This is a genomic window from Cupriavidus sp. H18C2, from assembly GCF_049393795.1.
In the GTDB taxonomy this organism is placed as follows: domain Bacteria; phylum Pseudomonadota; class Gammaproteobacteria; order Burkholderiales; family Burkholderiaceae; genus Cupriavidus; species Cupriavidus pauculus_C.
In genome coordinates this window covers 111,086-168,756 of sequence record NZ_CP186011.1, presented here as the reverse complement: position 1 = coordinate 168,756, position 57,671 = coordinate 111,086, and the positions used below count along the sequence as shown (strand labels likewise).

The window sequence follows — 57,671 nt, the reverse complement described above, 5'->3', positions numbered from 1 at the left end:
TGGCCATATGAGAACTCCTGCTCATCTAGGAACGAGTCCCCTCCTGTATTGTGCAACGCAGCATAGCACAGCCGGCGTGATGGATTGGGGGCATTGTCTGCAAGATGCAACATGAAATAGCGAAACAACGCCGACCGGCCGGTCGCCCTCACCCGATCGCGGGATGTCCTCCTCAAATTGCTTATCGCAGACGATAAAAGAATGCAGAACGACGCCCGATGAACGAAGTTGGCGGCGGCCTATACTCGGCAGTACGCCCCGAACCGGATCGATCCGCGCCGCGATGCCGCCGCAACTTTCCACCTCAAGCGCCCCATGCTGCACCCTTTGCCCGTTCCGTCCGGCGTGCAGGCTGGCCTGCGGCAATGCGGCATCGCTGATGCCGCGCACGGTCACGCTGCGCGCAGGTGACGTGCTCTACATACAGGGACGCGCGGCCCGCGCGGTCTATCCGATCCGCGCTGGCGGGGTGAAGCAGGTTTTCGAGACGGGGATTGGCTGGCGCCAGGTCAGCGGCTTCCTGCAACCCGGCGACGTATGCGGACTGGAAGCGCACGAGGCCGATGCCCACGACGCCACGGTCATCGCGCTGCAGGACACCGAATGCTGCGCGATTGCGGTGGAAACGCTGCGGCCGATGCTGCGGGACGACCCCGGCATCCGCGCCGCCGTGGTGGCGATGCAGCGGCGCCACGCGCGCCGGCAGGCCGAGTTGCTGGTGGCGATCGGGTCGATGAAGGCGGCCCAGCGGCTGGCGATGCTGTTGCTGGACCTGGCGGCGGAACAGGCGCGCCGGGGCGTGGCGGACGGCGTGCTAACGCTGGCGATGACGCGCAACGACATCGCCAGCTATCTCGGCCTCACGTTGGAAACGGTTTCCCGGCTGCTGTCGCGCTTCGGCGCCGCCGGGCTGATCATCGTGCGGCAGCGCAAGCTCCGCATCGTCGATCCGGACGGGCTGGCCGCCGTGCATGCCGATGGCGACGCCGTCGCGGCGCCCGCACCGCACGCCGCCGCCCAACCGGGCCCTCCGGCTACTCCTTAGCCACTTCCTGCCAGCCGTCGGGCGCGAACGTGCGGATGGCGCCGGCGCGGGCCGCCGTGCCCTTGCCCAGGTCGCGCTCGAAGAACCGCCGCTCGCTGTCGAGCATGAACGCATGCACGCCCGATTCGCCATAGCGGGCCGGCCACGCCACGAACGCGAACTTCGCATCGCTGCCCTTGGGCGGGGCGATGATGCGGTAGCGGTAGCCGTAGTACGCGTCGTCGGGCGGGGTCTCCGGGCCCATGGCCAGCGCGTCGGGCCCCAGCGGGCTGTCGTTGTCGGCCGAGGCGGACGGCCAGTACAGCCCGTTGGTCTTGCCCGGCGTACTGACCAGTTGCCGCGCGTAGCTGCCGTGGCCGACCTGCTCGGCATAGCGCTGCTGGGCGTCGGCCAGTTGCAGCAGCGTGTCCATGGCGACGATCTCGTTACGGCCGATGCGCCGCACGCGCACCTCGCGCTCGCCGGCCGCCAGGTCGAACTGCCAGCCAGCCTTGCGCCGGACGATCGGCACCGGAAACGTCCAGCCGCTGCCGCCCACTTCCACACTGGCCGCGTCGTCGCCGTCCTTGCGCACGGCATGGTGGCTGGCCCAGGCGCCCAGGAAATCGTAAAGGTCCTGCTGGTCGAGTTGCGGCGGCACGATGCGGCGGTACTGCGCGCCAAGCACGCGCTGCAGCGCGTCGGGGTCGCTGCGGGCCACGCCGTCGCCCAGCGCGTCCATGGCGGCCTCGGGCGTCGGGAACACCTGCTGCGCCATCGCGGCCGGCGCGGCCAGCAGCGCCGCCGCGGCCAGCACGCGCAACGCCTGCCATGCCCCGCCGATGCGGCCCGTTGTCTGGTTGCGCTTCATCGTTATCTCCGACCGTGACCGAAATGACCGCCGCCCCCGCCTCCACCGCCGAAGTGGCCACCGCCGCCGCCCCCGCCCTGGAAGCCGCCGCCCGTGCGTGCCGGCATCGCGCGCTGCGGCGTCTGGCCGACGTTCACACGTTGCAGGCTGCTGCCGCCGCGGCTGGCCTGCTGGCGCATCCGGTCGCCATTGCCGGCATCGCGGAATGCGTTGTTGCGATTGGTGTCGCGCGCCCGGTTGCGCGCCTCGTGCTGGTCCAGGCGCTGCCGGTCGGCGCCGGCGGGACGCGGGTTCTGTCCGCCGCCCTGGCGGTTGACCCCCGGTGCGTGATGGCCCGCGATCGACTGGCCGGTGCGGCCTTCGAACGATTGCGCGGCGCGCTCGCGTGCGGCGTCGCGGCTCTGGCGGTTCTGCACGCCGCCGCCGTCCTGGCCCAGCCGCCGCTGGCCCTGCACGCCGCCTTGCCCCGGGCGCTGGCGATTGGCCAGCCCCTGCTGCCGCTGCGCGTCGAAGCGGCTCGCGACATTCGGGTTGTTGTACGGGACGTTGCCGCGATGCGCGGCATTGTGCTGCCAGTTCACGTTGGCCCGGTTCACGTCGAGCCGCTGGTTCACGTTGATGTTGTTGTAGCGGTTGACGTTGATGTTCACGTCGTGGCCGCCCCAGTCGAACCCGCCCCAGAGCGCATCCACGGCCGCCACGCCAAGGCCGAAGCCGATGCCCGACACCAGCGCCGTGGCGAACACCGAGCCCGGCGGCGGCGGATAGTACGCGGGCGGATAGGCCGGATACGGCCACGTGCCATAGACCACGGTCGGGTTGTAGCTCGGCACGTAGACCACCTGCGGATTGGCCGGCTCGATCTGGACCACCGTGGTGCCGCCAGTCTGCTGCGTCACCACCTTCTGCTGCTCGGTGGTCTTCAGCGTGCCGGCCTGCTGGGCCTGCAGGCGCAGGCGCTGCACCGAATCCATGACGTCATCGGGCTGCGCCAGGAAGGCATCGCCCACGGACTGCACCCACTGCGGCTGGCGGCCCATCATGTCCATCACCGACGGAAAGGCCACCAGCGACTGCACGCTCGGGTCCCACGGCTCGCTGGCCACGGCCTTGGTGGCGGCATCGCCAGACAGGCTCGCGTTCGACTTCGACCACTGCGCGGCGGCCGCCACGTCCGCGGGATACGTCGACGCCATCAGCACCTGCGACAGCAGCGCATCGGGATAGAGCGCCACGGGCGCCAGCAACTGGTCAAGCTGGGGCTTGTCGAGCCGGGCCTGCGCCCAGGCGCCGCCGGCGCCCGCGAGCAGGGTCAGCCCGAGCATCCAGGCCAGGATTCGTTGCACGCGCAACATGATCGCTCCTTCCATGACGAAAAACGACCACGGCTCGCCTGCCCGGCCCTCAGGCCCGGGCCGCGCCGGCTACTTGCGGGCCTGTGCGCACTGCTGCCGGTAGGTTTCCTCCAGCCGCTTGCGCTCGGGCGCGCGTTCCAGCGTGGAGTACTTGCGGCCGTCGGCCGTGGTCACCGTGGATTGTCCTTGCGACCACTGCGGCCCGGCGGGCAGCGCATTGATCTTGTCGAGCAATTGCCGGCAGTGTTCGCGCTGCGAGGTGCCCGGCGTACCGCCCGGATCGTCCACGGTGGACGTGGCGGGATCGAGCATGCGCGGCGGCAGCGGCGCGATCATCGGCGCCGACGGATCCGCCGGCGGCGTCTGCCCTTGGGCGACGAGCGAAACCATGCATCCTGCTGCGGCGATGGCAGCGAAAACCTTTCTCACCAGAAACACTCCAGAATTCGATGGCAATGCCACGCATTGCCCGGGCGAAAAGCTGCGGCCCGCGCGGGCCGGCCCGGCGTCACGCGTCCGCCTTGCCGTTGCCACGCCTGCCGCCACGGTTGCGCAGCAGCTCCAGTTGCAGCAGCGCATCCGCAAGCATACTCTTGAGCCGCACGTTTTCTTCCTCCAGCTGGCGCAGGCGCCGCGTGTCGACGGCATCGCCCTGCCGGGGCGCGCCGTACCGGGCACGCCAGCCATAGAACGACGCATCGCTGAACCCGTAGCGCGCGCACAGCTCACGCACCGGCACGCCGCTCGCGGCCTCGGCCAGGTACATGCGGATCTGTTCCTCCGAATAGCGTCTGTTCACCGATGCCTCCGCTCGTCGGCTGCGGGTGCGGCGCACCCGGCAGCCTGCCGGTCACGCTGCCGATGGTGCGCTTGTGCAGCGCTTGTGTGCCGCTGGTGCCCGTAAGGTAGCCCACCCCCTGGACAAAAGGAATTCAGTGTCTTCGCGGGACGAGTTAAGCAAAAAAGAAAGGGCTTGCCGCTACGGCAAGCCTGCCTGCCGGGCGCGCGCCATGGTGGTGCCGACCCCCATATGGGGCAGCCGCCTCGGCCACGTCAAATTTTGTTTTTCCAACTTGGAACATTTCGTGCCCACGCCCGGTTCGGTCAGTCGCTTCAAACCCTGCGGCGCACGCCGTGCTGGCCACGACGCGCTGCATCCGGCGCGGGCGGACGGCCGCAAAACGCCCGTCCCATGCGGCATTCCGCCATGTCTGCATGTATGAACAACGCGTGCTTGCGCGGCGCGAACGCGTCGGCATCCAAACGTGTTCTAGTAGTTTTCTGAATGTTGTATTAAGCTTCCTTCGCATCAACTAAGTTTCAGAATGCCTGCAAGGCACGCCTCCTGGCGTAGCAGACAGGCGACCGGCGGCACGCCACGGCAACGTTTGCCGATGCGCGCGCCAGGCCGGGTCCGGGCCTGAGGAAGAGGAGCCACTGCCGCACCGCACATGCCTTCGACGCAGCGTCGAAGAAGCGCGGTTTCGTGGAGCAGTCCATGCGCAACACATGGACCGCAATGCCCGGGCGTATCGATTTGTCCCCGCCCCTTGTCGTAGTCGAGCTGTATTGGTCGCAGTCGTTGCGCGGTGTCGCCACCGGCCCTGGCCGGTGACGCCGCCTGAAGCTGTAATGCTTCGCCACAACAAGAAAAAACCAGAAGTCTCGGATCGGGAGAAGTCAGTATGCGGCATGTCAGCACCAAGCTATTGCATGTGTTCGTCCTGCTCATGGAGTACCGCGATCTCAGCGCGGTAGCGGCCTGCACCCAGGGCCGCATTCCAACCGTGGCCTACAGCCTGGCCCGCCTGCGCGAGATCACCGGCGACGCGCTGTTCGTCAAGCGCAACGGCACGCTGGAGCCCACGCCGCACGCGCTGCGGCTGGAGCGCACCGCGCGGCAGATCCTGGTGCGCTGGAACCAGCTGGTCCAGCCCCAGGATGCCGACGCCCTGCCGGCCAGCAGCGGCCGGCGCATCTCCATCGGGTTCTCGCCGTCCATCGGCGACCCCGTCATCACGGAAATCCTGACCGCGCTCTGCGAGCGCTTTCCGCGCGACAGCTTCATCACCCGCCCCGTCATCGCCGATGCGGCGCTGGGCGACTCGCTCGACACCGGCGACCTGGACTGCGCGTTCGTCGTCGACGGGGCCAACGTGCCGGACAGCGTCATCCCGCATAGCATCCTGGCCACGCCGCGCCGGCTGGTCAGCGCCGCGCGGGGCGCCAGCAAGGAAGAAGCCGAGACCGACTGGATCCTGCTGCAGGAAGACTGCGAGCGCCACAGCCCGCTGCATGCGTTTCTGGCGCGCCGGGCCAACACGCCGGGCCATCGCGAGACGGTGGTGCCGTCGTGGCACACGCAGATCACGCTGCTGCACGCGGCCGGCGGAGTCTGCCCGGTGCTGGACTTCAACGTGCCGCTGGTGACGCGCGACCGCAAGACCCGGCTGCTGCCGCCGCCCGCGGCGTTCCCGGCCTGGGCCGCGCTGCATTTCTGGATGCCGCAGCGCGCGCCGGACCGCACCGCGCTGCGCGACATCATGGACGTGGGCGCATCGGTACTGCGCGACCCGCTCAAGGCCATCGACAGCCGCCACCACGCCGAGCACCGCCCCCGCCCGCTCGCCATCGCCTGACCCCGTCTGCCGGCGGGGCCTCGTCACCGTCCGGCCAGCTCCGCGCGAATGCATGGTCGATCCATGCATTTTGCGAATCCTCTCACTCCCTTCATCGCCGCCGCGCATTAACCTCGCTGGGCATCGTTGCGTGGCGGGACTTACCCCATTTGGCCCGCACCGCCGCGAGGACGCAGTCATGCGTCGTTGCGCCGCACCGCCCCTGGGCGCGTGCGGCGCTTTTTTGACGTCAGCGGGCAGCCTAACGCTGAGCCTCGGGTACAGGACAGGAGTCGATGGATGACGTTGAGGATATTGCTGGCAGACGATCACCCCGTCATTACGGCGGCGATCGGAGCCAGATTGCAGTCGCAGACCGGGTGGGAGGTCTGTGGAGAGATTGCCACCGCCACCGAGCTGCTCCAGCAGACCGAACTGCTGCGCCCCGATGTGGTGGTGACCGATTTCCACATGCCCGGCCCGGCGCAGCTTGACGGCATGCGCCTGCTCACGGCCCTGCGGCGGCGATATCCGACCATGTCGATCATGGTGCTGACGATGATTACCAATCCGCTGGTGCTGCGGACCATCCTCGACGTGCGCGTGCAGGGGCTGCTGCTCAAGGACAGCCAGTTGCCGGAGATCGTCACGGCCATTGCCCGCGCGCAGCGCGGCTTCACCTATATCGGCAAGTCGGCGCTGCGGGCGCTGGCCCCGGCCGAGGTGCGCACGATGGCGCCGCTGGGGCGCGACACGATGCAGCGTCTGTCCGCCCGCGAGATGGAGGTGCTGCGCCTGTACCTGACCGGCCGCACGGTCACCGAGATCGCCACCACGCTGTGCCGCAGCGTGAAGACCATCAGCCGCCAGAAGAACTGCGCCATGCACAAGCTGGGCGTCAGCAACGACCGCGAGTTGTTCGAGTGCGCGGCGCTGCAGGGCATGGTGCTGCCGCGATGCTGATGGCCATGCGGACCGCTCGTTATAATCGGCCGCGCCAGCCGGCCCGCCTCAGACCACCGCCGGGCGCTGGACGGCCCGCCACGATGCTTACACCCATGTCGCAACCTTCCTCCGCTCCCCTTGCCGCCCGCGCCCGCGCGGTGCCCACGCTGATGATCGCCGCGCCGGCGTCGGGCCAGGGCAAGACCACCGTGACCGCCGCGCTGGCGCGGCTCCATGCGCGCCAGGGGCGCCACGTGTGCGTGTTCAAGACCGGCCCCGACTTTCTGGATCCGACCTTGCTGGCCGCGGCCAGCGGTGCCCCGGTGCAGTCGATCGACCTGTGGATGACTGGCGAAGCCGACGCGCGCGTCCGCCTGGCCGAGGCGGCGGCGGAAGCGGACCTGATCCTGGTGGAAGGCGTGATGGGCCTGCACGACGGCACGCCAAGCAGCGCGGACGTGGCGCGGCTGTTCGGCCTGCCCGTGCTGGCCGTGATCCAGGCCGGCGCGATGGCCCAGACCTTCGGCGCGCTGGCCTATGGCCTGGCGCACTACGGCGACCCGTTCCACGCGATGCACGTGCTGGCCAACGGCGTCGGCAGCGCGCGCCACGCGGACATGCTGCGCGAGAGTTTGCCGCCCGGCATCGCCTGGGCCGGCGCGCTGGCGCACGACGCGGCGGCCAGCCTGCCGGCGCGGCACCTGGGGCTGTTCAGCGCCGACGAACTGCCAGACCTGATGACGCGGCTCGACGTGCTTGCCGATGCCTTGGCTGCGCTGCCGCTGTCGCACCTGCCCGAGCCGGTGACGTTTGCCGGCCCCGCCATCGCGCCGCCGCCACGGCTGCTGGCCGGCAAGCGTATCGCCATCGCGCGCGACGACGCCTTCCGCTTCATCTATCCGGCCAACCTGGAAACCCTCGTCGCGCTGGGCGCGCACCTGGCGTGGTTCTCGCCGCTGCGGGACGCGGCGCTGCCGCCGTGCGACGCGGTCTGGCTGCCGGGTGGTTATCCGGAGCTCCATGCCGCCGCGCTGGCCGCCAACACGGCGATGCGGCAGGCGCTGCGCGACGCCTGCGCGTGCGGCGTGCCGATGCTGGCGGAATGCGGCGGGATGATGGCGCTGTTCGAGCAGTTGGTGGACAAGGACGGGACCAGCCATGCGATGGCCGGCGTGCTGCCGGGGACGGTCACGATGCAGCGCCGGCTGTCGGCGATCGGCCATCAATCCGTGACGATGCCCGGCACGGGCGAGGTACTGCGCGGTCACACCTTCCACTATTCGCGGGCGGCCACGTCATGGGCGCCGGCGGCGCGGGCCACGTCGCCGCGCGACGGCAGCCAGGGCGAGGCGGTGTACCAGGCCGGCAGCCTGACCGCGTCGTACGTCCACTTCTATTTCCCGTCGAACCCGGTGGCGGTGGCGCGGCTGTTCGGGGCGGTGTAGCGGACGACGTAGGGGGGAAACGCTCAGGCGGCGTCGCGTTCGGTGCGGGCCACGGCGTCGGCGATGCCGGCCTCAAGCTGGGCAAGGCCCTTCGACAGGTTGTGCATCGTGGTGTCGGACACATTGGCCAGCACGTCCTGCAGGAACGCGGACCGGCGCGGCAGGGCCTGGTCGACGATCTCGCGGCCCAGGTCGGTCAGCGTGACGTTGGTCATGCGGTTGTCGCGCTCGCTCGTGGAGCGCTCGATCCAGCCCAGCTCCTGCAGGGCCTTGAGCTGGCGCGTCAGCGCGCCGGGGTCCATGCCCACGCGGTCGGCCAGCGGCTTTTGCGCGATCGGACCCTCGTGGCCGTGCAGGGCAAACAGAATGCGCCAGCGCGGCAACGGATGCCCGATACGCTGTTCGAACGCGGCGGCATAGGCGCGGTAGGTGCGTCCGAACTGTTGCAGCACGGCCAGGCTTTGTCGCTCCAGTTCCAAATCCAGTCTCCAGTTTGGCGAATGTCAGTCCGCGGCCATCACGGGCTCATGTACCCGGACCAGCTTGATCGGCGGCACGCGGCGTACCCGCCAGATGCCCACCAGGGCCGCGACGGCCGCCAGCAGCAGGCCCAGATGGATGGCGCTCACCAGCGACACCCGCGCCTGCTCCAGCAGCAGGGCTCCATTGTGCCCTGCCTGCTGCAGGTTGGTCAGCAATTCCACCTGCGCGGCCTTGTCGATCAGGATCTGGGGGTCGGTCAGCCGGCCGGCCCAGTCCGTCGCATGGGCCGAGGCCAGCGACGCGTTGACGCCGGCGGTATAGCTGCGCGTGACCAGCGTGCCGACCAGCGCCGTGCCGACCATCCCGCCCACCATGCGCAGTGACTGCAACATGGCGGTGGCAATGCCCAGGTGCGAGCGGCCGGCCGTCTGCTGCGCGAAGACGGTCAGGTTGGGCAGCACGAACCCCAGGCCCAGCCCCGCGCAGAGCATGATCGCGAGCAGCAGATTGTGATGCATGCCGCGCGTGGCCTGCGACAGGCCCAGCAGCGCCAGCGCCAGCATCGCAAAGCCGGCGTAGAGCATGCTGTTGGGCTGCGGGATGCGCGTGATGATCCGCCCGTTGACGATGCTGCCCACGGTGATGCACACCACCAGCGGCGTGACCAACAGGCCCGCCTGCTTCGGCGAGTAGCCGAACCCGCCCTGGAACAGCAACGGCGCATAGAGCAGCAGGGCGAACATCGTGAAACCGCCCAGCACGCCGAGCACGAACAGCGGCGCCAGCGCGGGGTTGCGGAACATGTCGAGCGGCAGGATCGGGTTTTGGCAACGGTGCGACCACTGCCAGAGCGCCGCAAACGACGCACACGACAGCAGCATCAGCCCGCACGTCACAAGGCCGAAGCCCCGCTCGGGCAGCCATTCCACCGACAGTTGCAGGCTGCCCAGGCCCACCGCGATCAGCAGCGCGCCGAACCAGTCGATCCGCACCGGCCCCTCGTGCCGCTGCTGCCGCAGGTGCGGCAGGTAGCGCCAGGCGAACACCAGCCCCAGCAGCCCCACCGGCACATTGATATAGAACACGGCGCGCCAGCCGTACCACTCGGTCAGCAGGCCGCCCAGCGATGGGCCCACCGCGTTGGCGATGCCGAACGCGGTGCTCATCAGCACCTGCCAGCGCAGCCGGACGTGGGAATCGGGAAAGAGGTCCGGCACGCACGCGAACGCGGTGCCCACCAGCATCCCGCCGCCAATGCCCTGCAGCGCCCGCGCGGCCACCAGGAACGGCATGCTGGTGGCCATCCCGCACAGCACGGACGCGGCCAGGAACACGATGATCGACGCCAGCACGAACGGCTTGCGCCCGTAGTAGTCGCCCAGCCGGCCGAACACCGGCACGGTGACGACCGACGTCAGCAGGTAGGCCGTGGCCACCCAGGCGTAGTACTCGAACCCCTGCAGCTCGGCCACCACGGTCGGCAGCGCCGTGGACACCACGGTCTGGTCCAGCGCCACCAGCATCACGACGAACGCGATACCGAGCATCGCCAGCAGCGACTCCCGAAACGGCAGCACCTGCCCGGCATTGCCAGTCAGTGGCTCATGCTCCACACCACGCGATTCCGATGCCATTTTCTATTGCCCGATCAATCATTGCTCAATCAACGATTCAGGAATTATAGGGCGGGCGATGCCGTCCTGCAGGAGATTTTTGGCGCTTTTCCGGTGTCAATCTGGATCGGTGCGATCATGGCACCGGACATCCCTTACCAGGAGGTGGCATGAAGCCAGTGACGTTGATAGGGGCGCCGACCGACGTGGGCGCGAGCATCCGCGGGGCGTCGATGGGGCCGGACGCGCTGCGCGTGGCGGACATCGCCGGCGCGCTGACCCGCACCGGGCTGCAGGTCCACGACCTTGGCAACCTGGGCGGGCCGGGCAACCCCTGGCAGCCACCGGTCGATGGCATGCGGCACCTGCAGGAAGTGCTGGCGTGGAACGAGCAGGTGTTCGAGACCGCCTACGCGACGCTGGCGGCCGGCCACATGCCGCTGCTGATGGGCGGCGATCATTGCCTGGCCATCGGGTCGGTCAGCGCGGCGGCGCGCCACTGCCGCGAGCAGGGCAAGAAGCTGCTGGTGCTGTGGCTGGACGCCCATGCCGATGCCAATACCGGCAGCACCAGTCCCACCGGCAACATCCACGGCATGCCGGTGGCCTGCCTGTGTGGCGACGGCCCGGCGCCGCTCACGGCCCTGAGCGGCGTCACGCCGGCCATGTCGGCGCAGCAGATCCGGCAGGTGGGCATCCGCAGCGTGGACGCCGAGGAAAAGCTGCGCCTGCGCGAGCTGGGGCTGACCGTCTACGACATGCGCTATATCGACGAGAACGGCATGCGCCAGACCATGGAGCGCGCGCTGGCCGGCATCGACGCCGACACCCACCTGCATGTCAGCTTCGATGTCGACTTCCTGGACAGCCAGATCGCGCCCGGCGTAGGCACGCCCGTGCGGGGCGGCCCCACCTACCGCGAGGCGCACCTGGCACTGGAGATGATCGAGGACACCGGCGCGCTCGGCTCGCTCGACGTGCTCGAACTGAATCCCGCGCGCGACGTGCACAACCAGACGGCCGAACTGGTGGTGGAACTGCTGGAGAGCCTGTTCGGCAAGTCGACACTGTAGTCACGCGGCGCCAGCGCCGGCCGGATAGCGGAACGGGTCGCACCCGGTGTCGCGGTCGTAGACCCGCTCGCCGGCCACGTAGGTGGCACGCACGGCGCGGTCGTCGCCCAGCGTCATCAGCACGAACAGTTGCTCGACGATGTCGTTGCAGTAGCCGCTGCGGAACGCCAGCAGCGGCGTGGCGTTGCGGTCCAGCACGACCAGGTCGGCCTCGAAGCCCGGCGCGATGGTGCCTATCGTGTCGTCCAGGTACAGCGCCTCGGCGCTGCCGCGCGTGGCCAGGTAGTAGGCCTGGATGGCGTTGAGCCGCGTGCCGTTCATCGCCGCCACCTTGTACGCCTCGTTCAGCGTCTGGAGCTGGCAGAAGCTGGTGCCAGCGCCGATGTCGGTGCCCAGCCCCACGCGCACGGGCCGCTTGGCCAGCCGGGCATCGAACAGCCGGAACAGGCCGCTGCCCAGGAACAGGTTCGACGTCGGGCAATGGGCCAGCGCGGCGCCGGTCTGGTGGCACAGCGCAAAGTCCTGTTCCGTCAGGTGGATGCCGTGCCCGTAGACCGACCGCGCGCCGACGATGCCCGCGTGGGCGTAGACGTCCAGGTAGCCACGGCGCTCGGGGAACAGCGACATCACCCAGTCGATCTCGGCCAGGTTCTCGCACAGGTGCGTCTGCACGTAGGCATCGGGATACGCTTCGCGCAGCGCGCCGCAGGCCTGGAGCTGGGCGTCGGTGCTGGTAGGCGCAAAGCGCGGCGTGATGCAGTAGTGCTGGCGGCCCGGCTTGTGCCAGCGCTCGATCAGCGCCACGCTGTCGCGGTAGCCGGTCTCGGCGGTGTCCAGCAGCGCGGGCGGCGCGTTGCGGTCCATCATCACCTTGCCGGCGATCATCCGCGTGTTGAAGCGGGCCGACTCCTCGAAGAAGGCGTCCACCGACTGCGGATGCACGGTGCAATAGACCATGGCCGTGGTGGTGCCGCTGCGCAGCAGTTCGCGCAGGAACACGCGGGCCACGCCCTGCGCGTGCGCCGCGTCGGCAAACTGCTGCTCGGCCACGAAGGTGTACTTGTCGAGCCATTCGAGCAACTGCTCGCCGTACGCGGCCACCATCTGGGTCTGCGGATAGTGGATATGGGTGTCGATGAAACCCGCGCTGACGATGCCGTCCGCATAGTGCGTGACGGGCGTGCCGGCCGGCAGACGCTGGCGTACCGTCTCTGCCGGGCCGAAGTCGCGGATGCGGCCGGCGTCGATCACGATCAGCGCGTCGGGCTCGTAGACCAGGCAGGACGCGGGCTCCTGCAGGAACGGGTCGCCGCGGAACGTCACCGCGGCGGCGCGGATGGCGGAGATGGCCATGTCGGTTACTCCCTCTCTAAGGCTGTCCGTCCGTGGCGGCGGCCGGCGCCGGGTACGTCTCGCGCATCAGCAGCGCCAGCACCAGCGCCACCACCAGCGCCGCCACGATGGGCACCGCGGCATACTGGGCCAGCGCCAGCGTGTGGGCCGGCAGGCCGTGGGCCTCGCCCAGTGCCACGCGCGCACCGGGCCGCGCGATCATGATGCCGCCGGCGATGAAGGCCAGGCCGTTGACGAACGCGGCCGACGTGCCGATCAACTGCGGCGGCACCACATCGGCGGCACTGCTGAATGTCAGCATATGCGCCGCGTTGGCAAAGCCAAAACAGAAACTGAGCACCAGCACCAGCCACACGGGCACGCCCGGCACGTAGAGCGTCACGCCGGCGCACACAAGCTGCACGACGCAGCCGGCGATGATGGGCAGCTTGCGCCGGTGGATGCGGTCAGACCACGCGGGCACGACCAGGCAGCCGGCCGCCAGCCCGAGCCACAGCAGCGACGCGCTGAACGCCGCCAGCTCCGGCGACGCGCCGCGCACCGCCATCAGCTTGGGCATCCACACCACCCCGGCGGCCAGCAGGCTGCCGAACAGCGCCGCGCAGATCAGCGCCGACACCCAGACGTGGCCGTTGCGCGCCACATCGGCCAGCGCCGACAGCACCGACCGCACGAACGCCACCGGCCCCTGGCCCGACGACGGCACCGGCGTGGGATTGCGCAGGTACGCGAACGCCAGCAGGGCCAGCACCACGCCAGCGGCACCGACATAGTTGAACAGCGTGCGCCAGTCCATCCGCTCCAGCGCGAACTGGAGCGCGTTGACCGAGAACGCCGACGACAGCGACGCGCAGAACTGCACCAGCCCGAACATGAAGCTGAAGCGCGCCATGCCGAACCACTGCCCGCCAATGTAGCCGCCGCCCACGAAGCCCGTGCACGCACCCACGGCCATGACGAACTGCGACAGCACCAGCATGCCGTAGCTTTCCGCATTGGCGAACAGGAAGACGCCGGCCATGACCAGGACGACCGACGCCGGCAGCACCTTGTGCGCGCCGAGCCGGTCCAGCAGCGCGCCGCCGAAGAACTGGCAGACGGCGAACACCCATGTGTAGACGGCGGCGATGGTGCTCACCTGCGTCACGCTGAGCGACACGTCGCGCGCGATGTCGGGGTTGACGATCGAATAGCCGGTCTGCACGCTGAACAGGTAGATCACGAACAGGACCGAGAGCGCCCAGACCCACCAGGCGTGGGCCCCGCCCAGTTGCACGGGCCGGACCGGGGAAATCGATGCGGATTGCGTGGGTGCCATCAGTCGCCTCCTTCGATACCATCGGATGCGTTGACTATCGTGCACAGGCAGGCGTCACCGAAGTGAAATCTTTCGGGGAACAGGGGTCCGCGGTATTCCACCGCGTTTATGTCGATACCGCTCTGACGCCGCAGACAGGGCGCGCGCAGTCAGAGGCGCCGCAGCGAGCGCGCATGAAAAAACGGAGGCAGCCAGAAGCTGCCTCCGTCGTGACTGCCGGGTCCGGGTGGACTCAGGATGCCTGGCGGGCGCTGGCCGTCGGGTTGGCCGGGGTGTTGCCCGACGTGCTGCCCGTGGTCGTGGTGCCCGCGTCGGGGGCGGGCGCGCCGGTGGCCTCGTTCAGCCCGCCGCCCAGCGCCTTGAACAGGTTCACCTCGCTGGTCAACTGGTTGAGCCGCGCCTCGATCAGCGCCTGCTGCGCCGTGAAGAGCTGGCGCTGCGCATCGAGCACGGTCAGGTAGCTGTCCACGCCGGTGCGGTAGCGGCCCTCGGCCAGCCGGTAGTAGTCCGAGCTGGCCTCGACCAGCCGCGTCTGGGCCGCCACCTGGTCGGTGAACGTGCCGCGCGCGGCCAGGCCATCGGACACCTCGCGGAACGCCGACTGCACGGTGCGCTCGTACGTGGCCACGTTGATGTCCTTCTGGATGCGGGCGTAGTCCAGGCTCGCGCGCAGGCTGCCGGCCGTGAAGATCGGCAGCGTGATCTGCGGCTGGAACAGCCACGTCCCCGAGCCGGCATCGAACAGCCCCGACAGCTGGCGGCTGGCCGTGCCGCCCGACGCCGTGAGCTGGATGCGCGGGAAAAACGCCGCGCGGGCCGCGCCGATATCGGCGTTGGCCGATTTCAGGCGATGCTCGGCTTCGAGGATGTCGGGCCGGTTCTGCAGCAGGTCGGACGGCATGCCGGCCGGTACCTCGGCCAGCAGGTTCTGGTCCAGCGTCAGCCCTGCGGGCAGGTCGGGCGGCAGGCTGGTGCCGACCAGCAGCGCCAGCGCGTTGGCGTCCTGCGCCACCAGCCGCGTATAGCGGGCCAGCGACGCGCGCGCGTTCTCCACCTGCGTCTGCGACTGGCGCAGGTCCAGCCGCGACGCGATGCCTTCCTCGAAGCTGCGCCGGGTGAGGTTGTAGGTCCGCTCGTACGCGCTCAGCGTATCGCGCGTGACGGCCAGGTTGGCCTCGTCGGCGCGCTGCGTCAGGTACGCGTTGGCCACGCTTGCCACCAGCGCGATCTGCGTGCTGCGGCGCGCTTCCTCGCTGGCGAAGTACTGCTCCAGCGCGGCCTGGCTCAGGCTGCGCAGGCGGCCGAACAGGTCCAGCTCCCACGCGGTGGTGCCCAGCGACACGCCGTACTGGCTGCTGATGACCCGCTGGCCCGTCGACGACAGGTCGGCCGGCACACGTTGCCGCGTGCCCTGGCCGGTGGCGCCCACTTCGGGGAACAGGTCCGCGCGCTGGATGCGGTACTGCGCGCGGTAGGCGTCGACGTTGAGCGCGGCCACGCGCAGGTCGCGGTTGTTCTCCAGCGCAAGCTGGATCAGCCGGTGCAGCCGCGGGTCCGAGAAGAAGTCGCGCCAGCCCAGTTCCGCCGCGGACGGCGTCTGTGCCGCGGCCGTGCCGGCCTTGTAGGCGTCGCCCTGGGGATAGGCGGCGTCCACCGGCGCGGCGGGCCGCTCGTAGTTCGGAATCAGGCTGCAGCCCGCAAGCGCTGCGGCGGCGGCCAGGCAAAGTAGCGTCTGTCTCATGCTTGGGCTCCCGTTTCCAGGGAGGAAGGTCCGGACTTGCGGCGGCGTTCCTTGAGCGACGTCACCACGACAAAGAACAGCGGCACCCAGAAGATGGCCAGCACGGTGGCGGTAATCATGCCGCCGATCACGCCGGTACCGATGGCGTGCTGGCTGCCCGAGCCCGCGCCCTGCGAGATGGCCAGCGGGAACACGCCCAGCACGAACGCCAGCGACGTCATGATGATGGGCCGCAGACGCATGCGGCAGGCCTCGACCGCCGCCTCGACCACGCCCTTGCCCTGGTCGTGCAGGTCCTTGGCAAACTCGACGATCAGGATCGCGTTCTTCGCCGACAGGCCCACCGTGGTGAGCAGGCCCACCTGGAAGAACACGTCGTTCGACAGTCCGCGCGCCAGCGTCGCCATCAGCGCCCCGATCACGCCCAGCGGCACCACCAGCATCACCGAGAACGGGATGGCCCAGCTTTCATAGAGCGCCGCCAGACACAGGAACACCACGAGCAGCGACAGCGCGTAGAGCGCCGGCGCCTGGGAGCCCGACAGCCGCTCCTCGTACGACAGGCCCGTCCACGAGTACGCGATACCGGTCGGCATCTGCTTCATGATCTCCTCGACCGCCGCCATGGCCTCGCCCGAGCTCTTGCCGGCAGCCGGCTCGCCCAGGATTTCTACGGCCGGCACGCCGTTGTAGCGCTGGAGCTTCGGCGAACCGTAGCCCCACTTGCCGGACGCGAACGCCGAGAACGGCACCATGTCGCCCTTGTCGTTGCGCACGAACCACTTGTTCAGGTCCTCGGGGTTCATCCGCGCATTGGGACGGCCCTGCAGGTACACCCGCTTCACGCGGCCCCGGTCGATGAAGTCGTTCACGTAGCTGGAACCCCAGGCGATCGACACGGTACTGTTGATGTCCGACAGCGAGATGCCCAGCGCGCGGGCGCGCTCGTCGTCGATCTCCAGCACGTACTGCGGCTCGTCGTTCAGCCCGTTCGGACGCACGCGCTGCAGCGCCGGGTTCTTGGCGGCCAGCGCCAGGAACTTGTTGCGCGCGTCCATCAGCGCCTCGTGCCCCAGGCCGGCCTGGTCCTGCATGTAGAAGTCGAAGCCGGTGGCGTTGCCCAGTTCCTGCACGGCCGGCGGCGCGAACGCGAAGGCCAGCGAATCCCGGAACGTGCTGAACTTGGCCTGCGCGCGCTTGGTCAGGTCGAACACGCTCGTGGCGTCACCCTCGCGGTCCTTGAACGGCTTGAGCAGGATGAACGCCAGGCCCGAGCTCTGGCCACGGCCGGCAAAGTTGAAGCCGTTGACCGTGAACAGCGACTCGACGATCTTGCCTTCGTCGTTGAGCAGGTAGTTCCGCATCTGGTCCAGAACGGCCTGCGTACGCTCGGCCGACGACCCCGGCGGCGTCTGCACCTGGGCATACAGCACGCCCTGGTCTTCTTCCGGCAGGAACGAGGTGGGGATCCGCGTGAACAGGAAGCCCATCGCCAGCACGATCAGCACGTAGATGATCAGGAACGGCGCGCGGCGCTTGAGGATGCCGACCACCCCGCCCTCGTACTTCTGCGTGGTGCGGATGAAGCTGCGGTTGAACCAGCCGAAGAAGCCGGCCTTGTGCTCGCCGTGGTCGCCCTTCTCGATTGGCTTGAGCATCGTGGCGCACAGCGCCGGCGTCAGCACCAGCGCCACCAGCACCGAGAGCACCATCGCCGAGACGATCGTGATCGAGAACTGGCGGTAGATCACGCCCGTGGAGCCGCCGAAGAACGCCATCGGCAGGAACACCGCGGACAGCACCAGCGCAATGCCCACCAGCGCGCCCTGGATCTGGCCCATCGACTTGCGCGCGGCTTCCTTGGGCCCCAGGCCCTCCTCGGCCATCACCCGCTCGACGTTTTCGACGACCACGATGGCGTCGTCCACCAGCAGGCCGATGGCGAGCACCATCCCGAACATCGTCAGCGTGTTGATCGAGTACCCAAACGCGGCCAGCACGCCGAACGTGCCCAGCAGCACCACCGGCACGGCGATCGTCGGGATCAGCGTGGCGCGGAAGTTCTGCAGGAACAGGTACATCACCAGGAACACCAGCACGATGGCTTCGAGCAGCGTCTTCACCACCTCGTGGATGGAGTCGGAGATCACCGGCGTGGTGTCGTACGGGAACACCACCTTGATGCCCGGCGGGAACGACGGTTCGAGCTGGTTCAGCGTGTTGTGGATGTTCTTGACCGTTTCCAGCGCGTTGGCGCCAGAAGCCAGCCGGATCGCGATACCCGACGCCGGCCGCCCGTTGTACTGGGCGTTGATCGAGTAGTCCTGGCCGCCCAGGCCCACGTCGGCCACGTCGCGCAGGCGCACCTGCGAGCCGTCGGGGTTCACCTTCAGCAGGATGTTGCCGAACTGCTCGGCCGTCTGCAGCCGCGTCTTGCCGACCACCGTGGCGTTGAGCTGCTGGCCGCGCACGGCCGGCAGGCCGCCGAGCTGGCCCGAGGCCACCTGCACGTTCTGCGCCTTGATCGCGGTGCTGACGTCGAGCGGTGCCAGCTGGAAGCTGTTCAGCTTGGCCGGATCCAGCCAGATCCGCATCGCGTACTGCGAACCGAAGACCTGGAAGTCACCGACGCCCGAGGTGCGCGAGATCGGGTCCTGCAGGTTCGAGACGATGTAGTTCGAGAGGTCTTCCCGCGTCGTGCTGGGGTCCGTGGAGATCAGGCCCACGATGATCAGGAAGTTCCGCACCGACTTGGTCACGCGGATGCCCTGCTGCTGCACTTCCTGCGGCAGCAGTGGCTGCGCCAGGGCCAGCTTGTTCTGGACCTGCACCTGCGCGATGTCGGGGTTGGTGCCCTGCTCGAACGTGGCCGTGATCGTCATGCTCCCGTCGGAGTTCGATTCCGACGAGATGTAGCGCAGGCGGTCCAGGCCGTTAAGCTGCTGCTCGATGACCTGCACCACCGTGTCCTGCACCGTCTGCGCCGAGGCGCCCGGGTAGGCCACGGAGATGGCGATGGTAGGCGGCGCGATGGCGGGGTACTGCGTGACCGGCAGCGCGCGTATCGACAGCACGCCCGCCAGCATGATCACGAGCGCGATCACCCACGCAAAGATCGGGCGCTCGATAAAGAAATTAGACATGGCGAATCCTTATGCGTCGGTCCCGATCAGGACTTGGCGGCCGGCGCCGAGGCGGCGGCGGGTGCCGAGGCAGGGGCCAGGCCGGCCTGGGCCGCGGTGGCCTCGGTGGCCTTGACCTTGGCGCCGGGGCGGACGAACTGCAGGCCCTCGACGATCACGCGGTCGCCGGCCTTCAGGCCATCGGTAACGAGCCAGTTGTTGCCGATCGTGCGGTCCGTCTTGAGCACGCGCAGTTCCACCTCGTTGTTGGCGTTGACCACCAGCGACGTCGGCTGCCCCTTCAGGTCGCGCGTGACGCCCCGTTGCGGTGCAAGAATGGCCGACTGGCGGACGCCTTCAGCCAGGCGGGCGTGCACGAACATGCCGGGCAGCAACTCGTTGCGGGGATTCGGGAACACGGCGCGCAGCGTGACCGAGCCGGTGCTTTGGTCGACGGCCACTTCCGAGAACTCCAGGCGGCCCGGTTCCGAATAGGTGCTGCCATCCTCCAGCTGGAGCATGACCTTGGCGGCGTTGGCGCCGGCGCCCTGGAGCTGACCGTTGGCCAGTTCCTTGCGCAGGCGCAGCAGCGACGCGGACGGCTGCGTCACGTCGACATAGATCGGATCGAGCTGCTGGATGGTGGCCAGCGCGTTGGCCTGGCCATTGGTGACCAGCGCGCCTTCGGTGACCAGCGAGCGGCTGATGCGGCCCGAGATCGGCGCCAGCACCTTGGTGTAGCGCAGGTTGATGTGTGCCTGGTCGACGGCGGCCTTGGACTGCAGGTACGACGCCTGTGCCTCGGCATACTGCTGCTTGCTGACGGCTTCATCGCCGACCAGCCGGCCGTAGCGCTCCGCCAGCAGCTTGGACGATGCCAGCGTGGCCTCGGCGCTCTTGGCCGTGGCTTCGTACGTCGACGGGTCGATCTGGTAAAGCTGCTGGCCCTGCTTGACGTCGCTGCCTTCCACGAACAGCCGCTTCTGAATGATGCCGTTGACCTGCGGGCGGACTTCGGCGATCCGGTACGCGAGCGTCCGGCCCGGCAGCGAGGTGTCCAGCGTGACGGCCTCGTTCTTCAGCGTGACCACTTTCACTTCAGGCGTCTGGGCCGCGGGGGCTTCGTTCTTCTTGCCGCAGGCGGACAGCACCACCACGGCAAGAGCCAGCATGCCTGGAATCAAAGCACGCTTGGCGCGCGTTGCTTGCATAGCGATTTCCTCGAGGATGAAACGGATTGAATTCTTCTTGGTCCTGGCTCAAGCCAGGCAGGCGTCACGGCGCGCGTGGACGCAATTGGCGTGCCCACGACAGGCACGTGTCGGCTAACGGATTCAGCGGATTGTCGCCATGGGCCCCTGCTTTCGCCGGCTCTGCCGGCCTGGAGGAAAACTGAACACCAGACACGCCGCGCGCGCATCCGGCACAGGACTGCCCTGGCTGGGCTGCCCTGCTCCCCGTACTCTCAAAATTCCTGCTCGACCTTGGATGATCGGGATTACTGCTGCATGCAAGCCGTGCGCCGATCTAGGGTGGGCATCGTCTTACCGGTCGACAACAATAATCGGTTTCTCCGATATCTGCTGACGCACACCTGTCCTGTGGCGTCATTCACACAACCGGCACCCTTGGCTGGGTCCTGCGCGGCCCCCTCCTCCAAGGCGGGCCGGGCGTCCGGCGTCTGCGGCAATGCAGCATTTGAGCAGTCTGCCTGGCAAACAGTTCAATAAGCATGCTTGCGAATTTCGCTATGCTAACAGGTCGAAGTTGAATCAGGATGACAGAAAATTCCTTGTAATGAAGTGGAATGCTTCATTGCCACGTGGGAATCGGAAACCGCCACGCAGAATCCCAAAGGATTGGTGCCGTGTTGGCCATCTTGCGGAAAAGTGTTTTGCGGAGATGAGACAGTGGCGGGTCTGCCAAACAAAAAAACCCCGCCGATGTGGCGGGGTTCCCAATCAGTTGACGCGGCGGCGCTTAGGCGCCGTCGAGATAGAGGCTACGCGGCCCCAGGCGGTTACCGAGCAGCGGTCCATTCCAGCGCATGTCGCCACGATAGGCGCCTGCCATCCGGTCCGGTCGGGCCGGCGGTGCAACGGTGTTCTGATACGACTGCCGCTGGTAGGTCTGGGCCTGCGGTTGCGGAGCAAGATCCTGGCGAGTCGCGCGATCCGCACCCTGCGAGTACGGGTCGAACTTGTCGCCGGCACGGGCACCGCTGGTGTTCGGATCGTAAGTACCACTGATCGGCGCGGCGCTACCCTGGGTATAAGGATCGCGCGGGCCCGGCGTCGTCTGGGCCAGTGCCGAGACCGAAATCAACGCCAGCGCACCGGCTGCCAGCATATGTCGGGGTCGAAGCTTTTGCATGGACACCTCCTGAATGCGGAGGGATGGCGGGCTGCCATCCCCTGTGTCCACAGAGGAGCGAAAGGCGTGCCGGGCAATTTTGCGGACGATCATCCACAAAATGCGGGCGTTTGAACAGCGAGAGGCTGGCGCTTTTACAACCGCGCGGTAATGAATTCCGCCGCTGCAAAAGCAAAACCCCCAAGCTTTTGGGCTTGGGGGTTCTGGGTATAAGAGCCTGGCGATGACCTACTTTCACACGGGTAGTCCGCACTATCATCGGCGCAAAGTCGTTTCACGGTCCTGTTCGGGATGGGAAGGGGTGGTTCCAACTCGCTATGGTCACCAGGCATGAGGGGTTGCCGGCGCTGACGTGTGGTCAGCGCGGGCGAATCTGGGTGTAGTAAAGATATGGGGTTGTGCTGTATGCCTGTGGCACAGCGGAACACCAGGTAAAACACACTGGTTATAGGATCAAGCCTTACGGGCAATTAGTACTGGTTAGCTTAACGCATTACTGCGCTTCCACACCCAGCCTATCAACGTCCTGGTCTCGAACGACCCTTCAAGGAGGTCAAGCCTCCAGGGAATCCTCATCTTCAGGCGAGTTTCCCGCTTAGATGCTTTCAGCGGTTATCTCTTCCGTACATAGCTACCCTGCGATGCCTCTGGCGAGACAACAGGTACACCAGCGGTACGTCCACTCCGGTCCTCTCGTACTAGGAGCAGCCCCCGTCAAGATTCCAACGCCCACGGCAGATAGGGACCAAACTGTCTCACGACGTTTTAAACCCAGCTCACGTACCTCTTTAAATGGCGAACAGCCATACCCTTGGGACCGGCTACAGCCCCAGGATGAGATGAGCCGACATCGAGGTGCCAAACACCGCCGTCGATATGAACTCTTGGGCGGTATCAGCCTGTTATCCCCAGAGTACCTTTTATCCGTTGAGCGATGGCCCTTCCATTCAGAACCACCGGATCACTATGTCCTGCTTTCGCACCTGCTCGACTTGTCGGTCTCGCAGTTAAGCACGCTTTTGCCATTGCACTTTAGGTACGATGTCCGACCGTACCAAGCGTACCTTCGAACTCCTCCGTTACACTTTGGGAGGAGACCGCCCCAGTCAAACTGCCTACCATGCACTGTCCCCGACCCGGATTCACGGGCCAAGGTTAGAACCTCAAACAAACCAGGGTGGTATTTCAAGGACGGCTCCACGTGAACTAGCGTCCACGCTTCAAAGCCTCCCACCTATCCTACACAGATCGGTTCAAAGTCCAATGCAAAGCTACAGTAAAGGTTCATGGGGTCTGTCCGTCTAGCCGCGGGGAGATTGCATCATCACAAACACTTCAACTTCGCTGAGTCTCGGGAGGAGACAGTGTGGCCATCGTTACGCCATTCGTGCAGGTCGGAACTTACCCGACAAGGAATTTCGCTACCTTAGGACCGTTATAGTTACGGCCGCCGTTTACCGGGACTTCAATCAAGAGCTTGCACCCCATCATTTAATCTTCCGGCACCGGGCAGGCGTCACACCCTATACGTCCACTTTCGTGTTTGCAGAGTGCTGTGTTTTTATTAAACAGTCGCAGCCACCATTTTATTGCAACCCCTTCACCCTTCTGGCGCAGGCCAGTCAAGCTACCAGGGCGTACCTTATCCCGAAGTTACGGTACCAATTTGCCGAGTTCCTTCTCCCGAGTTCTCTCAAGCGCCTTAGAATACTCATCTCGCCCACCTGTGTCGGTTTGCGGTACGGTCTCGTATGACTGAAGCTTAGAGGCTTTTCTTGGAACCACTTCCAATTGCTTCGCAGCACTAGGCCGCTCGCCCCGCATCCTTGAATTCCGCGCCCGGATTTGCCTAAGCGCCTTCTCCAATGCAGGGACCGGGACTTCCAACACCCGGACAACCTTCCGCGATCCGTCCCCCCATCGCATCATACGACGGTGCAGGAATATTAACCTGCTTCCCATCAGCTACGCATCTCTGCCTCGCCTTAGGGGCCGACTCACCCTACGCCGATGAACGTTGCGTAGGAAACCTTGGGCTTACGGCGAGGGGGCCTTTCACCCCCTTTATCGCTACTCATGTCAGCATTCGCACTTCTGATACCTCCAGCATCCTTTACAAGACACCTTCACAGGCTTACAGAACGCTCTCCTACCACGCGCTTGCGCGCGTCCGCAGCTTCGGTGACTGGCTTAGCCCCGTTACATCTTCCGCGCAGGACGACTCGATCAGTGAGCTATTACGCTTTCTTTAAAGGGTGGCTGCTTCTAAGCCAACCTCCTGACTGTTTTAGCCTTCCCACTTCGTTTCCCACTTAGCCAATCTTGGGGACCTTAGCTGGCGGTCTGGGTTGTTTCCCTCTTGACACCGGACGTTAGCACCCGATGTCTGTCTCCCGTGATTGCACTCTTCGGTATTCGGAGTTTGCTATGGCGGGGTAATCAGCAATAGACCCCCCAACCATGACAGTGCTCTACCCCCGAAGGTGAGACACGAGGCACTACCTAAATAGTTTTCGGAGAGAACCAGCTATTTCCAGATTTGTTTAGCCTTTCACCCCTATCCACAGCTCATCCCCTAACTTTTCAACGTTAGTGGGTTCGGTCCTCCAGTACGTGTTACCGCACCTTCAACCTGGCCATGGATAGATCATCTGGTTTCGGGTCTACACCCAGCGACTCAACGCCCTGTTCGGACTCGCTTTCGCTACGCCTTCCCTAATCGGTTAAGCTTGCCACTGAATGTAAGTCGCTGACCCATTATACAAAAGGTACGCCGTCACCCGTTGCCAGGCTCCGACTGTTTGTATGCATGCGGTTTCAGGATCTATTTCACTCCCCTCCCGGGGTTCTTTTCGCCTTTCCCTCACGGTACTGGTTCACTATCGGTCGATCACGAGTATTTAGCCTTGGAGGATGGTCCCCCCATCTTCAGACAGGATTTCACGTGTCCCGCCCTACTTGTCGTACACCTAGTTCCACAACGCTGTTTTCGCATACAGGGCTATCACCTGCTATGGCCGGGCTTTCCATCCCGTTCTGCTAACAATGCTGCTAAAGAGTACAAGGCTCTTCCCATTTCGTTCGCCACTACTTTGGGAATCTCGGTTGATTTCTGTTCCTGCAGCTACTTAGATGTTTCAGTTCGCCGCGTTCGCTTCCCTTGCCTATGTATTCAGCAAGGGATGACCCATACGGGCCGGGTTTCCCCATTCGGACATCTCCGGATCAAAGCTCGTTTGCCAGCTCCCCGAAGCTTTTCGCAGGCTACCGCGTCCTTCATCGCCTGTGATCGCCAAGGCATCCACCACATGCACTTGTTCGCTTGACCCTATAACGAGTGTGTCTCCACATCCATTACAGGTCTGAGTTCTCGCGTTTGTGCCGTATTCCAAGTCATCTTTCGATCACTTAAATACATTTTGGTTGATACAATCACAACCCGGTATCGCGTACTGCAGCACGCCTCATCAACGCACTCGCGACACCTTTACTACATCCCATATTGTTAAAGAACAGCCGAGCAAACATGCTCGATGGCAACAGCCAAAGACAAACACTCGCAACCGAGCGCTTCTCTTTGACAACTACCCCAAGGTAAGTGGTGGAGGATGACGGGATCGAACCGACGACCCCCTGCTTGCAAAGCAGGTGCTCTCCCAGCTGAGCTAATCCCCCGGATAACTTGGTGGGTCTGGTAGGACTTGAACCTACGACCCCCGCCTTATCAAGACGGTGCTCTAACCACCTGAGCTACAGACCCTTGGCTGTAACACTCAAACAAACCGATAAGTGTGGACGCTTGACTTGTGAACACAAGCCTCTGGAAAGGAGGTGATCCAGCCGCACCTTCCGATACGGCTACCTTGTTACGACTTCACCCCAGTCATGAACCCTGCCGTGGTAATCGCCCTCCTTGCGGTTAGGCTAACTACTTCTGGCAAAACCCACTCCCATGGTGTGACGGGCGGTGTGTACAAGACCCGGGAACGTATTCACCGCGGCATGCTGATCCGCGATTACTAGCGATTCCAGCTTCACGCAGTCGAGTTGCAGACTGCGATCCGGACTACGATGCGTTTTCTGGGATTAGCTCCCCCTCGCGGGTTGGCAACCCTCTGTACGCACCATTGTATGACGTGTGAAGCCCTACCCATAAGGGCCATGAGGACTTGACGTCATCCCCACCTTCCTCCGGTTTGTCACCGGCAGTCTCTCTAGAGTGCCCTTTCGTAGCAACTAAAGATAAGGGTTGCGCTCGTTGCGGGACTTAACCCAACATCTCACGACACGAGCTGACGACAGCCATGCAGCACCTGTGTCCACTTTCCCTTTCGGGCACCTAATGCATCTCTGCTTCGTTAGTGGCATGTCAAGGGTAGGTAAGGTTTTTCGCGTTGCATCGAATTAATCCACATCATCCACCGCTTGTGCGGGTCCCCGTCAATTCCTTTGAGTTTTAATCTTGCGACCGTACTCCCCAGGCGGTCAACTTCACGCGTTAGCTACGTTACTGAGAAAATGAATCCCCAACAACTAGTTGACATCGTTTAGGGCGTGGACTACCAGGGTATCTAATCCTGTTTGCTCCCCACGCTTTCGTGCATGAGCGTCAGTCACGTCCCAGGGGGCTGCCTTCGCCATCGGTATTCCTCCACATCTCTACGCATTTCACTGCTACACGTGGAATTCTACCCCCCTCTGACGCACTCTAGCCTTGCAGTCACAAGCGCAATTCCCAGGTTAAGCCCGGGGATTTCACGCCTGTCTTACAAAACCGCCTGCGCACGCTTTACGCCCAGTAATTCCGATTAACGCTCGCACCCTACGTATTACCGCGGCTGCTGGCACGTAGTTAGCCGGTGCTTATTCTTCCGGTACCGTCATCCGCCCCAGGTATTAACCAGAACGTTTTCTTTCCGGACAAAAGTGCTTTACAACCCGAAGGCCTTCTTCACACACGCGGCATTGCTGGATCAGGGTTGCCCCCATTGTCCAAAATTCCCCACTGCTGCCTCCCGTAGGAGTCTGGGCCGTGTCTCAGTCCCAGTGTGGCTGATCGTCCTCTCAGACCAGCTACTGATCGTCGCCTTGGTGAGCCTTTACCCCACCAACTAGCTAATCAGACATCGGCCGCTCCTGCTGCGCGAGGCCTTGCGGTCCCCCGCTTTCACCCTCAGGTCGTATGCGGTATTAGCTAATCTTTCGACTAGTTATCCCCCACAACAGGGTACGTTCCGATGTATTACTCACCCGTTCGCCACTCGCCGCCAGACCGAAGTCCGCGCTGCCGTTCGACTTGCATGTGTAAGGCATGCCGCCAGCGTTCAATCTGAGCCAGGATCAAACTCTTCAGTTCAATCTCTGTGTGCCCCGAAGGGCTCGCTCTTTCGAGCGGTCGCTCACTCTCAGAAAACTGACTGGCTTGACCCCGAAGAGCCAAACCAACATGTTTTACTGTGCGAGCACTTGATACTGTTGAAGCAACACCAGGAACCCGAAGTCCCCGGCGGCGTTCGCCATCAAGCGCCCACACTTATCGGTTGTTTGGTTGTTAAAGAACTTCAGCGGGCCGGCTTCGCCGTTCGCTGTCGCTGCGTATTTCGTCGCAGCGGAGAAACGAGATTATGCAGAGCATTCAACGTTTCGTCAACAGGTTTCGCAGAACTTTTTTCTGCCGGTCAGCGCTGGCAAACCTCGCCAACTCCAACCCCCATCAACCCCGCAACCCTTGTCGCTGCTGCGTTTGCAGCGCGGTTCGTGTTGCGAGGGGGCGAATATTAGACGGGTTCCACGCGGTGCGCAAGGGCTTTGCCACGGAAATGTGAAAAAAGAATGAATGCGGCCGCCTGTCCACTTGTCGGCCACTGTATAGAATCCTCTTTCAGGCCGCCCCGGCTACCACCCCTTCTAGGAATCTTCCGATGACCATCCACGCCCATTGGCTCGCCAGCTCCGGCACGAGCGTCTGCGATCTCGATAACGGCACCGCCAAGTGGCAGGCGGATCTCGACGCGCCCATGGGCAATCCGTCGATTCCGAATCCGCACGATCTGCTGGACTCTGCGCTGGCCGCCTGCACGACGCTCACGCTCCAGCTCTATGCCAAGCGCAAGGGCTATGCGCTGAACGAAGTCCGCGTGAGCGTCGGCCATGAAGAATCGCCGGGCGCTTACACGATGATTCGCCAGATCGCTCTGGAAGGCGACCTGCCCGCGAACGTGCGCGAGGACCTGCTGCGCGTCGCCAACAAGTGCCCGGTGCACAAGTCGCTGTCGGCGACGATCACGATCGATACCACGCTGGCCTGACGCATCCGGGATTGATTTTTCAAATGATAATGGTTATCATTTGAAACCTCGGGTTTTGACACGACCTGAGTCAGCAAATGGGTTACCGGACACGCCTGTGTCCGGCCTTTTTTCCCCGGCCTGTCCAGGCAGCCCTCTTTCCCCCCCGCAGTTTCCCAAGCCGACACCCCGGCACACTTCGTTCGATAGCCCACGCTCCCACCTTCTTCAAGCGGACGAAGAAGCACGTCACCGCTTTGTCTCCCGTTAATCCCCGCTTAACATGACCCAAAAAAGAACATGGATCAGGACACAGGGAAGCATTCGGGAGCGGGGACATCTTGGCGAATTACCTGGAAGAGTATTGCGCGCGCATCCGGCGCGGCGGCGTTCGCGCCATGGCTGACAAGCCGTTGATCGTCGAACAGAACGGTGCGTATGTGATGAAGTACGTGCCCTTCGAACATCGCAACGAGAACGCCAGGCTCATCCTGGTCAGCGGCACGCCTGGCCATGCCCACGTGCAGCTCGCGGCGACGCTGACCGATGAACTGTTGCGCACCCACACACCTGGCCGCGTCATCCAGCGCGAGCACAAGCGGCGGGTAGAACTGGGCGGCCGCATGGTCCGCCCTAATCTGATCAGGATGCTCGATCACTTTCGCGTGCCCGAGCTGGTGGGCCAGCCGCATGCCGCCGCCCTCTGGAACGATGGATTCGAGTCGATCCAGCCGATGGCATTGCTGCCGCACGCCACCACCCGGCGCGGTCTGGCCTTCGACGGCTCGCTGGACGAGATCCTCGAAACCGCCATGCTGCGCCGGGTATTCGATCACCTGTTCCTGGCCGCCCTGCCCCAGATCCGGCCCGACGCGATCTATGTCGCGCTGGGCCGCACGGCCTGGGCCGCGCTGCTTCACGCCGTGGACGCCGGTCTGCTGTCGCGCGACCAGTTGGTCGGGATGATGCCGGTGCCGGCGCGCGCGGGCAGCATGGTGCGTTACTTCCTGCGCGAGATTGCCGAGCGCGACCTGTCGCCGAACGACCCGGTGCGCCACCGCATTGCGTGGCTCGATGCCGCCCATGCCGAGATGGAGGCCGGAGTACGGCGGATCCGCGACGCCCTGGCGCCAACCGTTCAGCCGGAACGCCTGATCGCCTGATTGAGCTGCTGTGTGCCGCATGCCCCACCTCAGTAGGGATAAGCGAACCTCGCAAGTGCCGATAACACTCCTTGAGGAATCTGACCTCCTCGCATTCCCGATTCGCGACCCCCGTGGCTTACGGCGGGTCGCTATTTTTTTGTCGGACGATATGCCTCTTTAGGCACACACTTGCGGAAATTTCCTACAAGGAATGGGGAAGCGTCGCATATTCAGACTGCCTCCCCGTTTCTATACTGCCTCGTCTTCTGAATAGCCCGGCGATGCCAGCGGCACTGCGAGCAAGGCATGACCACGATCCTGATCGTCGACGATCACCCTGCGCTGCGCCTCGCCCTGCGCGCCAACGTATGCGATCTGATGGAAGTCACGCAGGTCTACGAAGCCGACAACGGTCAGGCGGCCATCGATCACGTCCGCCAGCACAAGCCGGACCTCGTCATCCTAGACCTCGACATCCCGCGCCCGAACGGGATTGAAGCGGTGCCGCAGATGCGGTCGCTGCACCCGTCGATCCGCGTGCTGATCCTCAGCGCCCAGGACCCCCTGCAGTGCGCCGCCCGCGCGTTCCAGGCCGGGGCCCATGGCTACGTCAGCAAGACGCAGGACCTGGACGCGATCACGCGCTGCGCGGAAAGCGTGCTGGCCGGCTTCACCGTATTCCCGAGCCTCGCGCAGCGTGACCCGACGAACATGGGGCGGACACCGGGCCTGCACAACCTGTCCGACAAGGAAATGGAGATCCTGCGGATGCTGGCCCGCGGGATGAGCAACAAGGTCATCGGCAAGGCGCTGTTCATCAGCAACAAGACGGTAAGCAGCTACAAGGCGCGGATCATGGGCAAGCTGGGTGCCGAATCAGTGGTGGACCTGGCCGACTTCGCGCGTCGGCACCGCCTGGTTCCATGAGCCCTGGCCGCTCATGCGTCCACCTGAAACCCGACGAATGCCGCGCGATCGGCGTGGCCGTGGCCAGTGCCGCCTGCCGCGACGCCACGGTCCAGACGATGATCGTGACCCATCTGCTCGATGCCAACGACAAGGACCTTGCCGCGCTGCGTCGGGCCGTGGCACGGCGGGACTGGCCGGACGTGCAGCACTGCCTGCACCGTATCAAGGGCAGCGCGGCGCTGGCGCGCTGCACGTCACTGCTGGCGGCGGGCAAGTCGCTGGAATCGGCCGCGGGCCAAGGCAATGCCGCCGTGGTCAACACACTGTTTCCGCGCTACGTCGCTATCCTGAAGGAATTCAGTGACACACTGTCGGCACTGCGTCCCGGCCGCTGCCACCGACCCGGCGATCCCGCCGCGAACGCACCGGCTTCAGGAAATTTGACGTAGTGCCGTGCCGCGCGCCGCCCCCGGCGACGTGCCGGGCTGGCACACTGTGAACCTTTTCCCGGCACCGCCCCCTTTACGTTGCCGGACATCCACAATTGGCGGGAGACATGTCGTGGGCGATTTGCAGGCGTTGCTCGATGGGCACGGACTGAGTCTGGTGTTCCTGAACGTGCTGGCGGAACAGGCGGGCTTGCCCGTGCCGGCCTATCCGATGCTGTTCGTCGCCGGCGCGCTGTCGATGCAGGAGAGCGGGCCGTCGATCGGCGCCGTGCTGTTCGCGGTCATCGCCGCGTGCCTGATTGCCGACAGCGCCTGGTATTTCGCCGGCAAGCGCCTGGGCCAGCCGATGCTGCGCACCATCTGCCGCGTGTCGCTGTCCCCCGACACCTGCATCCGCCAGACCCAGTCGCTCTACCTGCGCGTCGGCCCGCGCTCGCTGGTGTTCGCCAAGCTGCTGCCCGGCGCCGGCGCGCTGTCCACGGCCATGGCCGGGATGACGGCGACGCCGTTCCTGACCTTCCTGTTCTACGACGCCCTGGGCGCGCTGGTCTGGGCCGGTGGCGCGCTGCTGGCAGGCGTGGTGTTCAGCGATTTCGTCGATACGATCCTGGCCGCCTTCAGCGCCTACGGGCACATCGCCGTGATGATCGCCGCGGGCGGCTTCGTGCTGTTCATTGCGTGGCGATTCTGGCTGCGCTGGCGCCTGCTGCGCCGAACCGGCCGCATCCCGCGCATGACGGTCATGGAACTGGAACAGCGCCGGGGCGGGGTCGAGCGGCCCGTGGTGGTGGTCGACGTCCGCGCGCAGGGCGAGACGCCGATCGAGCGTATTCCAGGCGCCTTGGTCATGGGCATGCAGGCGCCGTTCAGCGCGCTGGCCGATCACGACAAGGGCTCGGACATCGTCATCTACTGCGCCTGCCCGCACGAGATGTCGGCCGCTGTTCTGGCGGAACGGCTACGTTCGGCAGGCTTTCCGAACACCTGGGCGCTGGCCGGCGGCTTTGACGAATGGAAGCGGCTGCAAGGTGCGCTGAACGCCGATAGCGGCCCCGCCGCCGACGCCCCCAAGCAGGCGGCCGCCCACTAGCCACCGGCGCCCGGGCCCGGGACGCGGGCCCGCCCACGAGGCCCCACGGCCAGCATGGCTTCTTGGCCGGCGCCAGCAGGATCGGGCGGGGATGACTACCATAGCCCGTCCCCGAATCCAACGACGCACGGCCCCGGCCGGTGCGTGGCAAGCCATGATCCCCTATTCCCTGCTCGATCTTTCGCCAATCGCGGAAGGCAGCACCGCCGCCCAGGCCATGCACAACACGCTGGACCTCGCCCGGCATGCGGAACGCCTGGGCTACCGCCGCTTCTGGCTGGCGGAGCACCACAACATGCCCGGCATCGCCAGTGCGGCCACGGCCGTGCTGATCGGCTACGTGGCCCAGGGCACGTCTACCATCCGCGTCGGCTCGGGCGGCATCATGCTGCCCAACCATTCCCCGCTGGTGGTGGCCGAACAGTTCGGCACGCTGGCGTCGCTCTACCCGGGCCGCATCGACCTGGGCCTGGGCCGGGCGCCGGGTTCCGACCAGGCCACGGCCCGCGCGCTGCGCCGCCACCTCGACCACGACGCGGCCGACAGCTTTCCGCAGGATGTGGAAGAACTGCAGGCCTATTTCGACGAAGTACGACCCGGCCAGCGCGTGCGCGCCGTGCCCGGGGCCGGGCTGAAGGTGCCGCTGTGGCTGCTGGGATCGAGCCTGTTCAGCGCGCAGCTGTCGGCGGCCATGGGCCTGCCGTTCGCGTTTGCGTCGCACTTCGCGCCCGGCTTCATGCGCCAGGCCGTGGATCTGTACCGCCGCACATTCCGCCCGTCCGACCAGCTCGACCGCCCGCACGTGATGCTGGGCCTGAACGTGTTTGCCGCCGATACCGACGACGAGGCGCGCCGCCTGTTCAGCTCGCTGCAGCAGCAGTTCCTGTCCCTGGTGCGCGGCACGCCGGGCCAGCTCAAGCCGCCTGTTGACGACATCAGCCGCCTCTGGGACGCCAGCGAAGCCGATCCCATCCGCCGCTCGCTGGCCTGCTCGGTGGTCGGCAGCCCGGCAACGGTGCGCCAGGGCATCCAGGCCTTCGTCGACGACCTGCGCCCGGACGAGTTGATGCTGACCGGTCAGATCTACGATCACACGGCCCGGCTGCGCTCGTTCGAGATTGCCGCGCAGGCCATGCAGGCGCTGCAGCCGACCCCGGTCATCTGACCCGCCATCGGCCCGGGCAAGAAAAAACCGCGGTCCAGGCCGCGGTTTTTTGCCTTGTGGCGCGGGCGGGGCCGCCCGGCGTCAGGCCGTCGCCAGCCGGAACGCCGACACCGCGCGCATCATCGAATCGGCCTGCTCGGCCAGCGACTGGGCCGCCGCGGCCGCCTCTTCCACCAGCGCCGCGTTCTGCTGCGTCACCGAGTCCATCTGCGTCACGGCCTGGCCCACCTGTTCGATGCCGGTGCTCTGCTCGGCCGACGCCGCGCTGATCTCGCCCATGATGTCCGTCACGCGGCGCACGGCGCTCACCACCTCGTGCATGGTCTCGCCAGCCTTGGCCACCAGCGCCGAGCCGTTGTCCACCTGCGCCACGGAATTGTCGATCAGCGTCTTGATTTCCTTGGCCGCGTTGGCGCTGCGCTGGGCCAGGCTGCGCACCTCGCCGGCCACCACCGCAAACCCCCGGCCCTGCTCGCCGGCGCGGGCCGCTTCCACGGCCGCGTTCAGCGCCAGGATGTTGGTCTGGAAGGCAATGCCCTCGATCACGCCGATGATGTCGACGATCTGGCGCGACGCCTGGTTGATCTCGCCCATCGTCACCACCACCTCGCTGACCACCTCGCCGCCCCGGTTGGCGATGTCCGACGCATTCACGGCCAGCGCGCTGGCCTGGCGGGCGTTGTCGGCGTTCTGGCGGACGATGCCGGTCAGTTCCTCCATGCTCGACGCGGTCTGCTCCAGCGCCGACGCCTGCTCCTCGGTGCGCTGCGACAGGTCGAGATTGCCGGCCGAAATCTGGCTGGTCGCCGTGGCAATCGAGCTCGCGGCGCCGCGGATATCGCCCAGCGTGGCCGATAGACGTTGCTGCATCTGCTGCATCGCGGCCAGCACGCTGTGGTCGTCGCTGGCGCTCACGCGCACCGGCACGGTCAGGTCGCCGCTGGCGATGCGCGACACCGCCTCCACCGCATAGGCCGGCTCGCCGCCCAGGCTGCGCTTGACCGTGCGCATGATCAGGCCCATTACCGCCGCGATCATCGCGCCGATCAGCAGCGTGCTCAGGAACGCGTTGATCAGGTTGGCGCGGAAGGCGTCCTCGATGTCGATCAGGAACACGCCGGTCGCCACGAACCAGTCCCAGTCGGCCACGTGGCGCGCGTAGGTCAGCTTGCGCTGCGGGTTCTCGGTGCCCGGCAGGCGGCCGCGGTACGTGGAAAAGCCCGCGTCCTCGCCGCTGGTGCGCCGCGCGCCGTCGATGATGGCGCGGTACACATACACGCCGTCCGGGTCCTTGAACTCGCCGACCACGTTGCCTTCGGTCTGCGGCAAGCCGGGGTTCAGGATCACCTGCGGCTTGGAATCGACCACGAACAGGTAGCCGTTCTGGCCAAAGCGCATCGCGCGCAGCGCGTCCTTGGCCGCCTTCTGGGCGTCTTCCTTCGACATCGTGCCCTTGGCGGCGCGTTCGGCGTACAGCTTGACGATGCCCTCGCCGGTGGCCACCAGCGACTGCAGGCCGTCGCGGCGCTCCGCCATCATGACGGACTTGGTGTGGAAGGCGTTCCAGGCGCCCAGGGCAAGCAGCAGCACCCACATGACGGCCAGGGCCGCCCAGAGTTTGGCATTGAGGGTAAGTCGGTTCATGATGCGACAGGCTGAGGATGACGGATGGCCCAGCGGACATCCGGCAGGCTTCGAAAATAACGGCAGCTTTGCCGGCGCCTTTGAGCACCATCGTGGCGCATGGCGGATGCTGCACATCGGCAGGACGGCCCGCGCCGGGCTGCTGCCGCCTCTCATCGACCGACCATGACCTTGAACCACGCCACGCGGTTTGCCTTCGTCGACCCCGATCCTGCCGAGGCAGACCCGCTGCAGGGCGAACTCGCGCTGCTGGACCATGCCGCCCGGCAGGGGCCGGTGGCGCAGTTGTGGGAGGCGCCGTTATCGCTGGTGATTCCGCGCAGCTACCTGCGCCAGCCCGGCATCGAGGCCGCGCGGGCCGACTTTGCCGCGCGGGGCTGCCCGGTCTGGCTGCGCATGTCGGGCGGGGGGCTGGTGCCGCAGGGGCCGGGCATCCTCAACGTGAGCCTGGCCTAGGCGGTGCCGAAGGGCGCGGCCACGTGGATGGAGCCGGTCTACCTGCACCTGTGCGAGGTGATTGCCGCCGGCCTGCGGCAGGTGGGCGTGGAAACGCACTGGCAGGCCGTGGAGGGGTCGTTCTGCGATGGCCGCTACAACCTTGCCTGGGGGCCGGGCGATGCTGCGCGCAAGATCGCCGGGACGGCGCAGTACTGGCGCCGGGCGCCGGCCGACGCCCAGTCGCCGGACGGCCAGCGCCACCTGGTACTGGCCCACGCCATCCTGCTCGTCGATGCCGACCCCGAGGCGATCAACGCCCGCGCCAACGCGTTCGAGGCGGCCATCGGCAGCGGCCGCCACTACGATCCTGCCAAGGTGGTCAGCGTGCGGGAGGCAGCGGGCCTGACCGATGCCAGCGGGCTGGCGGCGCGGGTGTCGACGGCCATCCAGGCCGCCATCGCCGCTGCGCCGCCGCCGGGCCAGTAAGCGGGCGCTCGCCTACCGGGCGGACTTGAACGCGATGTCGCCGTACCACGCCCGGGCGGTGGTGCCGGTGTTGTCGGTATCGGTCATCACGCCGTAGCCGGTGAGCTTGCCCGGCGCCTCGCGGAACACCTTCTGGAAATCGCTGACGACGTTGCGGCGCAGGGTCTGCCACTTGCCGGGCTCGTTGCCGACGACGATCATCTGCACGCGGCTGGTGTGGGGGTTCGGGATGACCGTGCCCACCGGCGCGCTGTTGGTCCAGATGTACATCAGCGTGGCGTACGGCAGCTTTTCGCCGGCCGCGCTGGCCGCCAGCGCCTCGGCGCGCTCGCCGATCGACAGGTTGCTGCTGCGGCCGTCGAAGAAGAACACCAGCCGGGCCGGTGCGTCCTCCTTGTCGCCCACCTTGTTGTCGGCGCCGGGAATCGGCGCCGCCACCTTCCAGCGCCATTCCACCACCGGCGTCTTAGACAGGTCGACGTCGCCCTCGTGGACCAGCCCCGAGGCGGCGCTGCTGGCATCGGCCTGCAGCACCGTGGTACCTTTCTGCGCCACCAGCGCGTAGCGGGTGGGTGTCTTGCCCGAGACGACCGGCCGGTTCTGCCAGCCGCCGGGCAGGGCGTCGCCAGGCTTGGCGGCCGAGAACACGACGCCGGGATCGTCGGCATGCGCCGGCAGCGCGGCGCAGGTGAGCAGCACGGACAATGCGATGGGTTTGAGCGGACGGAGCATGGAAACCGCCTTCCTGTCGAATAAGCGTTCAGAGTTCGGAAATGTCCCACCATTCTAGGTAGCCGGCCGGCGCCACGCCGTGAGCCGTTGGCTGAATGCGTGATCGGACGCGCGCTGACAACTACCCCACGTACCGACAACGACGGGCCGGCCGATGGTCATGCCGCCCGCACCGCCCCAATCAACGAATTGCCGTGAACGTCACTTCCACCGGGCAGCGCCCGCGCCGCCGTCTTACCGCCCTCACCTGCCTCCCCGCCCTGGCCGCCGCGCTGGCGCTGGCCGGCTGCGCGCTGGGGCCCGTCACGCCGCTGGCGCCCGACACGGCGGCCCGGCTGCCACCCGTGCGGTTCCTGCTGACGTTCGACGATGGCCCGGACACCGGCCCGTACGGCGGCACGCCGCTGATCCTGCGCCAGTTGGCCGACAACCCGCTGGCGCCGGGCATCAAGGCCATCTTCTTCGTCCAGACCGAACACCCGCGCCGGGGCGGCGGCCCGGAAGGCCGCGCGCAGATGCGCGAGACCTGCGCGCAGGGGCAGCTGATGGCCGTGCATAGCGGCATGAAAGCCGGCCATGTCCCGCACACGCGGCTGGCGCCGGACGTCCTGGCCGCGTCGCTGCGCCGGGGGCAGGGTGACATCGCCGCCCAGTGCGGCCAGGCGCTGGCGGTGGTGCGGCCGCCCAACTGGGCGTACAGCCCCGCCACCCAGGCCGTGTACGCCCAGGTGGGGCTGGGCATGCTGATGGCCGACGCCAACGCGCGCGACGGCAAGTTCTACGGCTGGACCATCAGCCTGCGCCGACGCCCGCACATGCGCCACGAACTCGAACAGGTGGGCCGGGCGATGGCCGCGCACCGGCTGCCGGCCGTGGACGGCGTGACGCCCGTGATCGTCGCCTTCCACGATCCCAACGGCTTCACGGCGTCGCGCATGACCGAATACCTGCGGATCCTGGTGGAGACCGCGCGCGACAATGGCTTGCCTCTGGCCGACCCGCCGTTCTATACCGATACACAGGCGGCCGGCCGCGCGGCGCTGGCCCGGGCCGCCGCCGGCGTCTACGCGCGCGACCACTGGCCCTGATCCGGGCGGGCGGGCCGCCATGCCTTGTGCGGCGCGGGGAAATACGCGCAATTCGTGAAAGTGCTACGCTTATCGGCCCGTGGTGCCCTTGACAGGAGAAAACACCGTGCCCCGCAAGACCCCCATCGAGCGCTATCGCAACATTGGCATCAGCGCCCATATCGACGCCGGCAAGACCACCACCACCGAGCGCATCCTGTTCTACACCGGCGTGAACCACAAGCTGGGCGAGGTGCACGACGGCGCGGCCACCATGGACTGGATGGAGCAGGAGCAGGAACGCGGCATCACCATCACGTCGGCCGCCACCACGGCGTTCTGGAAGGGGATGGCCAACAACTACCCCGAGCACCGCATCAACATCATCGACACGCCGGGCCACGTCGACTTCACGATCGAGGTGGAACGCTCGATGCGCGTGCTCGACGGCGCCTGCATGGTCTACGACGCCGTGGGCGGCGTGCAGCCGCAGTCCGAGACGGTCTGGCGCCAGGCCAACAAGTACAAGGTGCCGCGCATCGCGTTCGTCAACAAGATGGACCGCGTGGGCGCGGACTTCCTGCGCGTGCGCGACCAGATCCAGAGCCGCCTGAAGGGAAATCCGATCCCGATCCAGATCCCGGTGGGCGCCGAGGACAACTTCCTGGGCGTGGTGGACCTGGTCAAGATGCAGGCGATCGTCTGGGACGACGCCAGCCAGGGCGTGCATTTCGAGTACACCGACATTCCGGCCGACCTGCGGGACCTGGCCCAGGAATGGCACGACAAGATGATCGAGGCCGCGGCCGAGGCCAGCGAGGAGCTGCTTGAGAAATACCTGAGCGGCGAGACCCTGAGCGAGGACGAGATCAAGGCCGCGCTGCGCAAGCGCACCGTGGCCGGCGAGATCGTGCCGATGCTCTGCGGCAGCGCGTTCAAGAACAAGGGCGTGCAGGCGATGCTGGACGCCGTGATCGACTACCTGCCGTCGCCGGTGGACGTGCCCGCCATCCTGGGCCACACCGAGGACGACAAGGAAGCCGAGCGCCATCCGAGCGACGACGAGCCGTTCTCGGCGCTGGCGTTCAAGATCATGACCGACCCGTTCGTCGGCCAGCTGATCTTCTTTCGCGTCTACTCGGGCGTGGTCAATTCGGGCGACACGGTCTACAACCCGGTCAAGGCCAAGCGCGAGCGGCTGGGCCGCATCCTGCAGATGCACGCCAACGTGCGCAACGAGATCAAGGAAGTGCGCGCCGGCGACATCGCCGCCGCCGTGGGCCTGAAAGAGGCCACCACGGGCGACACGCTGTGCGACCCCGACAAGGTCATCATCCTGGAACGGATGACGTTCCCGGAGCCGGTGATCTCGCAGGCCGTGGAGCCGAAGACCAAGGCCGACCAGGAAAAGATGGGCATCGCGCTGAACCGCCTGGCGCAGGAGGACCCGTCGTTCCGCGTGGCGACCGACGAGGAATCGGGCCAGACCATCATCTCGGGCATGGGCGAGCTGCACCTGGAGATCCTGGTGGACCGCATGAAGCGCGAGTTCGGCGTGGAGGCATCGGTCGGCAAGCCGCAGGTGGCCTACCGCGAGACGATCAAGTCGGCGGCCAAGGACGTGGAAGGCAAGTTCGTCAAGCAGTCGGGCGGGCGCGGCCAGTACGGCCACGTGGTGCTGAACCTGGAGCCGCTGCAGCAGGGCGGCGGCTACGAATTTGTCGATGCCATCAAGGGCGGCGTGGTGCCGCGCGAGTTCATCCCGGCCGTGGACAAGGGCATCCGCGAGACGCTGGAGTCCGGCGTGCTGGCCGGCTACCCGGTGGTGGACGTCAAGGCCACGCTGGTGTTCGGGTCGTACCACGACGTGGACTCGAACGAGAACGCGTTCCGCATGGCCGGGTCGATGGCGTTCAAGGAAGGCATGCGCCGCGCCAAGCCGGTGCTGCTGGAGCCGATGATGGCCGTCGAGGTGGAGACGCCCGAGGAGTTCACCGGCAACGTGATGGGCGACCTGTCGTCGCGGCGCGGCATCGTGCACGGCATGGAGGACATCTCGGGCGGCGGCGGCAAGATCGTGCGCGCCGAGGTGCCGCTGGCGACGATGTTCGGCTATTCCACGTCGCTGCGGTCGCTCACGCAGGGCCGGGCCACCTTCACGATGGAGTTCAAGCACTACGCGGAGGCCCCGGCCAATGTCGCCGAGGCCGTGATCACGTCGCGCAAGGCAGGCTGACCGGCCCGGCGCACGCGGGCGGCGCGGCAGACCGGTTACGCCGCGCCGCGCCGATTCGCGCGCCAGTCACATGACGGTGGCACGATGTGCCGCGGTCCTCTTCGCAGTTTCACCACGGAAGGAGCGCATCATGATGGCATTTATCGGTACGGTGTTCGTTGGCCTGATCGTCGGCTTGCTGGCGCGGGCCATCAAGCCCGGCGACGACAAGATGGGCTGGATCATGACGATCCTCCTGGGCGTGCTGGGCGCGCTGCTGGCCGGCTACGTCGGCCGCGCGATGGGCTTCTACCAGCCCGGCGAGGCGGTCGGCTGGATCGCGTCGATCCTGGGCGCGATGGTCCTGCTATTTATCTACGACGCCGTTCGGCGCAAACGCTAGGTTGCCGTCCGCCGCGCCGCCCGCGCGGCCGTCCAGCGCCGGGCTGCCGTCGGGCAGTTGCAGCGTGGTCATCGTCGGGGCGGCCTGGGTGTCGCGGCAGCGCAGCAGCGTGGCGTCGTTGCTGCCCGGCGCGGCCATGGCCGAAATCTGCGGCGCCAGCGACCGCAGCACCCGCACCGCTAGCGCGCTGGTGAACACATAGCGCGCGGCATACGGCTCGCGCACGTGCACGGTCACGGTGCCGAAGTAGCGCTCGCCAATCACGAAGACGAAGGTTGCGGACCGGTTCACCGCCCGCGACGAAATCACCCGGCCGCCCGGCCCGTAGGTCTGGAAGCGCTGGTCGCCCGTGCCCGTCTTGCCTCCCACCGCCAGCGGCGCGCCCTGCGGCTGGCCCTTGCGGTTCACCGGCACGAACGCCCCGTTGATCGACTTGGCCGTGCCGGCCTGCACCACGTCGAGCATCGACCGCCGCACCAGCGTGGCAATAATCTCGGGCGCAATCAGCGGCTTGCCCGGCTGCGGCCGCAGCCCGTAAGTGGTGGCGTACGGCGTCTGGCCGGCAAACGCCAGCGTGCGCACCGCCGCCGGCTGGGCGTCCACGCCGTTGCCGAGGATGATGCCGGCCAGCTCGGCCAGCGCCGCCGGGCGGTCGCCGGACGCGCCCACGGCCGTCGCATACGACGGCGTCAGCGATTCGAACGGGTAGCCCAGCCGGTGCCAGCGCATGGCGATCTTCTCGAACGCCTCGCGCTCCAGCAGCGTGCGGATGCGGGCGTCCTGCCCGAGCTTGCTGCGCGTCTTGAACAGCCAGGCATAGACGGTCTGCCGGTCCGGCTCGCTCGCGTCGAGGATTTCCTTGAGCGTGGCGTCCGGATGCTTGCCCAGGTACTCCATCATCCACAGTTCCAGCGGGTGGATACGCGACAGGTAGCCGCGGTCGTTCAGGTTGAACTTGTCGTGGCCGTACTTGACGAAGAGCGCCTGCAGGTCTTCCTCCGACGGCTGGAACTTCTTCGGCAGCCGCTCGCGCAGCGTCCGGGCGAAGGTGTCGTAATCGGTATCGGGCCGCACGCTGAGCAGCGTCACCGACAGCCGCACGGCCGCCAGGCGCGGCGTGGGCAGCTTCACGCGGTCCAGCAGCACCTTGAGCCGCTCGTCGTTGGTCTTGCCGCGATACCGCTGCCAGAACGCCGTCATGAACGACGAGCCTTCCTCGTCGGCAAACTGCTCCAGGTAGGCACGCCGGCGCGGCGAGTCGCGGTCTTCGAACAGCGTGGCGGCGTCGGGGTGTTCCTGCCAGACCTGGTAGCGCACGATGTCGCGCATCATGCGGATGAAGACCAGGTTGACCGAGTGCTGGAAGGCCACCCGCACCGTCATCTGGCGCTCGCCCTCCCATTTCTCGAAATTCGTGAATGCCTGCATGCCGCCGCCCGTGAAGAACGCCTCGCCGGCGTTGCCCGAGTACTTGCGCTCCATCGCCGCTTCCAGCACGGCCTGGCGCGAGCGTTCGGCGGGCGTCTTCGCCTTGATCAGATAGTCCACCGTCCAGCGCGTCAGCGCGTCCTGGCGCGGCACGTCGATGGCCTTCAGCTCGGCCACGCTCATGCCGCGGTAGCGTTCGGCGATCTCGTCGATGACTTCCAGGTACGTGACCAGCGTGCGCAGCTTGGCCGTCGAGCCCAGGTTCAGGCGCGCCCCGCTGTTGATGTCGAACGGCTGGTCGACGTTGTCGGCCTGCACGCGCACCACGCTGGCATTGCCCACGCGCTCGAACAGCGTCAGGCTGGCCACGAGCTTCGACGGGTCGTCGCCGTCGCGCAGCAGGTTCTTGCCGTACAGGCCCATCTGCCGGGCGTCGTCCTTGTTGCGGATGCGCTGCAGCGTCTGCGTCACCAGCCGCTGCGCCTCGCGGTTGATGGTGCTGTCGACGGTCAGGTCCAGCCGGTCCAGGTCGTAGCGGCTTTCCACGCCCAGCATGTGCTGCACGTCGTTGCGCACCTGGTTCACGGCCTTGCGCGTGACCCACGGCTCGGGCGCGGGCCGCTGCGGCGGCGCCGCCTTGTCCAGCGACTGTTCCAGCGCCGCGTCGCGCAGCTCGGCCGTGATGACGTTCGACGCGGCCAGCAGGCGCAGGTAGCTGCCGGTCAGGGCGTCCAGGTTGGTGTCGTCGCGGCGCAGGTGGTACGACGGCCGGCGCTGCGAGATGATCAGCGACAGCGCGCGCTTGTACGCCTGGGCGGCGCGCGGCGACGGCCGGCGCGGATCCATCTCGCGCAGCAACTGGTTGACCTCCGCGAAATCCTCGCCGTACCAGACGAACATGGCGTCGCCCAGGCCCTCGATCTCGCCGTGGCCGGCGCGCGCCGACATCGGCACCGTGTTGACGTAGTCCACCACGATGTTCTCGCGCGCGCGCTGCGTGTCCGGGCCGTCGCGGTAGGCGCGCAGTGAAGCGGAGGTCATCTGCCGCAGCTTGTCGGCGATCGACTGCGTCTTGCCCTCGGGCGAATGGCGGTATTTCTCGATCTGCGTGGCCAGCGTGCTGCCGCCCGGCGCGCCGTGGCCGCGATCCACCAGCCGGATGCCCTGGTCCATCACCGCGCGCGAGAACCGGCGCCAGTCCAGCGCCGGGTTCATCATCGGGTATTCGGGATTGAGCAGGTTCTGGTTCTCGACGAACAACAGCGACGAGACCAGCACCTTGGGAATGGCGTCGAAGTTGTCGTACTGCCGCTGCGGATAGCGGTCGAGGGACATCGTCAGCGCGTTGCAGTCGCGGATCACCAGCCCGGCCTGCGTCTTCTCGCGGTACGGCGGAAAGATGCCCTGGTCCATCAGCCGCACCATGTCATACGACATGCGCGACTGCGCGGTGGTGACATAGCCCTGCCGCAGCAGCCGCTCGCCGAATTCGCCCAGCCTCTCGTAACCGAGCCGCAGGTCGTAGGGGCCGGAATGGGGATAGCGGATGCTGTCGCTCGGCCCGGGCAGAATTTCGTACGTCAACGACTTGCCCAGCCGGCTCATGTAGCGAGCCTGCCATTGGGAGGTACGCGCCTCGTGCGTGACGAGGCTCACGACAATGTACGCGCCGCCGCATACGGCGACCGCCATCCCAGCGAGGATCCAGCCACGACGTGACACGATTCGCATCCGGTTGCGCCGGGCCTGCCGTTTCGGCAGGCATCGCCGGCTCAAAGCCTGCGCCTGACGGCCCTCATCCAAAGGCCATCGCGTGCTTTTATATTACGCGGATCGGCTGGGGAATGTGCGACGGAAGTGGGTCCGCGCACGTATTCAAACGGCCCTGCGTGCGAGCCGCGCAACAGGCAGCTTGGGCATCACTCCCCGCTGTATTTCCAGTGGGGAAAGCCCGGCTGCCGTTGTCATTCCTACCTGTGGCAGGCGCCCGGAATCAGGCGGCGCTCACCGGCCGGCCGCCGAACGGGTAGTTCGGATCGTTGTAGCCGTGCGTCGATGCATGACCGCGCGGCACCAGCGCATCGACCATCGCCTCTTCCTGCGCCGAGACGGCGGCACCGACTGCACCAAAATAGTCCTCGAACTGCGCCAGCGTGCGCGGGCCGGCGATCACCGAGCTGATGATCGGATTGGCCAGCACCCAGGCGGTGGCAAACTGGCCCGGCGTCAGGCCGCGGCTTTCGGCATGGGCCTTCAGCTTCTGGGCGATGACCAGCGACTCCTCGCGGAACTCGGTCTCCATCATGCGCTTGTCGGCGCGGCCGGCGCGGGAGTCGGCCTGCGGCGCCTGGCCGGGCAGGTACTTGCCAGTCAGCACGCCGCGCGCGATGGGGCTGTAGGGCACCACGCCCAGGCCGAAATGCTGGCACGCGGGCAGGATTTCCACTTCGGGCATGCGGTTCAGCAGGTTGTAGTACGGCTGGCAGGCCACCGGGCGGGGCACGCCCAGCCTGTCGCACAGCGCCGCGATCTCGGCGATGCGCCAGCCGCGGAAATTCGACACGGCCCAGTAGCGGATCTTGCCGGCCCGGATCAGGTCACCCATCGCGCGCACCGGCTCTTCCAGGTTGGCGCCGGCAAAGTCGCGGTGCAGGTACAGCACGTCGACGTAGTCGGTCGCCAGCCGGCGCAGGCTGTCTTCCACCTCGCGCATGATCCAGCTACGGGAATAGTTCTGCTGGTTCGGGCCGCTGCCCATGGCGTTGCCGAGCTTCGTCGCCAGCACCCAGTCGTGCCGGCTTGCCTGCAGCAGCCGGCCGACCATCGATTCGGACGCGCCCTTGGTGTACACGTCCGCCGTGTCGATGAAATTCACGCCGTGGTCGCGGGCGCTGGCCACGATGCGGGCCGCCTCGGCCTCATCGGTCTGGTCGCCGAACATCATCGTGCCAAGGCACAGGGTGGATACGTTCAGGTTGCTGGCGCCCAGGCGGCGGTATTGCATGGCGAAATCTGGCATGGCGGTGGTTCCCCGATTGACGAAGCCGAAGCAGGAATGGAAAGGCCGGCGCGGCGGCCGGCATCGCGCATTGTGCCCCGTTGCGGCGCGGCGTGCAGGGCGTAAAAAAAAACCGGCACGCGCGAAGCGTGCCGGTTTTTCGTGCCATGGCCCCCGGGGCTCAGTCTTCGAGCTTCGGCAGCGCGGCGCTGGTCTGCGCGGAGAGCAGGCCGGTCTTGGCGTAGGTCTGCAGCTTCTCGCGGGTGTCGACGATGTCCAGCGTGCGCATCGTGAGCTGGCCGATCCGGTCCAGCGGCGTGAACATCGACTCCCCCTTCTCCATCGTCAGCCGCTCGGGCTTGTATGTCAGGTTCGGCGACTTGGTGTTCAGGATCGAGTAGTCATTGCCGCGGCGCAGTTCGATGGTCACCTCGCCGGTCACGGCGCCGGCCACCCAGCGCTGGGCGGTCTCGCGCAGCATGATGGCCTGCGGGTCGAACCAGCGGCCCTGGTACAGCAGGCGGCCCAGGCGGCGGCCGTTGTCGCGGTACTGCTCGATGGTGTCCTCGTTGTGGATGCCGGTAATCAGGCGCTCGTAGGCGATGAACAGCAGCGCCAGGCCCGGGGCCTCGTAGATGCCGCGGCTCTTGGCCTCGATGATGCGGTTCTCGATCTGGTCGCTCATGCCCAGGCCGTGGCGGCCGCCGATGGCGTTGGCTTCCATGAACAGGTCCACGGCGTTGGCGAACGTCTTGCCGTTCAGCGCCACGGGCTGGCCTTCCTCGAAGCGCACGGTCACTTCCTCGCGCTTCACTTCCACGTCGTCGCGCCAGAATTGCACGCCCATGATCGGCTGGACGATGCGGATACCCGAATCCAGGTGCTCCAGGTCCTTCGCCTCGTGGGTGGCGCCCAGCATGTTCGAATCGGTCGAGTACGCCTTTTCGGCCGACATCTTGTAGTCATGGCCGTTCTGGCGCATGAACTCGGACATTTCCGCCCGGCCGCCCAGTTCGTCGATGAACTGCTGGTCCAGCCACGGCTTGTAGATCTGCAGGCCCGGGTTGGTCAGCAGGCCGTAGCGGTAGAAGCGCTCGATGTCGTTGCCCTTGAACGTGCTGCCGTCGCCCCAGATGTTGACGCCGTCTTCCTTCATGGCGGCCACCAGCATCGTGCCGGTCACGGCGCGGCCGATCGGCGTGGTGTTGAAGTACGTCACGCCGGCCGTGGAGATATGGAACGCACCGCACTGCAGCGCGGCGATGCCCTCGGCCACGAGCTGGGCGCGGCAGTCCACCAGGCGGGCTTCCTCGGCGCCGTAGGCCTTGGCGCGGCGCGGGATGTCGTCGTAGTCCGGCTCGTCCGGCTGGCCCAGGTTGGCGGTGTAGGCGTAGGGAATGGCGCCCTTCTGGCGCATCCAGAGGAGCGCGGCGCTGGTGTCGAGTCCGCCCGAGAAGGCGATTCCGACGCGCTGGCCGGAAGGAATGTGCTGCAGGATGGTAGTCATCGCCAGGAAACCAGGTGAATGTGTCGGCTCTTGGGGCGCCCCCGCGTGCCCGGGGCATGCGGCGAGCCGGTCCGGCGCCCGAAACTCGTAACCGTGAATTGTGACATGGCACGGCCCCGGCGCCAAACCCGGGCCCGCCGAAAATATATGTGGACATGGCCAGGGCCGTCGACTAGGCTATTGTGGACGGCGTACACAAGACGCCGCGCAGGCACACTGCCCGCCGCCCGATCCCGGCCGCGGGCTCCCATCCCAAGGAGAGTTTCGATGGCATCGAAGATCGAGTCGTACCTGTTTTTCGACGGCCGCGCCGAAGAGGCGGCCGAGTTCTACAAGACCGCGCTGGGCGCGGAGGTGCAGGGCCTGATCCGCTTCAAGGATGCGCCGCCCGAAGCCGGCGAAGGCTGCACGCCACGCCCCGAGAACGCCGAGAAAGTGATGCATATGGCGCTCAAGATCGGTGACACGATCGTCATGGGCTCCGACGGCGAGTGCAAGGGCCAGACCGATTTCAAGGGCTTCTCGCTGGCCTACAACGCCGCCGACAGCGCCGAGGTCGACCGCACGATGCAGGCGCTGGCCGCCGGCGGCAAGATCGTGATGCCGGCCGACCGCACGTTCTTCAGCGAGCGCTTCGGCATGGTCACCGACAAGTTCGGCATCACGTGGATGGTGCTGGTCTACAAGCCGTAAGCGGCCGGGGCACCGGCCCCGCCCGGTTGGCCGCATCCCGTACAATGCGCGGCCAACCGGAGAATCGCCCATGGAATCCCGCCTGACCGATCTCGAAGTCAAGGTCGCCTTTCAGGAGGACCTGATCGAGACGCTGAACCTGACCGTCGCGCGCCAGCAGCAGCAGATCGACCTGCTGCAGGCCCAGTTCCGCGTGCTGTACCAGCAGGTGCGCGCCGCCGCGCCAACCGCGTCCGAAAGCCACCCGCAGCACGAGATCCCGCCGCATTACTGATACGCCGGCATCACATTCCGGAACGTTCGCGGCCGGGGCCGGGTCACACCGGCTATCCCCACTCCGGATTCGTCCCGTTCGCCCCCGATGCCCGTGACCCCGCCCCGCCTCCGCACCCGACGCACCCGACACACCCGCCATGCCCTGGCCGCCGCGCTGGCGTTCGCCGCCATCGGCGCGGCCCATGCCGGCTATAACGTCTGGACCGGCGAGTACACGTTCAGCAAGGCCGAGCTCCAGCGCGCCGTGGACCAGCGCTTTCCCACCACGCTGCGCTATGGCGAACTGGTCAGCGTGCAGCTTTCGCATCCCCGGCTGGTGCTGGATGGCGCGACCAACCGCGTGACCACGCAGATGGATGCGGCGGTGACCAACACGATCCTGCCCTCCCCGCCCGTCAACGGCACGATGTCGCTCAACAGCGGCGTGAAGTACGACGCCACGCAGCGCGCCGTGCTGCTCGACAACCCGACCGTGCAGGACGTGCAGGTCCAGGGCATGAGCCAGTACACGCAGCAGCTCAAGGCCATCGGCGCCGTGGTGGCCGAGCAGTTGCTGAAGGATTACCCGCTGCACACGTTCAAGCCCGAGGAACTGCGCTTCAACGGCCGCGAGGTGCAGCCCGGCGCCATCACCGTGACGCCGGACGGCATCAGCGTGAAGCTGGACCTGAAGTAGCGGCTTCCCCGGCGGCATCGAGCCCGAGCGACCTGGCCAGCGCCGCCAGCGTCGGTCCGATGGGCGCCGACAGCTTCAGCGCCAGCAGCGGGTCGGCGCGCGTAGTGCCCAGGTTGAGCGCCGCGATCGGCACGCCGCGCTCGGCGGCCCACAGGCAGAACCGGTAGCCCGAAAACACCGTCAGCGACGACCCGATGACCAGCATCGCGTCGGCCGCGCCCAGCGCCGCCCGGCCGGCATCCACGCGCTCGCGCGGCACCGATTCGCCAAAGAACACCACGTCGGGCTTGAGCACGCCGCCGCAGCGCTCGCAGTCGGGCACGGCAAAGTCGTCGAACAGCGGCGATTCGAGGTGCGCGTCGCCATCGGCCGCCGGCAGCGCCGACACATCGCGGAAGGCCGGATTCATGCGCCAGAGCCGCCGCTGGATCTCGGCGCGCGGATAGCGCGTGGCGCACGACAGGCAGATCACGTGGCCGATGCTGCCATGCAGCTCGATCACGTCGCGGCTGCCGGCGCGCTGGTGCAGGCCGTCGACATTCTGCGTCACCAGCCCCGCCACCCGCCCCGCATCCCCCAGCCTCGCCACCACCCGGTGGCTGACGTTCGGCTGCGCGGCATCGGCCACGGGCCAGCCCACCATGCTGCGCGCCCAGTAGCGCTGGCGCGCGGCCGGGCCGCTCAGGAACGCGGTGATCGTCATCGGCGCGGACCGCTGCCAGCGGCCCTGCTCGTCACGGTAGCCAGGGATGCCCGAATCGGTGCTGATACCGGCGCCGGTCAGCACGAACAGCCGCGGATGCTGGCCGACAAAGCCGGCCAGCGCGTCGGCCGCGCCATCGCTCACGGGTCCACCTTCACGCGCCCGGCCTGGCGGGCTTCCCACGCCTTCAGCTCCTGGCGATAGCGGTCCATCTCGTCGTTGTAGAAATCGAACACGCACGGATCGCAGCCGCTCTGGCAGCACTCGTTGTCGCCGGGGCGGTCGGGCGGCAACGGCTTGGGGTCATCGGGCAACGGGAACGATTCGGCGGCGGACACGGCAATGCGAGGCAGGAAGACAGGACCGCGCCAGTATATGCCGCCCGCCGTTTCGGGATCGACGACCGCGATCAGGGTCTTTGGTCCAATGCCGGCGGCGGCAATCCCTGATATGCAGGAAACCGTACCGGTATTGAATTGTTTCGGGGTGCCGTCCCGCCCTGGGGGCTTGCTGATAGTGTGGGCGCCACGCCGGTCCGGCGGACTGCCTCTTGCCATGGTCACTGCCACGCGCGTCATTTCCGCATTGCATCGATCCGCCACGGCGCTGGCGGGCGTGCTGGCCTGCGCGGTCGCGATAGCCGCGCCGCCCGAAGCCGAGCCGGGCCGCCGGCTGCTGCCCCCGCCAGACCCGGCGCCCACCGCGCCGCCCGTGCTGCAGCCGGCCGATCCGCGCACCCCCATCGCCCCGCGCACGCTGCCGCCCCACCCCGAGGGCCGGCCCCGCATCTGCCTGGTCCTGTCCGGCGGCGGGGCGCGCGGCGCGGCCCATATCGGCGTGCTCAAGGTGCTGGAAGAACTGCGCGTGCCGGTGGACTGCATCGCCGGGACCAGCATGGGCTCGCTGGTGGGCGGCGCCTATGCCACCGGCATGAGCACGCCGGCCATGGAACAGCTCGTGGCCGGCCTGACCACCGACGCCCTGTTCAAGGAACGCCCGCCCCGGCAGGACCTGGCGATCCGGCGCAAGATCGAGGACCACACCAACCTCGTCACGCCCGAGATCGGCGTGCGCAGCGACGGCCTGCTGCTGCCCAAGGGCGTGGTCTCGGGCGTGCAGCTGGAAACGGTGCTGCGGCAACTGGCCAACGCGCCGGGCTACCGCGACTTCGACCTGCTGCCGATTCCGTACCGCGCCGTGGCCACCGACCTCGTGGCCGGCACGCCGGTGGTCTTCAGCGAGGGCGAGCTGGCCAACGTGATGCGCGCCAGCATGTCGGTGCCGGGCGCCGTCGCGCCCACCGAGTACCAGGGCAAGCTGCTGGTCGACGGGGGCCTGACCGACAACCTGCCCGTCGACGTGGCGCGCGCGATGGGCGCCGACGTCGTCATCGCGGTAAACCTGGGCACGCCGCTGATGAAGCGCGAGGAGCTGACGTCGCTGATCGGCGTGACCGGCCAGATGCTCAACATCCTGACCGAGCAGAACGTGCGGACATCGCTGGCGTCGCTGAAGCCCACCGACATCCTGATCGAGCCCGCGCTCGGCGATTTCTCGGCCGGCGACTTCAACCGCCTGCCCAAGACCATCCCGATCGGCGAGGCCGCCGCGCGCCGCGTGGCCGACCGGCTGTCCGCGCTGGCGCTGCCGCCGGACCAGTACGAGACCCTGCGCACGGCCCAGCGCGCGCTGCCGCCGCCAGACCCGCGGCCCGTCGACGAGATCCGCTTCGCGCCGCTGGACCGCGTGAACCCGGCCTTCGCCGCCGCCACGATGGAAACCCGGCCTGGCGAGCCGATCACCCAGGCCACGCTGGACCGCGACATGCGGCGCCTGTTCGGCACGGGCGACTTCGAGCACGTCAACTACCGCTTCCTGGAAGAGCCCGGCAAGCGCGTGCTGGGCGTGGATGCCATCGAAAAGACCTACGGGCCCGACTACCTGCGCTTCGGGCTCGGCCTCAGTTCGGACTTTCGCGGCAACGCCTACTTCAACCTGCTGGCCAGCTACCGCCGCACCTGGCTGAACGCGCTGGGCGCCGAATGGCGCAACGACGTGCAGGCGGGGCAGACGTCGAGCCTGGTCAGCGAGTTCTACCAGCCGCTGGACACGCGCCAGCTATTCTTCGTGGCGCCGCGCATCGAGCTGGAACGCCGGCCCGTCAACGTGTTCAGCGGCAACAACAAGATCGCCGAGTACGACCTGCGGCGCACCGATTTCGCCTTCGACGTGGGCAGCCAGTTCACCAAGTACGGCGAGGCGCGGCTGGGCGTGGTGATCGGACACCAGAACGTGTCGCTGTCCACGGGCCCCGCCACGCTGTCGCCCACGACCGGCGGCGACGTGGATCGCCGCGCCATCGCGGGCCGGCTGCTGTTCGACCAGCTCGACAGCATCAACTTCCCGCGCTTCGGCTACGGCGGCACGCTGAACGTGTTCTCGTCGCAGGCCGCGATGGGTGCCACCGATACCTACACCAAGGGCGAGATCACGGCCACCGGCGCCTATTCGTTCGGCCGCCATACGCTCAGCATGGGCGTGCGCGCCGGCAGCAACCTGGGCGGCCCGGGCCTGCCGCGCTACGACCTGTTCCAGTGGGGCGGCTTCCTGCAGCAGTCGGGCTTCAGCACCGGGCAACTGATCGGCGGCAACCTGCAGTTCGCGCGGCTGGTGTACTACAACAAGCTCGTCAAGCAGACGCTGCTGGAAGGCGTCTACGCCGGGGCGTCGCTGGAAGCCGGGCGCGTCGGCGCGCCGCTGGTGGCGGGCAGCCCCACCGGGCTGCTGAAATCGGCGTCGGCGTTCCTGGGCGTGGACAGCCCCATCGGCCCGCTCTACCTGGCCTACGGCCGCGCGTCGGGCGGCCGCTATGCGTTCTACCTGTTCCTCGGCAAACCCTAGGCATCAGCCATGTGAAGGGTACGAGACCCCACGTCGGGTGGATGGGCGCAGTTGTGCCGATCCCTATACTTGAGGGTGCCGGCCGGCTTTCCATTTCTGGCCGGCACCCCCTTTGCCCAGTCGCCGTACACCGGCGACATTTTTTTGTCCGAAGTGCGGCAATCCCCGGGCCGGGACGGTAAGATGCGCGATTATCGAACACCGCATCGCCCCCTCGCCCCCTGCCATGGACGCCCCCCATCCCATCCACCTCAAGCCCGCCCAGGCCGACACCGTCCGCGCCGCGCATCCGCCGGCCGACATCCTGAACAGCTTTGCCGGGGACCCGAACTTCATGCTGTCGCTGGCGCGCGGCCTGACGGTGCTGGAGGCGTTCTCCGAGCGCAAGCGTCCGCTGACGATCTCGCAGGTGGCGCAGCGCACGCAGCTATCGCGCGCGTCGGTGCGGCGCTGCCTCTATACGCTGGAACAGCTCGGCTACGTGAGCCAGCAGGACGGCCACTTTGCGCTGCGGCCGCGCGTGCTGCACCTGGGGCACGCCTACTTCTCGTCGACGGCGCTGGTATCGTCGGCCCAGCCGATACTGGACACGCTGAGCGCCCGCGTGCACGAGACCTCGGCGCTGGCCATTCTCGACGGCATCGACATCCTGTACCTCGTGCGTTCCGAAGTGCAGCGCGTGCTGACCCACGCGCTGGGCATGGGCAGCCGACTGCCGGCCTATTGCACGTCCACCGGCCGGCTGCTGCTGGCCCACCAGCCCGATGCGGTGCTGGAGGCGTTCTTCGAGCACGCCGAACTGCGGCCGCGCACGCTGCTGACCAAGGTGTCGCGGCCCGAGCTGGAAGCGGCGTTCCAGCGCGCGCGGGAGCTGGACTACGTGCTGATCGACGAGGAACTGGAGCCCGGCCTGCGCGCCATCGCCGTGCCGGTACGGTCGCAGACGGGCATGGTGGTGGCCGCCATCAGCGTGAGCGTGAAGGCCAACAAGGTGTCGGAAGGCGAAATGGTGGCGCGGCTGCTGACCCCGATGCGCGAGGCCGCCGCCGCAATCGGCAAGCTGGTAGGAAGTTGAAGCAGGCAGGGGGCCCGGCCCCCTTGCCTTAGCCGCGGTGGGCCAGTTCCAGCTGGAACACCAGCCGCTGCAGGAAGTTTTCCATGCGGCCATCCGGATTCAGGAAGGCGCAGCCGTAGTGGTGGACGGTGTTGTCGTCGAAGCCCACCAGCCAGTGCCCCACCACCTGCATGTCCAGCTCCAGCCGGCCCAGCTCGGCAAAATCGAGCCGGCATTTCTTGATGACCGTGCCCACGGGCAGCTGGTCCGCCCCCACCGCACGCGACCGCAGGCCGACGCCCGACAGCGACAAGTCGGCGATATCGAGCTGCAGCGTGCTCTTGCTGGCCGCCTCCGGCAACTGCACCTCGCAGCGGTAGCCCTTGGTCAGCAGCGTGCGCGCCCGGAAATGGCGGCGGCGCTGGAAGTGATAGAGCTTTTCCGGAAAGTCGGCGATGAACGCCGGGCCGCCCTCGAAGCGCGTGGCGCCCGGGGTGCCCACCACGAAGTTGACCGGCACCCCGCGCAGCAGCCCGGAAAACGCGTTCTGGTCGGAGCCCATCAGCGCCTGGCGCTCGCCGTCGGCGCGGCACCAGTCGAAGATAAAGGTCTTGTTGGCCGGATCGACGTGGAGAATCGACGTCACGATCTCCGAGCCGCCGCGCGACCGCACGTTCAGCAGGCATTTCTGCCATGCCATGTCGCGCAGCACGGTGCCGATCTGGGAGCTGTGGGTCAGCCGGTAGCGCTCGTCCGATTGCGCCGAGCCCCGCTCGTCGTCGGGCTCGCCCTCCATCGGAGAGAAGGATTGGCCAGCCTGCGGCCCGCGGGGATCTTGGAGACTCATGGAATACGCTACGTCGAATAGTGGTTGCGCCGCAGCCCGCGTGGCGGGCGACGCATGGGTTCTGTCAGCGCGCGGCGCGCCAGCGCCGCATGGTAAGCGCGCCCCTACTGCGGCGCAAGCATATGCCATGGCCTTCGGCAAAATACGACGCAACTTTAGGAACCGACTTCGGTGGGGTAGCTTCCGCTACGCTTTCGGCGCGGTGCGGCGGCCAGGCTGGGCGCGGGTTTGCGGGCGATTTCGCTGCGGCGCACCAGGATCGGGCGCCGGGAGTTGTTTCATCGGGCCGGCCAGCCGGCGGGGAGCCGGCGTACCCGTTTCTGCGGAAGCAGCGCGGGCCGGAAGCGCCCGGCCCGGCACCTCTAATACAAACCAGGCAGCCGGACGGCCGCGGCCCGGGCGGCCACCAGCGGCAGCACGCCTTCCAGATCCAGCAGCGCCCGCTTGCGATCGACGCCGCCCGCGTAGCCGGTCAGCGCCCCCGAGGCGCCCAGGATGCGGTGGCACGGCACGATGACCGACAGCGGATTGCGCCCCACCGCGCCGCCCACCGCCCGCGAATGGCTCGGTGGCAGCCCGATGCCGGCCGCCAGTTGCCCGTACGTCGACGTTTCGCCAAATCCCACGTCGCGCAACGCCTGCCAGATCCGCTGCTGGAACGGGCTGCCGGCAAAGCGCAGCGGCACCGTGAACGCCTGCAGGCTGCCGTCGAAGTAGGCCCGCAGTTCGGCGGCGGCCAGCGCCAGCGTGCGCGCATCGGCGCGGCTGTCCACGGCGGCCACGCGCGCCTGCGCCGGAAAGTATTTCTGCCCGGCAAAGAACACGCCGGTCAACTGGCCGTCCTGGGCCCGCAGCAGGATGTCGCCCAGCGGGCTGTCGATGATCTGATAGCTGTTCATGCTGTCTCTTCCTCGTTTTCGGAATGACTTTCGGAGTGGCTTTCCGGCTCGCCCGGCGCCGCCTTGGCGGCCTCGTAGCGATGCCAGAGGTGGATCGCCGCATAGGCCCGCCAGGGCGCCCACTGCGACGTCGCCGCGTGCATCGCGCGCACCGTGCTCACGCCCAGCACCTTGCGCAGCGCGTAGTCGGTGGCGGGGAACGCATCGGGCCAGCCCAGCGCGCGCATGGCCACGTACTGGGCCGTCCAGTCGCCGATGCCGTCGATGGCACGTAGCTGCGCCACGGTATCGTCGGGCGCCGCGTGCGGGTCCAGCCGGATCTCGCCGGCGGCCACCTGCCGCGCCAGCGCACGAATGCTGCGCACCTTGCCCAGCGGCACGCCGGCCGCCTGGTAATCGGCATCGGGCAGCGCGGCCAGCGCGTGGGCGTCCGGGAAGACGTGGCTCAGCGGCGCGTGCCCGGCCGGCTGCGCCAGCCCGGCCAGCGCGGCATCGGGCAGCGGCGTGCCGGCGATGCGGACCAGCCGGGCCAGGATGCGCCGGGCCTGCACCACCGAAATCACCTGGCCGATGATGGCCCGCACCGCGATCTCCAGCCCGTCGAACGTGCCCGGCAGCCGCATGCCGGGCGTCTGCGCGGCCAGCTCGCCCAGGTGGGCATCGACGATATCAGGCCGGCAACCGAGGTCGCACAGCCGCCGCACCTTGCCCAATGCCTGCGGAATGACATGCGCCAGCGTGGCGGCCAACGTCACGCGCACCACCGACCGCCGCGGCACGTGTTCCAGCCGCACCCATCCCAGATGGCGATGGCCGCCGGCCTCGACCGCGATGGTCCGGACATGCGCGCCGCCGTGCACCACGTCCACGCCATCGACCGCCCGCACGGCCAGGAATCCCAGCATTTCGGCCCACGCCAGCGGCGGCCGGTAGCCCAGCTCGAACACCAGCCGGTCGGCCATGCCATCCGCCGCGCGGCGCCGCATCGCCAGCGGCGTCAGCCCGTATCGTTCCTTGAGCACGTCATGAAAGCGCCGCACGCTGCCAAAGCCGGCGGCCAGCGCCACCTGCGTCACGGGCAGGCCCGTGTCCGTCAGCAGGCGCTTGGCCAGCAGCAGCTTCTGGGTTTGCGCGTATTCGTGGACGGACACGCCGAATGCGGTATCGAACAGCCGCCGCAGGTGGCGCTCGGTCACGCCGATGCGCGCGGCCAACTGCGCCACGCCGGCGCCGGTCATGAATCCTTCGTCGATTAGCGTGGCCGCCGCCTGCGCGAGCCGGCCGGAGATGTCGGCCAGCCCATGGCCGGGCGCCAGTTCGGGCCGGCAGCGCAGGCAGGGCCGGAAGCCGTGCTTCTCGGCGGCGGCCGCCGATTCGTAGAACGTGCAGTTCTCGCGCTTGGGCGTGCGCACCGCGCAGACCGGCCGGCAATACACGCCGGTGGACGACACGCCCACGAAGAAGCGTCCGTCGAAACGGCGGTCGTGCGAGGCCACGGCCTTGTAGCAGGTGTCGGGATCGAGTTCCATGGCCTGCATCCTACGCCTTTGCCGCCGATCGAATACGCTGAAATCGGACATGCGCCTGCGCGCCAATTGTATGAATGCTGACGCACTTCGGCACCGATTCTGAAAGTGCGCTGGCCAGCGTTGCATGGCGCCCGCGTGCGGCTAGAATCTGCTCACCCGCGCCGCCCGATGACCCATCGTGCCGCGCGTGCCGCCTCAACCCGGAGTCCGCATGAAGCGTCGTCGTTCCGCCGCCGGCATGGCCAGCCTGGCCGCCGCCCTTGCCACCACTTTCGGCCTGGTGGCGCCCGCCGCGCAGGCGGCGCGCACCGGCCCGACCGCCGCGCCGCCGTCCGCGGCGGCGGCGCGTGCGGTGCGCGTCACCAAGGTCGAGGGCATCACCGAGTACCGGCTGCCCAACGGCCTGCGCGTGCTGCTGGCACCCGACGACGCGCAGCCCACCACCACGGTCAACATGACCTACCTGGTCGGCAGCCGCCATGAAAACTATGGCGAAACCGGCATGGCGCACCTGCTCGAACACCTGCTGTTCAAGGGCACGCCATCGCTGCCGGGCAAGACGATTCCGACAGAACTGGCGCGCCGGGGCATGCAGTACAACGGCACCACGAACCAGGATCGCACCAACTTCTTCCAGACCTTCGCGGCCAGCGAGGACAACCTGGACTGGGCCCTGCGCATGGAAGCCGACCGCATGGTCAACAGCTTCGTCGCGCGCAAGGACCTGGACAGCGAGATGACCGTGGTGCGCAACGAGATGGAGATTGGCGAGAACAATCCCATGCGCATGCTGCAGCAGCAGATGTACGCGGCGGCCTACCGCTGGCACAACTACGGCAAGGCGATCATCGGCGCGCGCAGCGACGTGGAGCGCGTGGGCATCGACAACCTGCAGGCGTTCTACCGCCGCTACTACCAGCCGGACAACGCCGTGCTGGTGGTGACCGGCCAGTTCGATCCGGCCCGCACGCTGGCGCGCATCGAGCAGGCGTTCGGGCCGATCCCGCGCCCGACGCGCGTGCTGCCGGCCGAGTACACCGTGGAACCGCCGCAGGAGGGCGCCCGCGAGCTGCTGCTGACGCGCCCGGGCGACAGCAGCATCGTCGCCGCGATGTATCACGTGGCGCCGGGCGCCCACCCGGACACGACGGCGCTTGACTTGCTGGCCGTCATCCTGGCCGACACGCCGGGCGGGCGGCTCGAACACGCGCTGGTCGACACGCGCAAGGCGGCGTGGCAGGGGTCGTTCTTCACGTCGATGAAGGACCCCGGCGTGATCCAGTTTGCGGCGGGCACCAGCAAGGACCGCCCGCTCGGCCCGGTGCGCGACGCGCTGCTGGCCACCGTGGAAGGCGTGGCGGCGCAGCCGATCACCGAGCCGGAACTGGAACGCGCCCGCGTGCGGCTGCGCAACGCCTACGAGAAGACGCTCAACGATCCGGCCGCCTATGGCGTGGCGCTGTCCGGGGCCATCGCCAAGGGCGACTGGCGCCTGTTCTTCATCAACCGCGACCGGGTGGAAACCACCACGCTGGCCGACGTGCAGCGCGTGGCCGAGAACTACCTGCGCCCGGCCAACCGCACCGTGGGCGAGTTCGTGCCGGGCGACAAGCCCCAGCTCGCCAGCATTCCCGCCAGCCCGGACGTGGCCGCGCTGACGCAGTACTACACGGGCAAGCCGCCCGCCCAGGCCGTGGCGCCGTTCGACCCGAGCCCCGCCAACATCGACGCCCACACCGTGCGCCAGACGCTGCCCAACGGCATGCAACTGGCGCTGCTGCCCAAGCCCACGCGCGGCGGGGCGGTCAACGGCACGCTGATCCTGCGCTTTGGCAACGTCCAGGCGCTGCAGGGCAAGAGTTCGGTCGGATCGCTGACGGCGGCCATGCTGGACCGGGGCGCCGGCGCGTTCGGGCGGCAGCAGATCGCCGACCGGATCGAGGCGCTGAAGGCCAACGTGTCGATTTCCGGCAGTGACGAACGGCTGACGGTTCGCTTCGAAACCCGCCGCGAGCACCTGCCCGACCTGCTGGCCCTGCTGCGTACCGTGCTGCGGATGCCGACCTTCCCGGCGAACGAGCTGGAAACGCTGCGCGCCACCAGCATTGCGGGCATCGAGAGCCAGCGCAAGCAGCCGGGCGCGCTCGCCCCGAACGCGCTGGGGCGCCACGGCAATCCGTATCCGCCCGGCGATCCGCGCTACACGCCCACCTTCGACGAAAGCGTGGCCGCGCTCAGGAGCGTGTCGGTGGACAGCTTGCGCGACTTCCATGCCCGCTTCTACGGCACCGAGCACGCGCAACTGGCCATCGTCGGCGATTTCGATGCCGCGGACGCGGTCCGGCAGTCCGACTACCTGTTCGGCGACTGGCGTGCGGCGGTGCCGTTCGAGCGCGTGGACCGACCGTTCGTGGCCATTCCGGCCACCGAATTCACGCTCGATACGCCGGGCAAGGCCAACGCCGTCTACGTGGCGGCGCAGCCCATCGATCTGGTCAGCGATTCGCCCGACTACCCGCTGATGCTGATCGCGAGCCGCGTGTTTGGCGGCACGGGCATGCGCAGCCGGCTGGCCGACCGGCTGCGGCAGGTCGACGGCATCAGCTACGGCTCGTCCAGCTCGCTGACCATCGGCGCGCTGGACCGCGCCGGCCGCTTCGGGCTGTGGGCCGCCTACGCGCCGCAGAACCTGCCCCGGCTGCGCAAGGCCGTCAACGAGGAACTGGCGCGGTTTGTCCGCGATGGCATCACGGCCAGCGAACTGTCGGAGGCGGCCAGCGGCCTGTTGCAGGCCGG

Annotated in this window: 43 protein-coding genes, 2 tRNA genes, 3 rRNA genes and 1 pseudogene (2 of these 49 running past the window's edge); 21 read left to right on the top strand and 28 right to left on the bottom strand. The window is 67.2% G+C overall.

Annotation, left to right across the window (positions count from 1 at the left end):
- Window positions 1-7 carry the 5' end (the start) of an alpha/beta hydrolase family esterase gene (locus tag EPAKOI_RS17415; protein ID WP_124685498.1) on the bottom strand. The gene continues 1,052 nt to the left of window position 1, outside the view, so only the first 7 of its 1,059 coding nucleotides appear in the window; it begins with the start codon at window positions 5-7; its stop codon lies off the left edge, out of view.
- 372 nt (window positions 8-379) lie between these two features.
- On the opposite strand from EPAKOI_RS17415, the gene EPAKOI_RS17410 reads away from it, so the two are divergent.
- Window positions 380-1,045, top strand: coding sequence for a Crp/Fnr family transcriptional regulator (locus EPAKOI_RS17410; protein WP_423194115.1), 666 nt, complete (start codon window positions 380-382; stop codon window positions 1,043-1,045).
- On the opposite strand, the gene EPAKOI_RS17405 is transcribed toward EPAKOI_RS17410, so the two are convergent.
- The 4 genes from EPAKOI_RS17405 to EPAKOI_RS17390 all read right to left on the bottom strand — a co-directional run bounded on the left by EPAKOI_RS17405 (window position 1,035) and on the right by EPAKOI_RS17390 (window position 4,049).
- A complete protein-coding gene (locus tag EPAKOI_RS17405) occupies window positions 1,035-1,895 on the bottom strand; it encodes a DUF2950 family protein (protein ID WP_423194114.1) in 861 nt (286 codons plus the stop codon). The genes EPAKOI_RS17410 and EPAKOI_RS17405 overlap by 11 nt on opposite strands.
- Before the next feature lie 2 nt (window positions 1,896-1,897).
- Window positions 1,898-3,250, bottom strand: a complete 1,353-nt coding sequence (locus EPAKOI_RS17400) for a DUF3300 domain-containing protein (RefSeq protein ID WP_423194113.1) — start codon at window positions 3,248-3,250, stop codon at window positions 1,898-1,900.
- Window positions 3,251-3,319: 69 nt separating this feature from the next.
- Complete coding sequence (locus EPAKOI_RS17395; RefSeq protein ID WP_423194112.1) at window positions 3,320-3,640, bottom strand: hypothetical protein; 321 nt, start codon at window positions 3,638-3,640, stop codon at window positions 3,320-3,322.
- Window positions 3,641-3,758: 118 nt separating this feature from the next.
- Window positions 3,759-4,049 (bottom strand): transposase, encoded by a 291-nt coding sequence (locus tag EPAKOI_RS17390; protein WP_124685503.1) that lies wholly within the window; start codon window positions 4,047-4,049, stop codon window positions 3,759-3,761.
- Between the two features lie 886 nt (window positions 4,050-4,935).
- On the opposite strand from EPAKOI_RS17390, the gene EPAKOI_RS17385 reads away from it, so the two are divergent.
- From EPAKOI_RS17385 to EPAKOI_RS17375, 3 genes are all read left to right on the top strand, one after another.
- Window positions 4,936-5,889, top strand: a complete 954-nt coding sequence (locus EPAKOI_RS17385) for a LysR substrate-binding domain-containing protein (RefSeq protein WP_423194111.1) — start codon at window positions 4,936-4,938, stop codon at window positions 5,887-5,889.
- A 279-nt stretch (window positions 5,890-6,168) separates the two neighbouring features.
- Window positions 6,169-6,831, top strand: a complete 663-nt coding sequence (locus tag EPAKOI_RS17380) for a response regulator (RefSeq protein WP_124685505.1) — start codon at window positions 6,169-6,171, stop codon at window positions 6,829-6,831.
- Window positions 6,832-6,926: 95 nt separating this feature from the next.
- Window positions 6,927-8,258: a cobyrinate a,c-diamide synthase gene (locus EPAKOI_RS17375; protein ID WP_423194110.1), complete on the top strand. Its 1,332-nt coding sequence runs from the start codon at window positions 6,927-6,929 to the stop codon at window positions 8,256-8,258.
- A gap of 23 nt (window positions 8,259-8,281) precedes the next feature.
- On the opposite strand, the gene EPAKOI_RS17370 is transcribed toward EPAKOI_RS17375, so the two are convergent.
- Together EPAKOI_RS17370 and EPAKOI_RS17365 are read right to left on the bottom strand one after the other, a co-directional pair.
- Window positions 8,282-8,737, bottom strand: a complete 456-nt coding sequence (locus EPAKOI_RS17370) for a MarR family winged helix-turn-helix transcriptional regulator (protein ID WP_124685506.1) — start codon at window positions 8,735-8,737, stop codon at window positions 8,282-8,284.
- A gap of 24 nt (window positions 8,738-8,761) precedes the next feature.
- Window positions 8,762-10,375, bottom strand: coding sequence for an MFS transporter (locus EPAKOI_RS17365; RefSeq protein ID WP_423194109.1), 1,614 nt, complete (start codon window positions 10,373-10,375; stop codon window positions 8,762-8,764).
- Between the two features lie 149 nt (window positions 10,376-10,524).
- Between EPAKOI_RS17365 and rocF the strand changes: the two genes are divergently transcribed.
- On the top strand, window positions 10,525-11,427 hold the full coding sequence (gene rocF / locus EPAKOI_RS17360; protein WP_124685507.1) for an arginase: 903 nt from the start codon (window positions 10,525-10,527) through the stop codon (window positions 11,425-11,427).
- On the opposite strand, the gene guaD is transcribed toward rocF, so the two are convergent.
- The 11 genes from guaD to EPAKOI_RS17305 form a co-directional block, all read right to left on the bottom strand.
- Complete coding sequence (gene guaD, locus EPAKOI_RS17355) at window positions 11,428-12,780, bottom strand: guanine deaminase (protein WP_423194108.1); 1,353 nt, start codon at window positions 12,778-12,780, stop codon at window positions 11,428-11,430.
- 16 nt (window positions 12,781-12,796) lie between these two features.
- Window positions 12,797-14,098 carry an MFS transporter gene (locus EPAKOI_RS17350; RefSeq protein WP_124685509.1) on the bottom strand — a complete coding sequence of 434 codons (1,302 nt, stop codon included), beginning with the start codon at window positions 14,096-14,098 and terminating at the stop codon, window positions 12,797-12,799.
- Between the two features lie 232 nt (window positions 14,099-14,330).
- Entirely contained in the window at window positions 14,331-15,839 is a 1,509-nt protein-coding gene (gene adeC / locus EPAKOI_RS17345) for an AdeC/AdeK/OprM family multidrug efflux complex outer membrane factor (protein WP_423194107.1), read from the bottom strand.
- Window positions 15,836-18,982 (bottom strand): efflux RND transporter permease subunit, encoded by a 3,147-nt coding sequence (locus tag EPAKOI_RS17340; RefSeq protein WP_423194106.1) that lies wholly within the window; start codon window positions 18,980-18,982, stop codon window positions 15,836-15,838. Before EPAKOI_RS17340 ends, adeC begins: the two co-directional genes overlap by 4 nt.
- A 26-nt stretch (window positions 18,983-19,008) precedes the next feature.
- Window positions 19,009-20,172 carry an efflux RND transporter periplasmic adaptor subunit gene (locus EPAKOI_RS17335; protein WP_313839427.1) on the bottom strand — a complete coding sequence of 388 codons (1,164 nt, stop codon included), beginning with the start codon at window positions 20,170-20,172 and terminating at the stop codon, window positions 19,009-19,011.
- Window positions 20,173-20,941: 769 nt separating this feature from the next.
- Window positions 20,942-21,334 (bottom strand): endonuclease, encoded by a 393-nt coding sequence (locus EPAKOI_RS17330; RefSeq protein ID WP_124685513.1) that lies wholly within the window; start codon window positions 21,332-21,334, stop codon window positions 20,942-20,944.
- Between the two features lie 215 nt (window positions 21,335-21,549).
- Window positions 21,550-21,663: ribosomal RNA gene (gene rrf / locus EPAKOI_RS17325) — 5S ribosomal RNA — on the bottom strand.
- A 120-nt stretch (window positions 21,664-21,783) separates the two neighbouring features.
- Window positions 21,784-24,662, bottom strand: a 23S ribosomal RNA gene (locus tag EPAKOI_RS17320).
- Between the two features lie 271 nt (window positions 24,663-24,933).
- Window positions 24,934-25,009, bottom strand: a tRNA-Ala gene (locus EPAKOI_RS17315).
- 8 nt (window positions 25,010-25,017) lie between these two features.
- Window positions 25,018-25,094, bottom strand: a tRNA-Ile gene (locus EPAKOI_RS17310).
- 64 nt (window positions 25,095-25,158) lie between these two features.
- Window positions 25,159-26,690, bottom strand: a 16S ribosomal RNA gene (locus EPAKOI_RS17305).
- The 16S, 23S and 5S rRNA genes sit together here with 2 tRNA genes alongside, the layout of an rRNA operon.
- A gap of 565 nt (window positions 26,691-27,255) precedes the next feature.
- Between EPAKOI_RS17305 and EPAKOI_RS17300 the strand changes: the two genes are divergently transcribed.
- The 6 genes from EPAKOI_RS17300 to EPAKOI_RS17275 all read left to right on the top strand — a co-directional run bounded on the left by EPAKOI_RS17300 (window position 27,256) and on the right by EPAKOI_RS17275 (window position 32,379).
- Window positions 27,256-27,642, top strand: coding sequence for an OsmC family protein (locus tag EPAKOI_RS17300; protein ID WP_423194105.1), 387 nt, complete (start codon window positions 27,256-27,258; stop codon window positions 27,640-27,642).
- 320 nt (window positions 27,643-27,962) lie between these two features.
- Window positions 27,963-28,784 (top strand): hypothetical protein, encoded by an 822-nt coding sequence (locus EPAKOI_RS17295; RefSeq protein WP_423194104.1) that lies wholly within the window; start codon window positions 27,963-27,965, stop codon window positions 28,782-28,784.
- Between the two features lie 288 nt (window positions 28,785-29,072).
- On the top strand, window positions 29,073-29,693 hold the full coding sequence (locus tag EPAKOI_RS17290) for a response regulator transcription factor (RefSeq protein WP_313839229.1): 621 nt from the start codon (window positions 29,073-29,075) through the stop codon (window positions 29,691-29,693).
- Window positions 29,690-30,124 (top strand): Hpt domain-containing protein, encoded by a 435-nt coding sequence (locus EPAKOI_RS17285; RefSeq protein WP_124685893.1) that lies wholly within the window; start codon window positions 29,690-29,692, stop codon window positions 30,122-30,124. Before EPAKOI_RS17290 ends, EPAKOI_RS17285 begins: the two co-directional genes overlap by 4 nt.
- A 112-nt stretch (window positions 30,125-30,236) precedes the next feature.
- Complete coding sequence (locus tag EPAKOI_RS17280) at window positions 30,237-31,214, top strand: rhodanese-like domain-containing protein (protein WP_313839231.1); 978 nt, start codon at window positions 30,237-30,239, stop codon at window positions 31,212-31,214.
- A 154-nt stretch (window positions 31,215-31,368) separates the two neighbouring features.
- Window positions 31,369-32,379, top strand: coding sequence for an LLM class flavin-dependent oxidoreductase (locus tag EPAKOI_RS17275; RefSeq protein ID WP_423194103.1), 1,011 nt, complete (start codon window positions 31,369-31,371; stop codon window positions 32,377-32,379).
- An 81-nt stretch (window positions 32,380-32,460) separates the two neighbouring features.
- Here EPAKOI_RS17275 and EPAKOI_RS17270 read toward each other — a convergent pair whose 3' ends face one another.
- Entirely contained in the window at window positions 32,461-34,023 is a 1,563-nt protein-coding gene (locus EPAKOI_RS17270) for a methyl-accepting chemotaxis protein (RefSeq protein ID WP_423194102.1), read from the bottom strand.
- A 165-nt stretch (window positions 34,024-34,188) separates the two neighbouring features.
- Here EPAKOI_RS17270 and EPAKOI_RS17265 point away from each other — a divergent pair.
- A pseudogene (locus EPAKOI_RS17265) lies at window positions 34,189-34,947 on the top strand (lipoate--protein ligase family protein).
- A 12-nt stretch (window positions 34,948-34,959) separates the two neighbouring features.
- Here EPAKOI_RS17265 and EPAKOI_RS17260 read toward each other — a convergent pair.
- Window positions 34,960-35,679 carry a DUF3047 domain-containing protein gene (locus tag EPAKOI_RS17260; RefSeq protein WP_313839237.1) on the bottom strand — a complete coding sequence of 240 codons (720 nt, stop codon included), beginning with the start codon at window positions 35,677-35,679 and terminating at the stop codon, window positions 34,960-34,962.
- Window positions 35,680-35,873: 194 nt separating this feature from the next.
- On the opposite strand from EPAKOI_RS17260, the gene EPAKOI_RS17255 reads away from it, so the two are divergent.
- From EPAKOI_RS17255 to EPAKOI_RS17245, 3 genes are all read left to right on the top strand, one after another.
- Window positions 35,874-36,767, top strand: coding sequence for a polysaccharide deacetylase family protein (locus EPAKOI_RS17255; RefSeq protein ID WP_423194101.1), 894 nt, complete (start codon window positions 35,874-35,876; stop codon window positions 36,765-36,767).
- Window positions 36,768-36,873: 106 nt separating this feature from the next.
- Complete coding sequence (gene fusA / locus EPAKOI_RS17250) at window positions 36,874-38,982, top strand: elongation factor G (RefSeq protein ID WP_124685886.1); 2,109 nt, start codon at window positions 36,874-36,876, stop codon at window positions 38,980-38,982.
- Window positions 38,983-39,112: 130 nt separating this feature from the next.
- Complete coding sequence (locus EPAKOI_RS17245; RefSeq protein ID WP_124685885.1) at window positions 39,113-39,364, top strand: GlsB/YeaQ/YmgE family stress response membrane protein; 252 nt, start codon at window positions 39,113-39,115, stop codon at window positions 39,362-39,364.
- On the opposite strand, the gene EPAKOI_RS17240 is transcribed toward EPAKOI_RS17245, so the two are convergent.
- The 3 genes from EPAKOI_RS17240 to argG all read right to left on the bottom strand — a co-directional run bounded on the left by EPAKOI_RS17240 (window position 39,329) and on the right by argG (window position 45,297).
- Window positions 39,329-42,484: a transglycosylase domain-containing protein gene (locus EPAKOI_RS17240; protein WP_423194100.1), complete on the bottom strand. Its 3,156-nt coding sequence runs from the start codon at window positions 42,482-42,484 to the stop codon at window positions 39,329-39,331. The genes EPAKOI_RS17245 and EPAKOI_RS17240 overlap by 36 nt on opposite strands.
- 301 nt (window positions 42,485-42,785) lie before the next feature.
- Entirely contained in the window at window positions 42,786-43,811 is a 1,026-nt protein-coding gene (locus tag EPAKOI_RS17235; protein WP_124685883.1) for an aldo/keto reductase, read from the bottom strand.
- 160 nt (window positions 43,812-43,971) lie between these two features.
- Window positions 43,972-45,297 carry an argininosuccinate synthase gene (gene argG, locus EPAKOI_RS17230; RefSeq protein WP_423194099.1) on the bottom strand — a complete coding sequence of 442 codons (1,326 nt, stop codon included), beginning with the start codon at window positions 45,295-45,297 and terminating at the stop codon, window positions 43,972-43,974.
- A 267-nt stretch (window positions 45,298-45,564) separates the two neighbouring features.
- On the opposite strand from argG, the gene EPAKOI_RS17225 reads away from it, so the two are divergent.
- The 3 genes from EPAKOI_RS17225 (at window position 45,565) to EPAKOI_RS17215 (ending at window position 46,942) form a co-directional block, all read left to right on the top strand.
- Window positions 45,565-45,990: a VOC family protein gene (locus EPAKOI_RS17225; RefSeq protein WP_124685881.1), complete on the top strand. Its 426-nt coding sequence runs from the start codon at window positions 45,565-45,567 to the stop codon at window positions 45,988-45,990.
- 70 nt (window positions 45,991-46,060) lie between these two features.
- The gene (locus EPAKOI_RS17220; protein WP_313839250.1) at window positions 46,061-46,264 is read left to right on the top strand and encodes a SlyX family protein; all 204 of its coding nucleotides are present in this window, start codon (window positions 46,061-46,063) and stop codon (window positions 46,262-46,264) included.
- Between the two features lie 93 nt (window positions 46,265-46,357).
- Window positions 46,358-46,942 (top strand): DUF1439 domain-containing protein, encoded by a 585-nt coding sequence (locus EPAKOI_RS17215; protein ID WP_423194098.1) that lies wholly within the window; start codon window positions 46,358-46,360, stop codon window positions 46,940-46,942.
- Here EPAKOI_RS17215 and EPAKOI_RS17210 read toward each other — a convergent pair.
- Window positions 46,917-47,789, bottom strand: a complete 873-nt coding sequence (locus EPAKOI_RS17210) for an NAD-dependent protein deacetylase (RefSeq protein WP_423194097.1) — start codon at window positions 47,787-47,789, stop codon at window positions 46,917-46,919. The genes EPAKOI_RS17215 and EPAKOI_RS17210 overlap by 26 nt on opposite strands.
- Window positions 47,786-47,983, bottom strand: coding sequence for an oxidoreductase-like domain-containing protein (locus EPAKOI_RS17205; RefSeq protein WP_253700164.1), 198 nt, complete (start codon window positions 47,981-47,983; stop codon window positions 47,786-47,788). Before EPAKOI_RS17205 ends, EPAKOI_RS17210 begins: the two co-directional genes overlap by 4 nt.
- A 217-nt stretch (window positions 47,984-48,200) precedes the next feature.
- Between EPAKOI_RS17205 and EPAKOI_RS17200 the strand changes: the two genes are divergently transcribed.
- Both EPAKOI_RS17200 and EPAKOI_RS17195 read left to right on the top strand, forming a co-directional pair.
- Complete coding sequence (locus EPAKOI_RS17200; RefSeq protein WP_423194096.1) at window positions 48,201-50,546, top strand: patatin-like phospholipase family protein; 2,346 nt, start codon at window positions 48,201-48,203, stop codon at window positions 50,544-50,546.
- Between the two features lie 226 nt (window positions 50,547-50,772).
- Window positions 50,773-51,621 carry an IclR family transcriptional regulator domain-containing protein gene (locus EPAKOI_RS17195; protein WP_124685877.1) on the top strand — a complete coding sequence of 283 codons (849 nt, stop codon included), beginning with the start codon at window positions 50,773-50,775 and terminating at the stop codon, window positions 51,619-51,621.
- Window positions 51,622-51,649: 28 nt separating this feature from the next.
- On the opposite strand, the gene EPAKOI_RS17190 is transcribed toward EPAKOI_RS17195, so the two are convergent.
- The 3 genes from EPAKOI_RS17190 to EPAKOI_RS17180 all read right to left on the bottom strand — a co-directional run bounded on the left by EPAKOI_RS17190 (window position 51,650) and on the right by EPAKOI_RS17180 (window position 54,875).
- Complete coding sequence (locus EPAKOI_RS17190; RefSeq protein WP_124685876.1) at window positions 51,650-52,447, bottom strand: flagellar brake protein; 798 nt, start codon at window positions 52,445-52,447, stop codon at window positions 51,650-51,652.
- 362 nt (window positions 52,448-52,809) lie between these two features.
- Entirely contained in the window at window positions 52,810-53,346 is a 537-nt protein-coding gene (locus EPAKOI_RS17185) for a methylated-DNA--[protein]-cysteine S-methyltransferase (protein ID WP_423194095.1), read from the bottom strand.
- Entirely contained in the window at window positions 53,343-54,875 is a 1,533-nt protein-coding gene (locus EPAKOI_RS17180; protein ID WP_423194094.1) for an AlkA N-terminal domain-containing protein, read from the bottom strand. Before EPAKOI_RS17180 ends, EPAKOI_RS17185 begins: the two co-directional genes overlap by 4 nt.
- A gap of 211 nt (window positions 54,876-55,086) precedes the next feature.
- Here EPAKOI_RS17180 and EPAKOI_RS17175 point away from each other — a divergent pair, with 211 nt between their 5' ends.
- Window positions 55,087-57,671: the 5' portion of a M16 family metallopeptidase gene (locus EPAKOI_RS17175; protein ID WP_423194093.1), read on the top strand. The gene runs 277 nt beyond the window's last position; 2,585 of the gene's 2,862 nt are visible here — the first part of the coding sequence; the start codon lies at window positions 55,087-55,089; its stop codon lies off the right edge, out of view.

Bases quoted from the DNA above. Each gene is read 5' to 3' on its own strand.
- EPAKOI_RS17410 (WP_423194115.1), top strand. From the start codon at position 380: ATGCCGCGCACGGTCACGCTGCGCGCAGGTGACGTGCTCTACATACAG.
- EPAKOI_RS17405 (WP_423194114.1), bottom strand. From the start codon at position 1,895: ATGAAGCGCAACCAGACAACGGGCCGCATCGGCGGGGCATGGCAGGCG.
- EPAKOI_RS17400 (WP_423194113.1), bottom strand. From the start codon at position 3,250: ATGTTGCGCGTGCAACGAATCCTGGCCTGGATGCTCGGGCTGACCCTG.
- EPAKOI_RS17395 (WP_423194112.1), bottom strand. From the start codon at position 3,640: ATGGTTTCGCTCGTCGCCCAAGGGCAGACGCCGCCGGCGGATCCGTCG.
- EPAKOI_RS17385 (WP_423194111.1), top strand. From the start codon at position 4,936: ATGCGGCATGTCAGCACCAAGCTATTGCATGTGTTCGTCCTGCTCATG.
- EPAKOI_RS17380 (WP_124685505.1), top strand. From the start codon at position 6,169: ATGACGTTGAGGATATTGCTGGCAGACGATCACCCCGTCATTACGGCG.
- EPAKOI_RS17375 (WP_423194110.1), top strand. From the start codon at position 6,927: ATGTCGCAACCTTCCTCCGCTCCCCTTGCCGCCCGCGCCCGCGCGGTG.
- EPAKOI_RS17365 (WP_423194109.1), bottom strand. From the start codon at position 10,375: ATGGCATCGGAATCGCGTGGTGTGGAGCATGAGCCACTGACTGGCAAT.
- rocF (WP_124685507.1), top strand. From the start codon at position 10,525: ATGAAGCCAGTGACGTTGATAGGGGCGCCGACCGACGTGGGCGCGAGC.
- guaD (WP_423194108.1), bottom strand. From the start codon at position 12,780: ATGGCCATCTCCGCCATCCGCGCCGCCGCGGTGACGTTCCGCGGCGAC.
- EPAKOI_RS17350 (WP_124685509.1), bottom strand. From the start codon at position 14,098: ATGGCACCCACGCAATCCGCATCGATTTCCCCGGTCCGGCCCGTGCAA.
- adeC (WP_423194107.1), bottom strand. From the start codon at position 15,839: ATGAGACAGACGCTACTTTGCCTGGCCGCCGCCGCAGCGCTTGCGGGC.
- EPAKOI_RS17340 (WP_423194106.1), bottom strand. From the start codon at position 18,982: ATGTCTAATTTCTTTATCGAGCGCCCGATCTTTGCGTGGGTGATCGCG.
- EPAKOI_RS17335 (WP_313839427.1), bottom strand. From the start codon at position 20,172: ATGCAAGCAACGCGCGCCAAGCGTGCTTTGATTCCAGGCATGCTGGCT.
- EPAKOI_RS17330 (WP_124685513.1), bottom strand. From the start codon at position 21,334: ATGCAAAAGCTTCGACCCCGACATATGCTGGCAGCCGGTGCGCTGGCG.
- EPAKOI_RS17300 (WP_423194105.1), top strand. From the start codon at position 27,256: ATGACCATCCACGCCCATTGGCTCGCCAGCTCCGGCACGAGCGTCTGC.
- EPAKOI_RS17290 (WP_313839229.1), top strand. From the start codon at position 29,073: ATGACCACGATCCTGATCGTCGACGATCACCCTGCGCTGCGCCTCGCC.
- EPAKOI_RS17285 (WP_124685893.1), top strand. From the start codon at position 29,690: ATGAGCCCTGGCCGCTCATGCGTCCACCTGAAACCCGACGAATGCCGC.
- EPAKOI_RS17275 (WP_423194103.1), top strand. From the start codon at position 31,369: ATGATCCCCTATTCCCTGCTCGATCTTTCGCCAATCGCGGAAGGCAGC.
- EPAKOI_RS17270 (WP_423194102.1), bottom strand. From the start codon at position 34,023: ATGAACCGACTTACCCTCAATGCCAAACTCTGGGCGGCCCTGGCCGTC.
- EPAKOI_RS17260 (WP_313839237.1), bottom strand. From the start codon at position 35,679: ATGCTCCGTCCGCTCAAACCCATCGCATTGTCCGTGCTGCTCACCTGC.
- EPAKOI_RS17245 (WP_124685885.1), top strand. From the start codon at position 39,113: ATGATGGCATTTATCGGTACGGTGTTCGTTGGCCTGATCGTCGGCTTG.
- EPAKOI_RS17240 (WP_423194100.1), bottom strand. From the start codon at position 42,484: ATGGCGGTCGCCGTATGCGGCGGCGCGTACATTGTCGTGAGCCTCGTC.
- EPAKOI_RS17235 (WP_124685883.1), bottom strand. From the start codon at position 43,811: ATGCCAGATTTCGCCATGCAATACCGCCGCCTGGGCGCCAGCAACCTG.
- argG (WP_423194099.1), bottom strand. From the start codon at position 45,297: ATGACTACCATCCTGCAGCACATTCCTTCCGGCCAGCGCGTCGGAATC.
- EPAKOI_RS17225 (WP_124685881.1), top strand. From the start codon at position 45,565: ATGGCATCGAAGATCGAGTCGTACCTGTTTTTCGACGGCCGCGCCGAA.
- EPAKOI_RS17220 (WP_313839250.1), top strand. From the start codon at position 46,061: ATGGAATCCCGCCTGACCGATCTCGAAGTCAAGGTCGCCTTTCAGGAG.
- EPAKOI_RS17200 (WP_423194096.1), top strand. From the start codon at position 48,201: ATGGTCACTGCCACGCGCGTCATTTCCGCATTGCATCGATCCGCCACG.
- EPAKOI_RS17195 (WP_124685877.1), top strand. From the start codon at position 50,773: ATGGACGCCCCCCATCCCATCCACCTCAAGCCCGCCCAGGCCGACACC.
- EPAKOI_RS17190 (WP_124685876.1), bottom strand. From the start codon at position 52,447: ATGAGTCTCCAAGATCCCCGCGGGCCGCAGGCTGGCCAATCCTTCTCT.
- EPAKOI_RS17185 (WP_423194095.1), bottom strand. From the start codon at position 53,346: ATGAACAGCTATCAGATCATCGACAGCCCGCTGGGCGACATCCTGCTG.
- EPAKOI_RS17180 (WP_423194094.1), bottom strand. From the start codon at position 54,875: ATGGAACTCGATCCCGACACCTGCTACAAGGCCGTGGCCTCGCACGAC.